Genomic DNA, 57671 nt, shown 5'->3' on the forward strand with positions numbered 1-57671 from the left:
CGTTCGCGGTCTACTCGTTCACCGGCATGGCCGGCGCCGGCGTCTACTCGATCGTCGTCAACATCGTGCTGCTGCTCGTGATGCTCGTCTCGCCGACGCTCAGCGGCAACGCCATCAACGGCGACCGCGACTCCGCGACGCTCGCAGCCGTGCAGGTGACAGCCGCTTCCACCGGTGACATCATGCTCGGCAAGCTCCTCGCCGCCGTCGCCACCGGCGGGGTGTTCCTGCTCGTCGCCGTGCCGTTCCTCGCGATCTCGCTCATCGGCGGGGGAGCGCACCCGGCGACCCTCGCCGTCTCGCTGCTGGTCCTCGCTGCCGAGATCGTGATCATCGCGGCCATCGGAGTCGGATTCAGCGGGCTCGTCGCGCGTCCGCTGTTCTCGGTCGCGGCGACCTACCTCGTCGTCGCGGCGCTCGCCGTCGGCACCCTGATCGCGTTCGGACTCGGCGGCACGGCCCTGCGCACCGAGACGGCGAGCTACAGCCGGCCCTACGACAGCATGGGCAATGTCGACTGCGAGCGCTGGGAGACGTACACGTACGAGGAGCCGCGCTTCGACCGGGTGTGGTGGGTGCTGACGGCGAACCCGTTCGTCGTGCTCGCCGACGCCACGCCCACCGTCTATACCGCCGACGGCTGGCCTGCCGACATGTTCGGGCAGATCAAGTACTGGGTGCGCATCTCGCAGCTGCCGCCGCAGGAATCGCGGTGGGACGAATGCGACCCTGATCAGACGCAGGCGGACGAGCGCACGCCTGAGCAGATCATGAGCAGCACGGTGCCGAGCTGGTTCATCGGCCTCGGCATCCAGATCGTGATCGCCGGCGGGCTCTTCGCGGGCGCATGGGCGCGGACCGGGACGCCGGCACGGATGCTGCCGCCGGGCACCCGCATCGCCTGAACCCGTCACGACACGGTCCGTTCACCTTCCGGACGGATGCCGGACTCCTCGCGGACAGCGGATATCGGTCGACTTGGCGAGACCGCCTCCCACCCGACCACCTGGAGTCCCATGTCACGCCTGTCCCGCGGGCTGGCCGCATCGATGGTGTGCGCGCTCGGCGCCGCCGCCCTGCTCGCCGCACCGACCGCAGCCCTCGCCGACGCGGAGCCGCTCGGCATCCGCATCAACGAAGTCGTCTCCAGCGGCGGAAGCCCCGACGACTGGGTCGAGTTCTACAACTACTCCGAGGCGCCCGTCGACCTCAGCGGATACGTCCTGCAGGATGACAGCAGCAAGAACCCGTACACGATCCCGGAGGGGACCGTCGTGGAGCCGGGCGGCTTCCTCGTCTTCGACACCCTGCAGGACGGCGAGGGCGACTTCGACTTCGGGCTGGGCAAGGGCGACAGCGTGCGCCTCTTCGCCCCGGGCGACGCCAACGGCGAGACGCCGCTGCTGCAGGCGACGTGGCCGGCCGACACCCACGCCGTGCCCAGCTGGGGCGCGAACGGCGACGGAGCCGAGGTCGCGTATGAGCTGACCGCCGAGTCGACCAAGGGCGCGGAGAACGTCTTCCCGGTCGCCGGCGGACCCGGCGAAGGGGAGCCCGGCGAAGGGGAGCCCGGTGAGGGCGAGCCCGGCGAAGGAGAGCCGGAGACCGGCGCGCCCGGCTCCGTCGTGCTGAACGAGGTCGACTCGGGCCCCGCGGACTGGGTCGAGCTGTACAACCCCGGCGACGAGCTGTTCGACCTGTCGGGCTACGAGATCCGCGACAACTCCGACGACCACCGCTGGGCGTTCCTGCCCGGCACGTCGATCGCGGGCGGCGAGTTCCTCGTCGTCGAGGCCACCACGATCGGTCTCGTCGGCGGCGTCGAGGATCGCTTCGACGCTCCGATCGGCATCGGCAGCGCCGACGAGATCCGCCTCTTCGATGCGCACGGCGCACTGGTCGACCGCACCGGCGCGTGGGAGGGCCACGCGAACATCGACGGCGACGAGATCGCCGCCACTCTCGCACGCTGCCCCGACGGCACCGGCGACTTCGTGCTCGCGTTCGAGACCCAGGGCGCGGCCAACGAGTGCGTGCCCCCGACGATCGCGATCAACGAGATCGACTCGAACGGTGCACCCGACTGGGCCGAGATCGTCAACACCGGCACCGAGCCGCTCGACATCTCCGGCTGGACGCTGATGGACAACGACCCGACCGGTCACGCAGCCGACGTGATGCCGCTGGCCGAGGGCACGATCCTCGAGCCCGGCGCCTACTTCGTCTTCAACGGCACCGACCACTTCACGTTCGGTTTGGGAGGCGGCGACACCGTCACGATCCGCGACGCGCACGGGCGCACGGTCGCCGAGCACGCCTACGCCGCGCACGCAGAGGGCGTCTGGGCCCGTTGCGAGGACGGCACCGGCGACTTCGTCGACGTCGCAGTCGGCACCCCCGGCATCCGCAACGCCTGCGGCAACCCGGTGCGCATCAACGAGGTGGAATCGGACGGCGAGCCCGACTGGATCGAGCTCGTGAACCCCACCGCCGAGGTGCTCGACGTCTCGGGCATCGTCGTGAAGGACGATGACGACGCCCACGCGTACACGATCGCCCCCGGCACCAGCATCCCCGCGAACGGCTACCTGGTCATCGACGATCTCGACTTCGGGATCGGCAAGAATGACACGATTCGCGTGTTCGACGGCGAGCAGCTCGTGGACTCCACCTCGTGGGGTGCCGCTCATGCGACACCCACCTGGGGCCGCTGCCCCGACACGACGGGTTCGTTCGCGGCGACCGCCGAGTCCACGCCCGGCACGGCGAACGTCTGCGCCGGTGAGATCGCAATCTCGCCGTGGCCGGGCTCGCAGGATGTCCGCGTGCTCGACACCGCACCGACGTTCCTCGAGGACAGCTCCGGACTCGACGTCCAGGTGACCGACGAGGGCACGTTCCTCTGGGCCGTCGACAACGGCACCGGAACGATCTGGAAGCTGGCCGCATCCGCTGACGGGTCCGTCGAGTTCGCCGAGGGCTGGACCGAGGGCAAGCGCGTCCGATTCCAGAAGGACGCCGACAACCCGTCGGCCGCGGGTCCCGACACCGAGGGCATCACGGTCGACGGCGCAGGGCTGGTCTACGTGGCATCCGAGCGCGACAACAGCGCCAAGGGCGTCAACCAGAACACGATCCTGCAGGTCGACCCGAACGCCGCTGGCCCCGACCTCGTCGCGCTGACCGAGTGGGACCTCACCTCGCAGCTGCCCGCTGTCGGCGCGAACCTCGGCATCGAGGCCGTCGAGTGGATTCCGGATGCCGCGCTCGCCGGCAAGCTGTACGACGACAACACCCGAGCGCCGTACGAGGCGGCGAGCTACGCCGGTGACGGCCTGTTCTTCGTCGCCGTCGAGGACGGCGGCGGCGTGTACGCGTTCGCGCTCGCGGCCGGCGGCTTCGCGACGCTGGTGGCGACCATCGACCCCGGCCTCGCCGGCGTCATGAGCCTCGACTACGACAGCGTGCTCGGCGTGCTGTGGGCGGTGTGCGACGACGGATGCGGCGGGAATTCCGCCCAGCTCACCTTCAACGGCACCGACGCGCCCGGCGTCGCGCACTTCGCGCGTCCGGCCGGCATGCCCGACATCAACAACGAGGGCTTCGCCACGGCACCGGCCTCGCTGTCGCAGGACGGTCAGCGTCCGGTCTGGTGGTTCGCCGACGGGTACACCTCCGAGGCGCTGCGCACGGGCACTCTGCCCGGTGGCGACGCGGGCGGGGAGAACCCGGGTGGGAATCCGGGTGGCGACCCGGGGGAGAACCCCGGTGAGACCCCCGGCACGCCCGGTGGCGCCGGCAGCCAGCCGGGGTCGTACGTCGAGCCTCTGCCCGGCACCGCGCTCGTCGACGGCAACCGCGGTGGGGCGACCGTCTCGCAGCGCGTCGTCGCACCCGGTGACGACGTCACGATCACGGTCGGGGCGCAGCACGCGGGTGTCGAAGCCGAGGTCTTCATGTACTCCGACCCGGTGTTCCTCGCCGCGGGCGCGCTGAACGCCACCGGCGCGATCACCGTGACGATCCCCGCGGATGCCCCGGCCGGGATGCATCGTCTGGCGGTCTACTCGGCGGACGGCGAACTGCTCGGCTGGGCCGACATCGAGGTTCGCTCCGGCGCCGCGCTCGCGACGACCGGGGCCGAGACCCCGATCGGGAGCCTCGTGCTGGGTCTCGGGCTCGTGCTCGCCGGCGCGCTCGCGCTGACGCTGCGCCGCCGCGCCCGGCAGGCGTAACAGGATCGCGCACGAAGACGCGTGGGGCTCAGCGCCCCACGCGTCTTCGGCATTCCGAGTCAGGCTGTATGAGTTCGGTCGGTCAAACTGCGTCAGAACCGACCGGACTGATACAGCGTGAGCGAACGAGAGCCCTCGCCTATGGGAGCGACGGCGCGACGGCGGGGCGGGATCGCGCTGGTGGTCGTCCTCGTGCTCCTGGCGGCATGGGGGATCGTGCTCGCCGGCGTCGGCACGGGGCTGGCCGTGCCCGCCGGGGTCATCCCAGCGCTCGAACTCGAGCGCTCGCTCGCCCTGTGGAACGACGAGATGGGGCTGCTGCCGTGGGGTCTTGCGCGGATCCTCGGGATCACGGTGTACCTGGACATCCCGGCATCCAGCGCCGTCTACGCGGCCGTCGCAGGCGTCGTGGTGTGCGTCGTCGGCATCGTGCTCGCGCTGCCGTGGCGGGCTCGCGCGCGCTGACCTACTTCGGGTCGAACGGACCTCGCCGCGTGGAGACGATGTCCTTGCCGAGGGGCATGAGCGAGATCGGCACCATCTTGAAGTCGGCGATCGCCATCGGGATGCCGATGATCGTCACGCACAGCGCGAGACCGGACAGGATGTGGCCGATCGCGAGCCACCAGCCGGCCAGCACCACCCAGATGATGTTGCCGAGGAACGCCCCGACGCCGGACTTCGGCTTATCGACCACGCGACGCCCGAACGGCCAGAAGGCGTATCCGGCCAGACGGAACGAGGCGATCGCCCACGGGATGGTCACGATCGGGATGCACAGCAGGATGCCGGCGACGACGTAGCCGAGGAACAGGACCCACCCGGCGAAGATGACCCAGATGATGTTGAGGATGGTGCGCATCGATGCCTCCTTCGATCAGTGCCGCTCGCGACGGACTCGGCGACCGGTGATGCTGTCGATCGTGAACCGCAATGGGGTCTCGCGATCGGGGCCGGCCCAGGGGGACGGAGGGGTCTGCGTCTCGGGAGGCTCCTCCTCCGAGACGATCCGGAGCGTTCCGTGCATCAGCACGCTCCATCCGGTTCCGCCGAGGTCGTCGTGGAAGTCCACCTCGAACGAGACCGCGGAGTCGTCACCCGCGAGTCGGCGCAGGACGCCGCTCGAGGAGGTGCGCAGGAGAAGTCCTCGATCCGTCGTCCGATAGTTCATGGGCAGGATGTGGACCTGTCCGTCCCGGACGAAGCCGATTCTTCCCACCGTTGTGCTGCTCAGGAGTTCGTAGCACTCGTGCTCCTGCAGATCGCTGATCATCTCGTCCTCCTCGATGCTGATCGCAACCGGGTGTCTGTCGTCCAGCCTAGACTCGTAGGGCCATGACCGAAGCCCCTCTCATCGTCCCCTCATCCGTCGGCCCCGGGTCCTCGGGACCGCGCGGCGAGGACGAGCTTCTCGCCGGACTCAACCCGCAGCAGCTCGCCGCAGTCACCTACCGTGGCCCCGCGCTGCTCATCGTCGCCGGTGCCGGATCGGGAAAGACGAGCGTGCTGACCCGGCGCATCGCGTCGCTGCTCCGTGGTCGCGAGGCGTGGCCGAGCCAGATCCTCGCCATCACGTTCACGAACAAGGCGGCCGGCGAGATGCGCGAGCGCGTCGCGGCGCTGGTCGGCGAGGCATCCCGGGGCATGTGGATCTCGACGTTCCACTCGGCGTGCGTGCGGATCCTGCGCCGCGAGGCCGAGCAGTTCGGGTTCACGAAGTCGTTCACGATCTACGATTCCGGCGATTCGCGCGCCCTCATCAAGCGGCTCGTCAAGGAGCACGAGGCGGATGCGTACGGTCTGACGCCGGCGTCCGTGCAGGGGCGCATCTCGAAGCTGAAGAACGAACTGCAGGACTCCGAATCGTACGCGCGCGATGCGAACATGAGCGATCCGGCGGAGCAGAAGTTCGTCGAGATCTTCGCGGACTACCAGCGGCAGCTGCGCAAGGCGAACGCCTTCGATTTCGACGACCTCATCGGTCAGACCGTCTACCTCTTCCGGGCGTTCCCGAAGGTCGCAGACACGTATCGCCGCCGGTTCCGGCACATCCTCGTCGATGAGTACCAGGACACGAACCACGCGCAGTACGCCCTCATCCACGAGCTCACCAGGCCCGTGTCTGCCGACGACCCTTCGACAGGCTCAGGGAGCGGATTCGAAGCGTCGAACGGCATGATGATCTTCGAGCCGGAGACCTCGCCGGGGCTCGAAGGGGCATCCCTCACCGTGGTCGGCGACTCGGACCAGTCGATCTACGCCTTCCGCGGGGCGGACATCCGCAACATCAGCGAGTTCGAGCGCGACTTCCCCGGTGCCAGGGTCGTGCTCCTCGAGCAGAACTATCGATCGACCCAGAACATCCTCTCGGCCGCGAACGCCGTGATCGGCAACAACTTCGACCGCAAGGACAAGAAGCTCTGGAGCGACAAGGGCGACGGCGACAAGATCGTCGGTTTCACGGGCTACTCGCAGCACGACGAGGCGCAGTTCGTCGCCGACGAGGTCGAGGCGCTGCGGCGGGCCGGCATGCCGTATTCCGAGATGGCGGTCTTCTACCGCACGAACTCGCAGTCCCGCGCACTGGAGGAGATCTTCATCCGCTCCGCCGTGCCGTACAAGATCATGGGCGGCACGAAGTTCTACGAGCGCGCCGAGATCAAGGACGCGCTGGCCTACCTGATCGCCGTCGCGAACCCCGCGGACGAGATGTCGGTGCGCCGCATCCTCAACAAGCCCCGTCGCGGCATCGGGGGCGTGACCGAGGCGAGCATCGCGCAGTTCGCCGAGACGCACGGCATCACGTTCCGCGAGGCGCTGTCCGTGCCGGCCGAGCTCGGCGTCGGGCCGAAGATCCAGGCGGCGATCGGTCAGCTCGACGCCGTGCTGAAAGAGGCGAGCGAGCTGATGCTGCCGGCATCGGGTGAGATCCCGGCGCCCACCGTCGTCGCGGACGGGTTGAGCCTGCTGCTCGCGAAGAGCGGCTACCTCGACGCGCTGCGCGCCAGCCGCGACCCGCAGGACGAGGCCCGTGTCGAGAACCTCGACGAGTTCGTCGCCGTCGCCCGCGATTTCGCCCGCAACAATCCGGAGGGCACGATCGCCGACTTCCTCACCGAGGTCGCGCTGGTCTCCGACGCCGATGACCTGGACGACGAGTCGGGCACGGTGTCGCTCATGACGATGCACACCGCGAAGGGGCTCGAGTACGACGCGGTGTTCGTCACCGGCGTCGAGGAAGACCTCATCCCGCACCGCATCTCGGCGGGGGAGCCCGGTGGCCCGCAGGAGGAGCGCCGGCTGTTCTACGTCGGGATCACGCGTGCCCGCAAGCGCCTGCATCTGTCGCTCGCCATGACGCGGGCGCAGTTCGGCGAGGTATCCGTGGCGATGCCCAGCAGGTTCCTGCAGGAGATCCCGGCCGGTCTTGTCGACTGGCGGCAGTCGCCGGGCGACGTCAACTCCCGCGGCGGTACGCAGTCGCGCGCCCTCAATGCGCGGCGCGGCGGCTTCGGCGGCGGAAGCGGCGGCGGGTTCGGGTCCGGCGGGCGCGGTGACGACCGCTTCGGCGTCAAGAAACTCCCGCCAAGAGATTCGCTCAAGCCCCTGTCGACCGCGATGGACAGGTTCCCGAACAAGGTCACCGGCAAGGTGCGCGACAACGGCGACCTCGAGCTCGCCGCGGGCGACCGCATCCGGCACGACGACTTCGGCGAGGGCCGGGTGGATGCCGTGACCGGCGAGGGTGCCAAGCGCATCGCGCATGTGCGCTTCGACTCCGCGGGGCTCAAGAAGCTCCTGATCAAGATCGCTCCGATCGAGAAGCTGTAGCGTCAGCCGGCCGGAGGGGCGCCCACCCTCGCCGCGGCGTCCCGCATGGCGTCGTCGAAACCGGCGGACTGCGAGAGCCCGGCGACGCCGAGGCTGCGGCCCTGCGGGTCGCTGGCGATCACCTTCATGCCGTGTCCGCGGCACCAGGTGGCGAGAGCTGCGAGCATCCACACGGCCACCGACTGCAGCTGCGTGACCTCGGTCAGATCGAGCACGATCACCGCCGGAGACTCGCGGTCGGCCGGGCGCGCGTCGATCCAGGCGTCCAGGTCCAGCAGCAGCCGCTCGGCGCCGTCGAAGTCGATGTAGCCGCGCAGCCGCCACACCGCCAGGTCGTCGGCGTTCTGCTGCAGGATCTGTGCGGCCGCGGCATCCTGCTCCGCCCCGAGGCCTGCGGCGAGCTCGTCGCCGGCGGACATCACCTCCGAGGCGGACAGCGTGAGCGGGCGGTGCAGCACGTGCAGACCGAAGCGGTTCGCGAGCTGCTGGGCGGCCACGACGCCGCGCACACTCGCACCGCTCGCATCGAGCCTCGGGCTGAACAGACCGAGTCCGAACTCGCCCGGCGAGCTCGCCACGAGCCCGCCGGCGACGCCCGACTTCGCCGGGAGACCTGCGCGCAGCAGCCACTCCCCGGCGTAGTCGTACATGCCGCAGGTCGCCATGATCGTCATGACGTGCTGACAGGTCTCCGCGCTCGTGACCCGCACCCCGGTCACAGGATTCACGCCGCCGTTGGCGAGCGTCGCGCCCATCACCGCGATGTCGCGGGCCGTGACGAGCACCGAGCACTGCCGGAAGTACGTGTCGAGCGTCTCCAGCACCGGAGCGGTGAGGGAGCCGGCGCCGTGCATGAGGTACGCCAGAGCCCGGTTGCGGTCGCCGGACTCCTGCTCGGAGGCGAGCACGGCCTCGTCGACGGCCAGCTCGCGTCCGGCGAACGCGCTCAGGCGCGCCAGGATGCGTGCGAAGCGATCCTCGGCGGAGCCGCCGGTGACGAGCGAGGTCGTCACGATCGCCCCCGCGTTGACCATGGGGTTCGGCGGGCGCCCGGTCGATGCCTCGAGCTTGACGGAGTTGAACGCCTCACCGCTGGGCTCCGCACCGACCTGGGCATGCACGGTGTCGAGACCGCAGTCGTCGAGGGCGAGCGAGTACACGAACGGCTTCGAGACCGACTGGATCGTGAACTCGGCCCCGGTGTCGCCGCTCTCGTACACGCGGCCGTTGAGACCGCACAGCGCGATCCCGAACAGCTCCGGATCGACGGATGCGAGTTCCGGTATGTAGTCGGCCACCGTTCCGCGCCGGTCGCCGACGAGCCGGTCGTGCACCACATCGAGGAACGAGGTCACGATGTCCGAGAGCTTCTGCGGAGCCGCCATGGCCCCCATGCTACGGCCCGGCGGATGCGCCGGAGCGGGTGCGGGCCGGATGCCGGGCGGGTGCCTGGTCCCGGCGTCGCGGGTTAGGCTGAGCGATATGGCCTTGTTCTCTCGCCGCAAGCAGACCGACGACGCAGCTTCCGAAACCCCGACGCCGATCGAGGCGGACGCCCCGGCGGAGAGTCCCGCGGTCGACGAGACGCCCGGCGAGCCGGTGCCGCAGATCGGCATCTCCGTCCAGGCGTTCCGCGGCGTCGGCGCCGCGGCCGGCCCGGAGGTCGCGATGCCGGACCCGAGCACCCCGGCCCCTGGAACCCACACCCCGAACGCCCAGGGCGCCGCTTCGCAGGTCGCGGATGCGCAGGGCACCTCGGCATCCGCTCCGCACACGCAGGCCGCGCCGCAGAAGCGGGTGCTGCCCCTCGCCCCGGTGCTGCCGCCGGAGCCGGTCGAATCCGTCCCCGGCATGAAGGACAACACGCTTCTGCGTGCGGCCCTCGCAGAGCTCGAGGAGGGGCCGAGCAACGAGCAGCTCATCGGCGTGCTCCGCCAGATGATGCAGAACCACCTGTACCTGCGCGTGCACGGAGACGCCCGCGAGCAGCTCGCCGAGGGCAAGCCGCTGTCGATCGCGGTCGTGCGCGACGGCGACCGCAGTTACATGCTGGCGTTCAGCTCCGCCGAGGCCGTCCGCGAGTCCGTGCAGCGCGAGACCGAGCCCACGGCGACCTCGGCGATCGCCCAGCCGGTGACCGCCGTGCTGCACCAGGTCGTCACGGGCGACTTCGCCGGACTCATCCTCGACAACGCATCCGGAGTGCACCGCGCGGTCTTCCCCGTCGAGGTGCTCACCAAGGCGCTCGACCAGGCCGACGTGAACATGACGGTCAAGACGCTCCTGGCCGCTCCCCGCGACGCGGACTCGGCGCAGAAGGTCGGCGACGCCCTGGCGAAGACGAAGATGTGGGTCGCCGTCAACGACGGCAGCGGCAATGGACAGGTCGGCATCGCCGAGGCGCACACGCCGGACGGCCGCCGCTTCCTGCAGGTGTTCTCGCACCCGCTCGAGATCGTCGCACTCGGCCGCGGCGACCGGCAGATGCCGTTCGAGCCGGACCAGCTCGCCAAGGTGCTCTCCAGCCATGATTCGCTCGCCGGCGTCATCGTCGACTCGGCGGGTCCGTCGATGGTGGTCGAGCGAGCGGCACTCGGTGCCGTCCTGGTGCGCGCGGTCGACCTGGGCGACTGACCCCTACCGTCCGGTGCGCCGCGCCCCTAGGGTCGGAGCATGGCCTCTGAACGTGTGACGCTGACGGTCTCCGACCCCGAGGGGGAGCGCGACGTCGACCTCTCCAGCCCGAACAAGGTCATCTGGCCCGACGCTTCGGCGGGCTCCGACGGCGGGATCACGAAGGCCGAACTCGCCGAGTACGTTCAGATCGTCGCAGACCCCTTCCTGAACGCGAACGGCCACCGCCCGGTGTCGCTCGAGCGCTTCCGCAGCGGTGTCACGCCGACATCCGAGGCGTTCTTCTCGAAGAACCCGCCCAAGGGCACCCCCGACTACGTCGACGCCGTCACCGTCACGTACAACAGCGGGCGGCGGCATCCGCAGATCGTCCTGAACCGGCCGAGTGCGATCGTGTGGGCCGTGCAGATGAACACGATCGTGTTCCACCCCTGGGCATCCCTCGCCTCCGACACGGACAACCCCGTCGAGCTGCGGATCGACCTCGACCCGCAGCCGGGAACAGACTTCGCGGATGCCGTCACCGCCGCCCACGCACTGCGCGAGGTGCTGCGCGAAGCGGCGCTGGAGCCGTTCATCAAGACCAGCGGCAACCGCGGCCTGCACGTGTTCTGCCCGATCGAGCCGACCCACGAGTTCCTCGACGTGCGGCACGCCGTGATCGCCGCGGGCCGCGAACTCGAGCGCCGGATGCCCGATCGCGTGACGATGAACTGGTGGAAGGAGGAGCGCGGCGAGCGCATCTTCATCGACTTCAATCAGGCCAATCGCGACCGCACCATGGCCGGGGCGTACAGCCCGCGCGCACTGCCGACGGCGACGGTCTCGACGCCGGTCGAGTGGGATGAGCTCGACGACGTCGACCCGAAGACGTTCACCGTGCGGAGCATCCCGCAGCGACTGGCCGACGTCGGGGACCCCTGGGCGCGGATGCAGGATGCGCCGGGCCGCATCGACGCGCTGCTCGGCTGGTGGGAGCGCGACGTCGAGAACGGGCTGGGGGAGCTGTCGTTCCCGCCGGAGTTCCCGAAGATGCCCGGCGAGCCGCCCCGAGTGCAGCCGAGCAAGCGGGTCGCCGAGAACTGGGATTCTGAGGGAAACCGGGTGGGGGACTGAGCGAGCATCGCGAGTCGAAGCGTGGGGGACTGATCTCAGGCGACGGGCGCCCGGTAGTCGTCGGCCGCGTCCGGATCGACGGTGCTCTCGGGATCGCGCCAGATGTCGACGTTCGATGCGTCGGCCCCGTCGCCGGCGAACCACAGCAGAACCGTGCCGCCCACGATCGGAGCGGTCTCGGGTGTGGTGATCGTCCGCCCCTCGGCGCGCTTGCGGCCCGAGGGCGTGTCGTATTCCGCGGTCACGGTGAACAGCGGAGCATCCCCGCCGACCCACGTGTTGTGGAACCGGACGTCGACAACGTCGGCCCGCACCCTCGTGCCCCCGGCGTGCAGCGCGTCGACCCTGGCGAGCTCCCGATCGTGAGCGCGGACCTCGCGGACCGCCCCGCGGATGCGCCGCGACGCGAGCCAGGCGAAGACGATCCCGATCGCGGTCGCGATGAGCGCCACGACGACGGCGTCGGGGATGGAGACGGCGAAAGCGATCGCAGTGGCGAACGAGCCGAGGGAGGCTCCGGCGAGGGATGCCGCGCTCCCGGCGTCGGACAGCATCGGCAGCCGATCGGTCCACACCGGCGAGTAGTCGAGCATGAAGCCGAGGACCACCCCGGCGATCATGGTGCCGATGGCGAGCCAGAGCAGCACGATCTGATCGCTCGGCCCGATCTCACCCGTGCTGAGCGCGATCGGGCCGAGGTAGGCGATGAACGCCCACGCGCTGACCGCGCAGCAGGCGACGATGACGGTCAGGATCAGAGCCAGGACCTTCCATCCGCGCATCATGCGAGGACGTCCGCGAGGTCGTAACCGGCGACCGTGTCGAGCTGGTCGTAGGTGCAGGAGCGCGCCTCGCGGTCGGGCCGCCAGCGCTCGAACTGCACGGTGTGCCGGAACCTCGCGCCCTCGAGCTGGTCGTAGCGCACCTCGAGCACGCGCTCGGGGCGCAGACGCACGAACGAGACGTCCTTCGCGCCGGTGAAGCGGCTCCGCTCGCCTTCGCCCGTGACGGCCTCGCCGGCGTCGTCGCGCTCGACGAGAGGCGCGAGCTCGTCGAGGAGTTCCTGCCGGCGCTTGTCGCTCCAGGCTGCGACCCCGCCGACCTGGTGCAGATGGCCGTCGCCGTCGTAGAGCCCGACGAGCAGCGAGCCGACACCGGACCCCGACTTGTGCACGCGGTACCCGAGCGCCACGACATCCGCGGTGCGGGCGTGCTTGATCTTGATCAGGGTGCGCTTGCCCGGCGCGTACGGCTGATCGAGCGGCTTGGCGATCACGCCGTCGAGCCCGGCGCCCTCGAACTCGTCGAGCCAGCGCACGGCCGTCGCGTGGTCCGTCGTCGTGCGGGTGAGGTGCAGCGGATGCTCGGCGCCGGCGAGCAGCTCCTCAAGGCGTGCACGGCGCTGGTGGAACGGCTCGGCCAGCAGCGACTCCTCGCCGAGGGCGAGCAGATCGAACGCGATGAACATCGCCGGGGTCTGCTCGGACAGCAGGGCGATGCGGGATGCCGCGGGGTGGATGCGCTGGCTCAGCGCCTCCCAGGCCAGACGCTGCGAACCCGGTTCGCCGCTCGCGACGACGATCTCGCCGTCGAGCAGGCACGGCTCGGGGAGGATCCGCGGGAGGGCGTCGACGAGCTCGGGGAAGTACCGGGTGAGCGGCTTGGCGCCGCGCGAGCCGATCTCGACGCTCTCGCCGTCCCAGGCGATCAGACCCCGGAAGCCGTCCCACTTCGGCTCGAACAGCATCCCGCCCGCGGTCTTCGCCGGATCGGGGACCGCTGCTGCGGCCTTCGCGAGCATCGGTGCGGGGATCTCGTAGCGCATGCATCCATCCTCGCGCTCCCGCGGCCTGCGCGCGAGGGGCGCATGTGGCGGCCATTCTTCGCGCGTGGCCGCCGTTCGCGACCCGCGGGGCGCTATGCGAACAGGTCGGCGAGCGTGGTGGGCGTCCCGGCGTCCTCCAGCACGGTGCGCGCGGCGTGCCAGCCGGCCATGCCGTTTACCCCCGGCCCTGGCGGCGTCGCCGCGGATGCCAGGTACACGCCGCGCATCGGCGTGCGCCAGGGATGCCGCGACACGACGGGCCGGCGCAGCGCCTGCGCGATCGTGAACGCGCCGCCGAGGACGTCGCCTCCGATCTCGGCGGGATTGATCGCGTCGCGATCGGATGCCGGCACCGAGTGCGACGCCAGCACGAGGTCGCGGAACCCCGGTGCGAACCGCTCGACCTGGCGGGCGATGAGCTCGGTCGCATCCAGGTCCGAACCGTGCGGCACGTGGATGTAGGCCCAGAGTACGGCCTTGCCGACCGGGGCGCGCGAGTCGTCGAGCACGGACGGCTGCACGGCGAGCACGTACGGCCGATCGGCGACGCGCCCTGTCGCCACGGCGTTCTCGCTCGCCCGCACCTCGGCCCGCGTGCCGCCGAGGTGGACCGTGGGGGAGAGCGCGATCTCGGGATTCGCCCACGGCACAGGGCCGTCCAGCGCGAAGTCGACCTTGGCCGCGGCGGGGCCGTAGCGATAGGCGCGCACGGCCCGAGCGTACGGGGGCGGGATGTCGGGATGCGTGAGCGTCAGCCTCGGCGCGGTGTTCAGCAGCAGCACGTCGCCGCGCGCCGGGTCGCCCCAGTCGAGGTCTCTGAGGTCCCTGATGTGCGCACCGGTCTCGACGACGCCGCCGTGCGCGGTCAGATCGGCGATGAGCGCGTCGGCGATGCGCTGCGCGCCGCCGCGCGGGTACATCCACCCGTCAGCGTGCGCCTCGGCGGCGATGAGGAGCCCCGCGGCGGCGCCGGACAGCGACGGCATCGGGGCCGCCGCGTGCGCGATCACGCCGGCGAGCAGCGCGGCGGCCTCCTCAGTGCGCAGCGACGCCTCCGCGAGCGGGGTGCCCTGCTCCAGCATCCGCAGCGCGTACCGGAACGCTGTCACCGGTTCCCGCGGAATGCGCAGCAGCTGGTTCCCCGTGAAGTCGACGACGCCGTCGATGCGGCGGCTCAGCGGGCGCAGCAGCGCGAGCCACGCCCGTCCGTCCCGGCCGAGGCCCGATGCGGTCCGCTCGATGTCGCGCCAGGCGACGGCCCCACGGCCGTCGTCGAGAGGATGCGCGTACGAGGCATCCGGCGTGATCCAGTCGACTCGCCGGTCGATGCCGAACGCGCGGAAGAACGGCGAGGCGATCGTCGCGGGGTGCACGGCCGAGCACACGTCGTGCACGAACCCGGTCAGCGTCGACGCGGTGGTCCGCAGACCGCCGCCGGCGGTGCCGGCGGCCTCCAGCACGCGCACCTCGTACCCGGCACGCGCCAGCGAGACGGCGGCTGCGAGTCCGTTCGGTCCGCTGCCGATGATCGTCGCCCGTGCCATGCGTCCAGTCTTCCAGCACCCGCCTGCACGAGGGGTGCGGACGTGCGATCCTGTTAAGCGATGAACGAGATCCAGGGCCCGACGCCCACCGGCACGTCCCGACCGTATCGAAACCTCCCGGAGGCGCTGCGCGCGCACCGGATCGACCCGGCCAACCATGCGTTCATCACGGCGATCGTGGATGCCGTCGGCATCTCGTCGTTCATCGATCGAGGCCGGTACATCGAGGCGATCCGCCGCGGCGACGGCGCGTCGCTGCACATCGGTCGCACGTACACGAACGGGTTCACCGAGGACGAGGTGGTCGTCGTCGGTTCCGCGCCGTTGCGGCTGCAGCCGAGCGAGGGCAGGGCGCCGTACTGGTACGCGGTCCACCCGAGCGAGTTCCTGCCGGTCGGCGCGCCGAAGAAGAAGACGAGCACGAGAACGCCGCGCCAGGCCTCGTCCGCGCCGGTGAAGCCCAAGCCGAAGCCGGTCGCCGAGCGGGACTACGGCGTGTGCGACGTGTGCTTCATGGTGCGCACGCCCTCCGGCGGCTGCGGCTGCGACTGAGCGGCTGCGGCTGCGACTGACCTACTGCTCCAGCTGCGTCTGCAGGCGCCGCGAGACCTCGGCGATCGGCATGGCGCGGGGGAAGACGGCCACGACGACCTCGTCAGCGGCATCCTGATCGCCGTCCTGGTGGACGCCGTACCGGCGACGGACGTCGTCGAGCGCCGACTGCAGCACCGACGGCGCGACGCGCTTCGTGCTGCGCAGCAGCTGGCGCAGCACGTGGTTGTGCACGGCCGTGACGAGCGCCGCGAAGCCGACGGCATCCAAAGGATCGATGCCCGGCAGCGACCGGCGCAGGTAGTCGTCGAAGAGGCGCTCGTAGCGGAACACCGTCACGATCTCCCGCTCGCGCAGCGCGGGCACCTGACGGACGACCTGATAGCGCAGGCGGGCGAGATCGGGATCGTGCGCGAAATGGTCGAACACGTGCTGGGATGCTCGGCAGACGGCCTCCCAGGGGTCGGGATGCCCCTCGGCGAGGAAGTCGCGCAACTCGGCCAGCAGCACCTCGTGGTCGGCGAAGACGACGTCCTCCTTGCCGCCGAACTGACGGAAGAACGTCGACCGCGAGACCCCCGCCGCCTTGGCGATCTGCTCGACCGAGGTCTGGTCGAACCCCTGCGCCTGGAACAGGTCGAGCGCGGCGGCGACGACGCCGGTGCGCATTTCTGCGGACTCATGCATAGCGAGAAGCCTAACGCCGGGTGAACCGGTCAGCCGTCGGCGGAGGCGTTCAGGCGGGAGTAGTAAGCTTTGTTCCTGGTCGTTATCTCGACATCGAGAGACTTTCCGCCCGCAGCCCAGTGAAGGAAGCACAGTGGATCTGTACGAGTACCAGGCACGAGACGTTTTCGAGAAGTACGGAGTGCCGGTCCTCGCCGGCATCGTCGCGGACACCCCCGAGGAGGTGAAAGCGGCAGCCGAGAAGCTCGGCGGCGTCGTCGTCGTCAAGGCTCAGGTCAAGACCGGCGGTCGTGGGAAGGCTGGCGGCGTCAAGGTCGCCAAGACCCCCGATGAGGCGTACGAGGCGGCCAAGGCGATCTTCGGTCTCGACATCAAGGGCCACATCGTCAAGCGCGTCATGGTCGCCGCCGGTGCCCGCATCGCCGAGGAGTTCTACTTCTCCGTGCTGCTCGACCGCGCCAACCGCTCGTACCTGTCGCTGTGCAGCGTCGAGGGCGGCATGGAGATCGAAGAGCTCGCCGTCGAGCGCCCCGAGGCGCTCGCCCGCATCGAGGTCGACCCGCTGACGGGCATCGACAAGGCGAAGGCCGTCGAGATCGCCCGTGCGGCGAAGTTCCCCGAGGACCTCGTCGAGAAGGTCTCCGACGTCTTCGTCAAGCTCTACGAGGTCTACAAGGGCGAGGACGCCACGCTCGTCGAGGTCAACCCGCTCGTCCGCACCGAGGACGGCGAGATCATCGCGCTCGACGGCAAGGTCACGCTCGACGAGAACGCCAGCGAGATCCGCCACCCCGAGCACGAGGAGCTCGAGGACAAGGACGCCGCCGACCCGCTCGAGGCGAAGGCCAAGAAGTCGGGCCTGAACTACGTCAAGCTCGACGGCCAGGTCGGCATCATCGGCAACGGCGCAGGGCTCGTCATGTCGACGCTCGACGTCGTCGCCTACGCCGGTGAGAACCACGGCGGGGTGAAGCCCGCGAACTTCCTCGACATCGGCGGCGGAGCATCCGCAGAGGTCATGGCGAACGGACTCGACGTCATCCTCGGCGACCCGCAGGTCAAGTCGGTCTTCGTCAACGTCTTCGGCGGCATCACGGCGTGCGACGCCGTCGCCAACGGCATCAAGGGCGCGCTCGAGACCCTCGGCTCCGCGGCCTCCAAGCCGCTCGTCGTCCGCCTCGACGGCAACCGCGTCGACGAGGGCCGCGCGATCCTCGCCGAGTACGCACACCCGCTCGTGACTCTCGCCGCCACCATGGACGAGGGCGCCGACAAGGCCGCCGAGCTGGCGAACGCCTGACCGCCTGAGATCTGAGAAAAGGAACAAGAAGAAATGTCGATCTTCCTGAACAAGGATTCCAAGGTCATCGTCCAGGGCATCACCGGCGGCGAGGGCACCAAGCACACCGCCCTCATGCTCAAGGCCGGCACCCAGGTCGTCGGCGGCGTCAACGCCCGCAAGGCCGGCACCACGGTCTCGCACACCGACAAGGACGGCAACCCCGTCGAGCTGCCCGTCTTCGGCTCGGTCGAAGAGGCGATGAAGGAGACCGGCGCCGACGTGTCGATCGCGTTCGTGCCCGGTGCGTTCACCAAGTCCGCCATGATCGAGGCCATCGACGCCGAGATCCCGCTGCTCGTCGTCATCACCGAGGGCGTGCCGGTCGGCGACTCCGCCGAGGCATGGGCCTACGCGAAGAGCAAGGGCAACAAGACCCGCATCATCGGCCCGAACTGCCCCGGCATCATCACGCCGGACGAGGCGCTCGTCGGCATCACCCCGGCGAACATCACCGGCAAGGGCCCGATCGGACTCGTCTCCAAGTCGGGGACCCTGACCTACCAGATGATGTTCGAGCTGCGCGACCTGGGCTTCTCGACCGCCATCGGCATCGGCGGCGACCCGGTCATCGGCACCACGCACATCGACGCCCTCGCGGCGTTCGAGGCCGACCCCGAGACCAAGGCGATCGTCATGATCGGCGAGATCGGCGGCGACGCCGAGGAGCGTGCGGCCGACTACATCAAGGCGCATGTCACCAAGCCGGTCGTCGGCTACGTCGCGGGCTTCACCGCTCCCGAGGGCAAGACCATGGGCCACGCCGGCGCCATCGTCTCCGGCTCGGCCGGCACCGCCCAGGCGAAGAAGGAGGCCCTCGAGGCCGCCGGCGTCAAGGTCGGGAAGACCCCGTCCGAGACCGCAGACCTCATGCGCGCCATTGTGGAAGGCCTCTGATCGCGAAGCGATCGCGCACTGGCTCCTGAGCAAGGAGCGCAGCGACGCGTCGAAGGACGTCGAGGCGCTCTGATCTGAGCTACGCTTGACCTGAAGGCCCCGGGCTCCACCCCGGGGCCTTCGCTCGTTCCTGCACCCAGTCGTGCAGGGCGTCGGGGCGGTTCGTGATGATGCCGTCCACGCCCATGGCGGTGAGCTCCTCCCACTGCGCACGGTCATCCTGCGTCCACACGAAGACCCCGAGTCCGGCCCGATGGGCGAGCTCGACGCCTCGCGCGGTCGCGGCGCGCGGGTTCACGGCGTGCGCACCGAGCGATGCCGCCGTGGCGATCGTCGACGCGTCCAGGTCGTCGGTCAGCAGCGCGAGGCTCAGCCGGGGAGCGACGGCGGCGATGCGGGCGACGGTCTTCTCGCTGAAGCTCTGCACGAGCGCCGTGTCAGCCAGACCCGCCGCTTCGATCATGTCGACGGTCATCCTGACGGCGTCCTTGCTCCAGGTGCCCTTGTACTCGACCACGACGCGGATGTCCTTGCCCCGCGTGAGCGAGAGCACGTCGTCGAGGGTGGGGATCCGGGTGTTCGCGAACGAGTCCGACAGCCAGGAGCCGGCATCCAGGGCGCGCATGGCGTCCAGCGTCATCTCGGCCACGACGCCGGTGCCGTCGGTCGTCCGATCGACCGTGCGGTCGTGGATGACGACAGGGATGCCGTCCTTCGAGAGCCGGATGTCCAGCTCCAGATAGTCCGCGCCTCCGGCGATCGACGAGATGAACGCCGGCATGGTGTTCTCGGGCGCGGCCAGGGAGTCGCCCCGGTGCGCGATGATCGCGCCCGTCTCGCCGGGGCTGCGGAGGACCGTCAGGGGGCGGAGGATCACCATGTCGAGCTCGGCGAGCGTCGGGGCATCCGCCGTGGAGGCCGCGAGTGCGATGGCCCGCGATGGTGCGTGGCCCAGCGCTCCGGCCGGGGGACCTGCCAGCGCGGTCGCGGCCGCCCATGCGACGACGCCTGCGGATGCTGCGGCCCACAGGCGTCGTCGGCGACGGCTCATGCTCTGCATCCTGGCAGAGCATCACCCTGGCGTCGAGACCTTTTCGTTACCTTTTTCTGCGGGCGTGCGCGCCCGCACCGATGCTGAGGTCAGGCGACGCCGAACGCAGCCTCGATGGGTCCGCGGGCGAAGAACAGGACGAAGCCGGCGGCGACGATCCACAGCAGCGGGTGGACGGTCTTGGCCTTGCCCGCGACCGCCTGCACGAGTACCCAGCTCACGAAGCCCGCGCCGATGCCGTTCGCGATCGAGTAGGTCAACGGCATCACGGTGACGGTGAGGAACACCGGCAGCAGCACGCCGAAGTCGGTCAGATCGATGTGCTTGATCTGCGCCATCATCATCGCGCCCACGATCACGAGGGCCGCCGCGGCGATCTCGGTCGGGACGATCGAGGTCAGCGGCGTCAGGAACATCGCCAGGAGGAACATCACGCCGGTGACGACATTGGCCAGGCCCGTCCTCGCGCCTTCGCCGATGCCCGCGCCCGACTCGATGAACACCGTGTTCGACGACGACGACGTCGAACCACCGGCGATGGCGCCGATGCCCTCGACGATCAGCGCCGACTTGATGCGGGGGAAGTCGCCCTTCTCATCGGCGAGCCCGGCTTCCTTGGCGAGCCCGGTCATGGTGCCCATGGCATCGAAGAAGTTCGAGAAGACGAGGGTGAACACGATCATGATGAGCGCGACGACGCTGACCTTGCCGAAGTCGAACCCGAAGTCCACGGCGCCGACGAGGCTCAGGTCGGGCAGGCTCACCGGTGTGCCGGTCAGTGCGGGGACGGTCAGGCTCCAGCCGCCGGCGTTGAACGTGCCGTCATCGGCGAACTGCGGCCCGAAGTGCCAGATCGCCTCGGCGATCACGGCCAGCACGGTGCCGGTCACGAGACCGATGAGGAGGCCGCCCTTGACCTTGCGGGCGACGAGGATGCCGGTGACGATCAGCGTCACGACGAACAGCAGGGTCGGCACGGTCGCGACGGACCCGTCCAGGCCGAGGCCGACGGGCGGGGACGCGCTGCCGGTGGCCGTGACGAAGCCGGAGTTCACGAAGCCGATGAACGCGATGAACAGGCCGATGCCGACGGTGATCGCGATCTTCAGCTGGAACGGCACGGCGTCGAAGATCATCTTCCGCAGGCCCGTCGCGGCCAGCAGCACGATCACGGCGCCGTTGATCATCACCAGCGCCATCGCCTCGGCCCAGGTGACCTGGCCGACGACGGAGAAGGCGAGGAACGCGTTGATGCCCAGGCCCGCGGCGAAGGCGAACGGCAACCGGGTGATAAGGCCGAACAGGATCGTCATCACACCGGCCGTCAGCGCCGTCGCGGCTCCGACCGCGGGGAAGCTCAGGGTGTTGCCGTCGACGTCGGCAGCGCCGGTGAGGATGATCGGGTTGAGAATCACGATGTAGGCCATCGTGACGAAGGTGACGATGCCGCCACGGACTTCGGAGCCGATCGTCGAGCCGCGCCGGGTGATCTCGAAGAAGCGGTCCAGCGCGTTCTTCGGTTCGGCGGTCTGATCGGGAGCGGACGAGGGGGCAGTTGTCATCGGGAACCTCCTCGGGAACGATATCGTGTCCGCGCCCTCGCGCGCGCCCGCGCGAGACCGTCAGGTTCTCGTCGTAGTCTCGTTGAGACATGCAACGCCTCCTCGTCGCGATCCTCGCCGCGGTCGACGCTGCCATCGCGGCGGCCGTCGGCCTCGCCGTGCTGCTCGCACCCCTTACCCTGCTGTGGACGCTCGCGTTCGGTGCGACGGCCGACTGGGGAGGTCTGTGGCCGGCCGTGGGGACCCTCTGGCAGTTCGGCCACGGGGCTCCGATCGAGATCGCTCTGCCGGACGACGTGGTCTCGGCTGTCGGCATCGCGCCGGATGCCGCGCGCTTCGCCCTCTCGGTCACACCGCTGGCGTTCCTCGTCTTCACGATGCTGTTCGCGGGGCGCTCCGGCATCCGCGCCGCGCGATCCGGCGCCTGGGGCCTGGGCGTCGTCTTCGGCACCCTCGCGTTCGCGGTGATCGCCGTCGCCGTCGCGCTGACGGCGCGCAGCGAGATCGCGAGCGTGCCGCTGTGGCCGGCGATCCTGCTGCCGACGGCGGTGTACGGGATCGGCGCGATCGCCGGGGCGGTCAGCCACGCCTGGCGCGAGGGGGACGGCGGTCTCGTGGACCGCATCCACGACCGTGTGGACGGCTGGGGCTCGTGGAGCGTCGTCCCCGGCGAGGTCGTGCGCGGCACGGCCGTCGTGGTCGTCGCGCTCGCGGGTGTCGCCGGGCTCGCCGTGGCGTTCATGGTCGCGCTGCGCGGCGGCGAGATGGTGGCGCTGTTCGAGGCGGCCCGAGTGGATGCCACCGGTGCGACCGTCCTGACGCTCGGGCACCTCGCCTACCTGCCGACGCTCCTGGTCTGGGCGCTCGCGTGGATCGCCGGGCCCGGCTTCGCCGTCGGCTCCGGAACGGCGGTGTCGCCGGCCGGAACCGAGCTCGGCGTCGTCCCCGGCATCCCGATCCTCGGGCTGCTGCCTGAGAACAGCTCGATCTGGATGCTGATCGTCATCCTCCTCCCCATCGGCGCAGGCGCGTTCGCCGGGTGGGTCGTCCGGTCGCGGCTCGTCTGGCAGGGCTCTGCGATCGAGCTGTCTGCGCGCGCCGGGATCGCGGGCGGCATCGCCCTCGCGAGCGCCGGAGTCATCGCTCTGGCCGCGGTGCTGACGTCCGGGTCGATCGGCCCCGGCCGCATGGCGCACCTCGGACCGCATCCCGGCTGGACCGCGCTCGCCGTCGGCGCCGAGGTCCTCGTGGGCGGGGCGATCATGCTGCTCGCCCCGCGGCACCGCGACGAGCTCGCCGAAGAGCGCACGGACCGCTGGGTCGCCGAGATGGGATCCTCGCCGACGGTGGATCCCGCCCCGCGCCCCACGGTGGTCGAGGAGTTGTCGGAGGGCGACACCCAGCCCCTCGACGACCACGGCTTCTTCGGGGACGGGAGCACTCCGGCGCCCCGCTAGACTGGCCGGGTGCTCACGGTCGCCGTCCTCATCTCCGGCACCGGCTCCAACCTCCGCGCCCTCCTCGAAGCGGCTCGTCACCCCGACTTCCCCGCGCGGATCGTCGCGGTCGGTGCCGATCGCGACGCCGAGGGTCTCGCGCACGCCGCGGACTTCGGCATCCCGAGCTTCACGGTGCCGTACCGGTCGTTCGAGAGCCGCGACGCGTGGGGCGAGGCGCTCGGCGATCGCCTCGACGAGCACCGGCCCGACCTCGTCGTGCTCAGCGGGCTGATGCGCCTGCTGCCCGCCTCGCTCGTCGCCCGCTACGCGCCGCGCATCATCAACACGCACCCCGCGTACCTTCCGGAGTTCCCCGGTGCGCACGGTGTGCGCGACGCGCTCACCGCCGGCGTCGCGCAGACCGGGGCGAGCGTCATCGTGGTCGACGACGGCGTCGATTCCGGTCCGATCCTCGCCCAGGAGCGCATCCCCGTGCAGCCGGGAGACACCGAGGAGACCCTGCATGAGCGCATCAAGCCCGTCGAACGGCGCCTGCTGATCGACGTCGTGCGCCGGATCGCCACCGGCGACCTCGCGCTCACCCACTGACCGAACCCGTACGCCCCTGCACGAAGGAGATCATCCATGGCCGGCCCGAGCCACGACAAGTCCCTGTACCGCGACCGCGACATCGTCCCGATCAAGCGGGCGCTCGTCTCGGTCAGCGACAAGACCGATCTGCTCGTGCTCGCGGCGGCCCTCGCCGAGGCCAGCGTCGAGATCGTCTCCACCGGTTCAACGGCCGCGACCATCCGCGAAGCGGGTTACGACGTCACCGACGTCGCCGCGGTCACGGGTGTCGCCGAGATGCTCGACGGGCGCGTGAAGACCCTGCACCCCAGCATCCACGGCGGCCTGCTCGCCGACCTGCGCCTCGAGGACCACGAGCGCCAGCTCGCCGAACTCGGCATCTCGCCGTTCGAGCTCGTGGTCGTGAACCTCTACCCGTTCGTCGAGACCGTGCAGTCCGGCGCGACCGGCGACGACGTCGTGGAGCAGATCGACATCGGCGGGCCCGCGATGGTGCGCGCCTCGGCGAAGAACCACGCCAACGTCGCGATCGTCGTCTCGCCCGAGTCGTACCCGGCCATCATCGAGTCGATCCAGTCCGGCGGAACGACGCTCACGCAGCGCCGCGAGCTCGCGGCTCGAGCGTTCGCGCACACCTCCTCGTACGACACGGCCGTCGCCGCATGGTTCGCGGAGGGCACCCTCAACGAGGGCGGCGAGGAGCTGCCCGAGCACCTGACGATCAAGGCCGAGCGCCTGGCGACGCTCCGCTACGGCGAGAACTCCCACCAGCGCGGGGCGATCTACACCCGCGTCGGCGGCCACGGCATCGCCCAGGCCGTGCAGCTGCAGGGCAAGGAGATGTCGTACAACAACTACGTCGACGCGGATGCCGCCCTGCGCGCCGCGTTCGACATGATCCTGCCGGCCGTCGCGATCGTGAAGCACGCCAACCCGTGCGGCATCGCGACCACGGCGCCGAACGCCCTCGACCCGATCGCCAGCGCACACCTGCGCGCTCACGAGTGCGACCCGGTGTCCGCCTACGGCGGCGTCATCGCCACCAACGGCACGGTGACTCTGAAGATGGCCGAGAACCTCAAGGACATCTTCACCGAGGTCATCGTGGCGCCGTCCTTCGAGCCGGCGGCCCTCGAGGTCTTCAAGGCGAAGAAGAACCTGCGGCTGCTGCAGCTGCCCGACGACTGGCAGCAGGAGCGCATGGACGTCCGCCTGGTCTCCGGCGGCCTGCTGCTGCAGGATGCCGACCGCTTCCCCGACGACATCCAGTCGGTCGCCAAGGACTGGCAGCTCGTCACGGGCGAGCAGCCGGACGAGGCCGAGATGGAGAACATGATCTTCGCGTGGAAGGCGTGCCGCGCCGTGAAGTCCAACGCGATCGTGCTCGCCAAGGGCAACGCCACGGTCGGCATCGGCATGGGCCAGGTCAACCGCGTCGACTCCTGCCGCCTCGCGGTGGAGCGGGCGGGGGACCGCGCCGCGGGGTCGGTCGCGGCATCCGACGCCTTCTTCCCGTTCGCGGACGGCCCGCAGGTGCTGCTGGACGCCGGCATCTCGACGATCATCCAGCCCGGCGGCTCGGTGCGCGACGACGAGGTCATCGCGGCTGCGAAGGCCGCAGGAGCCACGATGTTCTTCACCGGGGAGCGCCACTTCTTCCACTGACTGTGATGTCCGATTTCCGCGCACCTGCGGGTTTCGGACGTGTCAGAGTGGAGGCATGAGCTTCCCGATCATGTCGTTCGACGAGCGGTACCGCGCGATCGACGCGCGCGACACCCGCTTCGACGGGCAGTTCGTGACGGCCGTGCACTCCACAGGGATCTACTGCCGACCCTCGTGCCCCGCCCGCACGCCCAAGCGCGAGAATGTCAGCTTCTATCCGACGAGCGCTGCGGCGCACGAGGCGGGGTTCCGCGCGTGCAAACGGTGTCTGCCCGAGGCGGCACCCGGGTCGCCGGCCTGGGACGTGCGGGGGGATGCCGCCGCACGCGCCATGCGGCTCATCGCCGACGGCGTGGTCGAGCGGGAGGGCGTATCCGGCCTCGCCGCACGCCTCGGGTACTCCAGCCGTCACCTCACCCGGCTGCTGACCGCCGAGCTCGGCGCCGGCCCTCTGGCGCTCGCCCGGGCGCACCGCGCCCACAATGCGCGGATGCTGCTCGTCGGAACCGACCTGCCGATCGCGGACATCGCGTTCTCGGCGGGGTTCGCGAGCATCCGCCAGGCGGGCGACACGATCCGCGAGGTGTTCGGCCTGACGCCGACCGAGCTGCGGGCCAAGCGGCGCCAGCCTCTCGGCGCAGGCGGCGACACCGCGCTGGTCCCGGGCGAGATCGATCTGCTGCTTCCGCATCGCGAGCCGATGGACGCCGCCGGCATTTTCGCGTGGATGGCGGCCCGCGCGGTTCCGGGCGTCGAGGTCGCCACCGCTGACTCCTTCTCCCGCCACCTGCGGATGCCCGGCGGGCCGGCGTGGTTCGAGGTCCGCCAGGATGCCGCCGGCACGCTCCGCCTCCGCGCCCGGGTGACCCATCTCGGCGATCTCGCCCCTCTCGTGGCCACGGCGCGCCGCATCTTCGACCTGGACGCCGACCCCGTCGCGGTCGACGCCGCCCTGTCGGAGCATCCGCTTGTCGCACCCCTGGTCGGCAGGATCCCCGGCATCCGCGTCCCCGGCGCCGCCGACCCGCACGAGATGCTCATCCGCGCCATGATCGGCCAGCAGATCACGGTCGCGGCCGCCCGCACCGCGCTGACCGCGCTCACCGTCGCGCTGGGTGAGGAGACCGCGGACGGCGGCCTGCTGTTCCCGACGATGACGGCCATCGCCGAACGCGGCGCCGAGGTGCTGCGCGGACCCGCCGCACGGATCAGGGCCGTCACCGGGGCTGCGGCTGCGCTCGCCGACGGCACACTGGCGCTCACGGTCGGCGACGACAGCGGGGCCCAGCGCGCCGCGCTGCTGGCGATGCCGGGAATCGGGCCGTGGACAGCCGACTACGTGCGGATGCGGGTCCTCGGCGACCCCGACATCATCCTCCCCGGCGACGTCGCGATCCGGTCGGGGGCCGCGGCCGCCGGCATCCCGGCGGAACCGGCAGCGCTCACCGCGTGGGCCGAGCGCACGGCGCCGTGGCGCAGCTACCTGAGCGCCCACCTCTGGGCGGCCATGCCGCCCCGCATGACGAAACGAAGCACGAAGAAACGAAGCACGAAGACCGCAGACAAGGAGCTCTCATGACCGCTCTCATCCAGACCATCGACACCGCCGACGGCCCGTTCACGATCCTCGCTGACGTCTCGCCCGACACCGGCGAGCAGCGCGTGCTCTCCTCGGGGTGGACGGCCGACCGCGACGAGATCGTCGCCCGCCTGGCCGAGAAGAACCGCCCGGCCGAGATCCGGGACGGCGAGACGGATGCCGCCGTCGCCGTCCGCGCGTACTACGACGGCGACATCGCCGCGATCGACACCGTCGCCGTGCACCAGTTCGGCACCGACATGCAGCGCACCGGCTGGGCGGCGCTGCGGCGGATCACGCCGGGGGAGCCTCTGACCTACACGGAGTTCGCCGTGGAACTCGGCAATCCGGGCGCGGTGCGGGCCGCGGCATCCGTCTGCGCCCGCAACGCACCCGCCCTGTTCGTCCCCTGCCACCGGGTGCTGCGCGGCGACGGCTCCATGGGCGGATTCGCCTGGGGCGTCGACGTGAAGGAGTCGCTGCTCGCGCGCGAGCGCGCCGTCGCCTCCCGCTGAACGGGGACGCTCGGTTTCGAGCAGGGTGCGAACAAATCCGGGAACAACGCTTGCCTCCAGCCGGTTCACAGGAATAGGCTGGAGGGCTGTCGCGCCGACCGGTGCGGAGCTTCGAGCCTGAGGAGGACATCATGATTTCGATCGCTGTCACGCAGATCGCCGCTCCCGGCTCGACCACTCGTGGTCACACGATGCGGCTTCCGCGCGGCTGATCAGCCGCCCGCTCACCGCATCCCCGGGAGCAGCGCTCGCGCCGCCCGTCACACGCTCCCGTTTCGTTCCGCACCTCGTCTGAGAGTCATGTCTTCCTCGTCGTCATCGTCTGCACGTTCGTCCTCGCTGTCCACCTCCCGGGCCCTCTGGCGCCTCGCACCCTTCGTCAAGCCCGTCGTCTGGCGATTCGTCGGAGGCGCTGCGAGCGCGCTCGCCGCCGCCGTCATCGCCCTGATGGTCCCCATCGTCCTCGAACAGATCGTCCGGGGTCTCGACACCTCCGCGAGCATCGCGATCATCGTCGGCGGTGCCGCGGTCGTGCTCGCGCTCGGAATCGGCGAGGCGGCGATGGTGTGGCTGCGGCGCTGGTTCATCCTCAAGCCCTCGACCGAGGTCGAATACCGGATGCGCACGCAGCTGTACGCACGTCTGCAGACCCTGCCCGTCGCGTTCCACGACCGCTGGCAGTCCGGGCAGCTGCTGAGCCGCATGATGCAGGACATCGGCCTCATCCGCCGATGGCTGGCCTTCGGCCTCATCCTGCTCGTCGTCAACGTCCTGACGATCATCATCGGCTCGGTGCTGCTGTTCCGCTGGCACTGGCTGCTCGGAACGATCTTCATCGTCACCGCCATCCCGCTGTGGATCCAGGGCTACCTGTTCGAGAAGCGCTACGGCATCCTCGCCCGGCAGAGCCAGGATCAGGCCGGCGACCTCGCGACCAGCGTCGAGGAGAGCGTGCACGGCATCCGCGTGCTCAAGGCCTTCGGCCGCGGCAAGCACGCGCTGACCCGCTTCAGCAAGCAGGCCGAGTCGCTGCGCTCGACGGAACTGAGCAAGGCGCGCGCGATCGGGTCGATCTGGTTCTGGCTCGATCTCATGCCGCAGATCGCCTTCGGCCTGAGCCTGCTCTCCGGCATCTGGCTCATCGCGCAGGGCGCGATCGAGCTGCCGGAGCTGTTCGCCTTCTTCGCGATGGCGACCGTGCTGCGCTGGCCGATCGAGTCGATCGGGTTCCTGTTCTCGTTCATGCTGGATGCCCGTACCGCGACCGATCGCGTATTCGACATCTTCTCCGAGACGAACACGATCACCGATCCGGAAAGCCCTGTCACGATCGCGGAGCCGCGCGGCGAGCTCGCCTTCGAGGGCGCGCACTTCCGGTACCAGGATGCCGGTTCCGCCGAGCGCGACCTGCTCGACGGCATCGATCTCGTGCTGCGCCCCGGTGAGACCATGGCACTGGTCGGGCTCACCGGCAGCGGCAAGACGACGCTCACCACCCTGCCCACGCGCCTGTACGACGTCACCGGTGGACGTGTGACGCTCGACGGCGTCGATGTGCGAGACCTCTCGCTCGTCGAACTGCGCCAGCACATCGCGATGGCGTTCGAGGACGCGACGCTCTTCTCGGCATCCGTCCGCGAGAACGTGCTCCTCGGGCGTGCGGAGCTCGACATCCACAGCGAGGAGGGCGAGCGCGTCCTGCGCGAGGCGCTCGACGTCGCCCAGGCCGGGTTCGTCGACCAGCTGCCCGACGGCGTGGAGACCGTGATCGGCGAAGAGGGACTGAGCCTGTCCGGTGGACAGCGTCAGCGCCTCGCTCTCGCCCGCGCCGTCGCCGCGAAGCCCAAGGTGCTCGTGCTCGACGACCCGCTCTCGGCCCTCGACGTCGACACCGAGGCACTGGTCGAAGAGGCCCTGCGGCACGTGCTCGCCGACACCACGGCGATGATCGTGGCGCACCGCCCGTCGACCGTGGCACTCGCCGACCGGGTCGCGCTGCTCGAGAGCGGACGCGTCACCGCGGTCGGCACCCACTCCGAGCTGCTGCGGACGAGCGCTCACTACCGGCACGTCATCTCCAGCCTCGAGGCGGAGGAGGCGGCCCGCACCGGGGCGATCCCGGTCATCACCGACCAGGATCTCGAGGATACGCACACCGAGGAAGAGGAGGTGCAGGCATGAGCGCGGCACTCACCGGAACAGCGGGCGAAGACCGCTCGAACTACACCCGCGAGGAGAGCAGGGCGATCCGCCAGCGCTCTCTGCGGCTGCTCGGCTCGCTCGTCTCGCCGTTGAAGGCGCAGATCGTGCTCGCCGCGATCGTGCTCGTCGTCTCCACGGCGCTGCAGGTCGCGGGCCCCATCCTCATCAGCATCGGGCTCGACAAGGCGCTGCCGCAGGTTCTCGACCACGCGAACTGGATGCCGGCGTTCCTCGTCGGCTTTGTCTACCTGTTCGCCGGCGCTGCGGCCGCCGCCCTCATCGGCTGGTACGTCGTCGTCGCCGCGCGCATCACCCAAGCGGTGCTGATCGATCTGCGCAAGCGCATCTTCCTGCACACGCAGCGGCTGAGCCTCGAGTTCCACGAGACGTACACGTCTGGCCGTATCATCTCCCGTCAGACGAGCGACCTCGACTCCATCCGCGAACTCCTGGACGGGGGCCTGAACAACCTCGTCTCGGGTGTGCTGTTCGGTGCGTTCACGTTCATCGCGCTGATCGTGTGGGACTGGGAGTCGGGCGTGATCCTGCTTCTCGCCGGCATCCCGCTGTTCCTGCTCATGCGCTGGTTCTACTCGCGGTCGCAGGTCGTGTTCCGCGAGTCGCGAGTGATCAGCGCGAAGGTCATCGTGCAGTTCGTCGAGACCATGACCGGCATCCGCGCCGTGAAGGCGTTCCGCAAGGAGCCGCGCAACGACGTCGCCTTCCAGAAGGTCGCCGGCGAGTACCGCGACGTCAACCGTCGATCGATGCTCCTGTTCGGCACGTTCGAGCCGGGTCTCATGGGGGTCGCCGCGCTGACGCTGGGTCTTGTCGTGCTGTGGGGCGGCATCCGCGTCGCCGATGGTGCGCTCACGGTCGGCGTGCTGCTGTCGGCCGTCCTGTACGTGCGCAACTTCTTCGCGCCCATGCAGGAGATCGCGATGTTCCTGAACTCGTACCAGTCGGCCACCGCAGCGCTCGAGAAGGTCTCGGGTGTGCTCGAGGAGCAGCCGACCGTCCCCGACCCGGCCGAGCCGGTCGACCTGTGGGAGTCGCGCGGGCATGTGCGCTTCGACGAGGTCACGTTCGGGTACTCGGGAGAGAAGACGATCCTGCCGAACTTCTCGCTCGATATCCCCGCGGGGCAGACGATCGCGCTGGTGGGCACGACGGGTGCCGGGAAGTCGACGCTCGCGAAGCTCATCTCGCGGTTCTACGACCCCTCGCTGGGACGCGTCACGCTCGACGGCGTCGACCTGCGGTCGCTGCATCCGAAGGACCTGCGCCGCGCGATCGTCATGGTCACGCAGGAGGCGTACCTGTTCAGCGGAACGGTCGCCGACAACATCGCGCTCGGGAAGCCCGATGCCACGCTCGACGAGATCCGCGCGGCGGCCCGCGCCGTCGGGGCGGACGAGTTCATCTCGGCACTGCCGGACGGCTACAACTCCGACGTGAACAAGCGCGGCGGACGCGTGTCGGCGGGGCAGCGTCAGCTGATCTCGTTCGCACGCGCGTTCCTCGCAGACCCTGCCGTGCTCATCCTCGACGAGGCGACCGCGTCGCTCGACATCCCGTCGGAGCGGCTCATCCAGGACGCTCTGCAGACTCTGCTCAAGGACCGCACGGCGATCATCATCGCCCACCGCCTGTCCACGGTCGCGATCGCCGACCGGGTGCTCGTCATGGAGCACGGCGAGATCATCGAGGACGACACCCCCGCCGCGCTCATCGGCGGCACGGGCAAGTTCGCGCAGCTGCACGCGGCCTGGCAGGAGACGCTGGTCTGACGGCGCCGTCCCGCCTCGGATCGCTCCGGGGCGGGAGGCGTCGCAGGTGGTCGCTTCACGCGCGTTCGGGTGACCGTCCGTGACCCCTCCGTGGGCGCGTCTGGTGGGCTCCGGGGTGCGAGGTGTCGCAGGTGGTCGCTTCGCGCGCGTCCAGGTGACCGGTTGCGACCCCTCCGCGCCCCCGAGCGACCGATACGATCGAAGCGTGGATCCGTTGTGGATGCTGGCCGCCGAGTGGTGGTGGATCGCCCCGACCGCGGTCGGCGCAGGCGCCGTCACCGCCGTCGGAGTGCGCCGCGGCCGGAAGCGCAGCGGACGCCGGCTGGCTCTGGATGCCGCACGCAGCGATCTCCGCGACGCGCAGCGCGAGATCGGGGAGCGACGTCGTGCCGTGAAGGTCGCGCGGGCGGAGCACGCGCGTCTGGTCGCCGAGCGCACGGCATCCCGGGCATCGACCGCCGATGTCGCGAGCGCGCGGCGCGCCCTGAAGCAGGCGGAGCACGACGTGAAGGCGGCGCACGCCGACGTGCGTGCCCGCCGGATCCGCGTCGGCGTGGAGCAGGCGCAGGTGCCGTCGGCATCCCAGACCGACCGGTATCCGCTCGCCCGCCTGAACGGCGCGCATGACGCGGTCATCGCGCGCTGGATGGACTACGAGACGGATGCCGCGAAGCTGATCGCGTACCCTGCGATGAGCGACGGCAAGGAGCCGGCGATGGCGGCCTTCCTCGCTGCCGCCTCTCGTGCGCGAGACCTGCGACCGTCATCGCCGTCGGGCGTGACGCCCGCCGAGTTCTCCGCGTACCGGGATGCCGTCGCGGATCTCGAGCGGACCTTCGACGTCGCCGAGCACACCGCGAAGGCGCGCGCGGCCGGCCGGGACCCGGATGCGGGGGCCGCATGGCCCGGCAGCGCCCACGACATGCTCAGCCGATCGGCCGAGGCGCTCGACAAAGCGGCAGGCGCAGCAGCCTCTGCGCTCGCGGCGTGGACCGCGCGCCGCAAGCCCAAGCGCGACGAGTGACCAGGACGGGCGCTCTCCGCCGGGCGCACCGAGGGCGACGAGGCCTCGGTGGGGGAGGGGGATCCGAGACCCCGCCGCCGCTGTCAGGACGAGATCTGCACGGAGGCGATGACCTCGCCGTACTCCGTCTCGCCCACCTGGGTGAAGCCGACGCGCTCGAAGAACGCGGCAGGACCGGCATCGCCTGCCTCATAGATCACGTCGACGTGGTTCATGCCGCGCGCCCGCGCCTCGTCGATCAGAGCCTCGACGGCGAAGCGGCCGATGCCGCGACCCTGGTCGTCGGCGTCGACGTTGATGCGCCACAGCACGGAGCGGAAGTGCTCCTCCGGCGCCTCTGGATCGAAGTTGGCGCTGACGAATCCGACGACCTCGTTGCGGTCGAGGACGACGCGCTGCCATGAGGTCTGCGGGTTGATGACGGTGGCCGCGATCCCGTAGGAGACCGGGGCGAGGTACTGCTCCTGCCCGGGCTTGAGAGACAGGTTGTTCACGGCGACGATCGTCGCAGCGGAGAGTTCGACCACGCGCAGTTCAGTCATAGCCCCAGGGTAACCTCTCCGGGCCGGTGCGCGCAGAGAGAAGTCCGCGAACGGGGGCAGAGGCACTCAGGTATCTTGGTATCGAGACAAATTCGACCCGCGAACGGAGAATCTTCCGGTGACCGACGACGCCATCATCTACACCTACACGGACGAGGCACCGGCTCTCGCCACCGCATCGCTCCTCCCCATCGTCCAGGCCTACGCCGGCAAGGCGGGCATCGAGCTCGAGACGCGTGACATCTCGCTCGCCGGCCGCATCCTCGCCGCCTTCCCGCAGCGTCTGAGCGCCGAGCAGGAGGTGTCCGACGCCCTCGCCGAGCTCGGCGGCCTCGCCACGCTCCCCGAGGCCAACATCATCAAGCTGCCGAACATCTCGGCATCCATCCCGCAGCTGAAGGCCGCCATCGCGGAACTGCAGGCGCAGGGCTATGACATCCCCGACTTCCCGGACGAGCCCGGATCCCTTGACGAGAAGGACATCCGCGCTCGCTACGACCGCATCAAGGGCTCCGCCGTGAACCCCGTGCTGCGCGAGGGCAACAGCGACCGCCGCGCGCCGCTCGCCGTGAAGAACTACGCCAAGAAGCACCCGCACACGAACAAGCCGTTCGCCGAGGGGTCGAAGACCCGCGTGGCCACCATGGGCCATGACGACTTCAAGCACAACGAGAAGAGCTGGATCGCAGCCCACGACGACGTCCTCACGATCCGTCACACGGCCGCGGACGGCACGGTCACGGTGCTCAAGGACAACCTCAAGGTGCTGCCGCGCGAGATCGTCGACGCGACGTTCCTGTCGGCATCCGCCCTCGACGCCTTCCTCGCCGAGACGCTCGAGACCGCGAAGAACGACGACGTGCTGTACTCGGTGCACCTCAAGGCCACGATGATGAAGGTCTCCGACCCGATCATCTTCGGGCACGTCGTCAAGGCGTTCTTCGCCGACGTGTTCTCGCGCTTCGGCGACCAGCTCGCCGCCGCAGGCCTCAGCGCCAACGACGGCCTCGGGTCGATCCTCACCGGCCTTGCGAAGATCGACGGCGGTGCCGAGATCATCGCCGACTTCGAGAAGACCATCGCGGCCGGCCCCCGCCTGTCGTACGTCAACTCCGACAAGGGCATCACGAACCTGCACGTGCCCTCAGACGTCATCGTGGATGCCTCGATGCCGGCGCTCGTCCGCAACGGCGGCAAGCTGTGGGGCGTCGACGGGGGAGAGGACGACACGCTCGCCGTCATCCCCGACTCCTCGTACGCCGGGGTCTACCAGGCCGTGATCGATGACGTCATCGCGAACGGCCCGCTCAACCCCGCCACGATCGGCACCGTCCCCAACGTGGGCCTCATGGCGCAGGCCGCCGAGGAGTACGGCAGCCACGACAAGACCTTCGAGATCGCCTCGGCGGGTGTCGTCGAGATCGTCGACGGCGACGGAACGGTCGTCATCGAGCACCAGGTCGGGTCCGGCGACATCTGGCGCGCGACCCAGACCAAGCACATCCCCGTCATGGACTGGGTGAAGCTCGCGGTCACCCGCGCCCAGGCCACCGGCGCTCCCGCCGTGTTCTGGCTCGACCTGAACCGCGCGCACGACGCCCAGCTGATCGCCAAGGTGCACCAGGCTCTCGCGACCCTCGACACCACGGGCGCTCAGATCTCGATCCTCGCCCCCGAGGAGGCCACGCGCTACACGCTGGCTCGCATGCGCCACGGCCTCGACACCATCTCGGTCACCGGCAACGTGCTGCGCGACTACCTCACCGACCTGTTCCCGATCCTCGAGGTCGGCACGTCGGCGAAGATGCTCTCGATCGTGCCGCTGCTCGCCGGCGGCGGACTGTTCGAGACGGGCGCCGGTGGCTCTGCTCCGAAGCACGTGCAGCAGCTCGTCGAGGAGAACTACCTGCGCTGGGACTCGCTCGGGGAGTTCTTCGCCCTCGCCGCGTCGCTCGAGCACTTCGCCGACTGCACCGGCAACGAGAAGGCCCGCGTGCTCGCCGAGACGCTGGATGCCGCCACCGGCACCTTCCTCGAGGAGGACCGCTCGCCGGGACGCAAGCTCGGCACGATCGACAACCGCGGCAGCCACTTCTACCTGGGCCTGTACTGGGCGCAGGAACTGGCGAAGCAGACCAAGGACGCCGAGCTCGCTGCAGCGTTCGCCCCGATCGCCGAGAGCCTGACCGCCAAGGAGCAGGAGATCGTCGCGGAGCTCAACGGTGCACAGGGCCACCCCGTGGACATCGGCGGCTACTACCGCCCCGATGCGGCCAAGGTCGCAGAGGTCATGCGTCCGTCGCAGACCCTGAACGGGATCATCGACGGTCTCTGATCCGCAGACACGAAGAAGGCCGGATGCTTCGAGCATCCGGCCTTCTTCGTGTCTGGGCGTGGTGTCTGTGCGGGCGTCGCGCCCGTCGTGACCCGGTGTCAGTAGTGGACGTTGACGCTGACGCCTTCCGGCGTCCAGTTGTAGAGCCACTGCGCACGCCACTCCGGCATGCCGACGCAGCCGTGGCTCATCGGGGTGCCCCAGTTGGCGTGCCAGTACACGCCGTGCAGCGCCTGGTCGCCATTGAAGTACATGACCCACTTCACGTCGGGCTGGAAGTAGTACGGCGCCTCGGTGAGATCGCGGTTGCCCATGTTCTGGCTCGAGGTCTTCCACCCCACGGCGTATGTCCCGGTGTGGGTGTTGTACCCGTCCGTGCCCGACGAGACGCTCCACGAGTCGACGACGACGCCGTTCTCGATGGCGCTGACGACCTGAGACGAGAGATTCACGTCGATCTGACGCAGCAGCGTCTGCTCCTTGAAGGCGACCTCGTCGACCTCGATCGGCTGGATGGCTTCGCCCGCCTCGAGCCTGGTGGCGAAGTCGGCCGCGAGGGTGCTGGTGTCGCCGAGCGTGCGCCCCGTGACGCCTGCCGTCAGTTCCTGCAGCACGGTGCCGTTCCCGTTGACGATCGCCTTGGCGTCGACCGGCTCACGATCGACGCGACCGGCGAGCTTGTCGACCGTCTTCTGGATGTTCGTGGCGTCGGCAATGATCTCGAGCTGTCCGTCGGTGTCGACGACGTCGATCCACGTGGCGGCGACAGCCGGCTTCACCGGCACGGTCCGCTCGTCGCCGACGTAGAAGCCGATGGTCTTCAACATGCCGTTGAGCTGATCGGCTACCGCTGTCGCATCCGCGTCGCTGATCGCGGCCGGAGCCTCGGCGGGGGCGGAGGAGTAGCTCACGGCCTGGGCGCCGTCGGCGAGCGCACCGCTGATCGCGCCCGTCAGCGCGTCGAGGTCGACACCGGTGCCCGCGACGGCCGGGGTCGTCGTATAGGTGCTGCTGTCGGCGTCGAACGCGACGCCTGCGTCGATGGCGTCCTCATAGGCGCTCGGCACGAGGCCGCGCAGCGTGTCATGGGCGACCTCGGGGTCGAGGACGATGTCGCCTGCGATGGGCTCGGGCAGCCATGCCCCCAGGTTCCACATCGGATGCTCCGCGAACGCGGTGTCGGCGAGCGCCTTCGCGTCGATGGATGCACCGAGCTCCGAGGCGCTGACGACGACGTCGGCGCCCGCATCGGTGAGGGAGATCTGCGTGCCTGCGAGGTGGTTCTCGACGGCCTCCGCGGCGGCGGCCGGTGTGAGTCCGCCGACGGCCACGCCGGCGATCGTCGTGCCCGGTGCGATGAGGATCATCGACGCGGCAGCGGCGGACACCAGCAGTGCTCCGACGCCGAGGCCGACCCAGAGGCCTGTGCGGTGCTTCTTGGGCGCAGGCTCACGCGGCGCCCACTCCATGGGGCGCTCGCCGTCGATCGGCGGCAGGACCTCGGTGCTCGCCGTGGAATCGGCGGCACCGGGTGCGGCAGCGAGGTCGGTCACGATTCACCCCCCGAGAGTCAGCGCGACAGTTTCTCTATCATACGCGGCTGCAGGTAACGGGCAGGCAACGGTTCGGACGACGATGCCCCCGGGGATCGCGGGGATCCCGGGGGCATCGATGCGCGGCTGAATGTCAGCTGCAGAGCTCCTGCAGCGCGGTGGCCGACTCGGTCACATCGCTCGTGATCGTGCTGAGGTCGCCCGCGGCGTCGAGGTCCTGCTCGACGACGACCTTGGTGAGGATGTCTCCCATGGCGACGAAGTCCTCGTGGACGGCGGCGGTGGCCTCCTTGACCTCGGTGTTCGAGACGCTGTCGACCGTCTCGCCGAGCTTGGTGATGTACTCGTTGAACTGGTCGACGGTGGCCTGCGGGTCGGCCGAGGCCGGGTCGATCTCGCTCATCGCCTGGCTGGCCTCGGTCAGCTGGGGGATGACGATGCCGCAGGCATCCTCGACGGACTGGTCGGTGCTGGTCTCCTCGGCGGGTGCCGAGTCGCCGGCGTCCGCGCTGTCGTTCGACGGCTCGTCGGCGGCACCGGCGCAGCCGGTCAGGCCCAGGACGGCGACGGCGGCGATGGTGAATGCTGCAATACGACGGTTCATGTGAATATCCCCTCAGTGGTGGCACCGCTCACGCGGCGCGTCTCTCCGGTCGGTCGCCCAGTCAAGCACACTCGGCCGGACCGTCACGATGGGGAGTTCGACCCGCGGTGAGGTCGATCAGGCGTCGACGACGGCGATCCCGTCGATCTCGACGAGCATCTCCTCGCGGGGGAGACCGGTGAACACGGTGGTGCGCGAGGGGAGCACGCCACTGGAGGTGTGCGCGGTGACGAAGGCGCCGTAGGCGTCGTTCATCGCCGCGAAATCGGAGCGCTGGGTGAGGTAGACGCGGAGCATCACCACGTCGTCGAACGTCGCACCGGACGCCTCGACGATGGCCTTGACGTTCTCGAGCGTCTGCGTGGTCTGGGCGGCGACGTCGCCCTCGAAGACGTACTCGTTCGTGGCCGGGTCGACGGGGCCCTGGCCGGACACCTGGACGAACGGGCCCTTGCGCACGCCCTGCGAGAACGTGTGCGCGGGGGCGGGGGCTGCATCGGTCGTGATCCGGGTCTTCTGGCTCATGCCCTCAGCCTAGTAGCCTTGTTAGATGCCTCTACTAATTCCGGATCCTGTGCTCGGAACCTGGGCGAAGGCGTTCCCTGCGCACTCCCACGGCCTCCGCCTCAGCGAGTTGCCTGCGGCCGGTCTGAGACTGTCGGATTTCCGTACGCCGGTGATGACCCTGCACGAGGACGCGCTGGCGCACAACGAGCGCACGGTGTTCGACTGGGCATCCGGCCTCGGCATCGCACTGGCGCCCCACGGCAAGACGACGATGGCGCCGGTGCTGTGGCAGCGGCTGCTGGATGCCGGAGCCTGGGGCATCACGGTCGCGACGCCGTGGCAGGCGTCTGTGGCGATCGACGCCGGCGTCCGACGGGTCCTCATCGCCAACGCCGTGACGGATGCCGCCGCGGCAGCCGAGCTCGGCAGGGCGCTCGCAGCCGATCCCGATCTGCGCATCATCTGCTGGGCCGATTCGCCCGCGACGATCGACCTGCTCGCCGGTGCCGGCATCGATCCGATGCATCCGCTCGACGTCCTCGTCGAGATGGGCGGCGCAGGCGGCCGAACCGGCGCACGCACCGTCGAGGAAGGCGAGCGGATCGCGGCGGCGATCTCGGATGCGCCCGGGCTGCGCCTGGCCGGCGTCGGAGGCTACGAGGGGCCCTTCGGGCCCGACCGCAGCCCGGAATCCGTTCGGGCGGTCGACGACTACCTCGGCACGATCGCCGAGCTGCACAGCCGCCTGCACTACGAGGACGGCACGCGTCCGATGCTCACCGCCGGCGGCAGCGCCTTCCCGGATCGTGCGGCCGCCGCACTCGCACCGCTGCGCGACGAGGCGGAGATCGTGCTGCGCTCCGGCGCGTTCCAGATCCACGACGACGGGTTCTACGCGCGGATGTCGCCGTTCGGCGAGCTCACCGGCACGGATCCGCTGCGCTCGGCCATGCACGTCTGGGCCCGGGTCGTCTCGCACCCCGAGGCGGGGCTCGCGCTGCTGGATGCCGGTCGCCGCGACGTCCCCTTCGACATCGACCTCCCCGTGCCGCAGTCCGTCGCGGGCCGGATCACGGCGCTCAACGACCAGCACGCCTTCCTCGCACTCGACGAGGACGCGAGCGCGGCGGTCGGCGACGTCATCCGGCTCGGTCTCTCGCATCCGTGCACCGCGTTCGACAAGTGGCGGGTCATCCCCGTGATCGACGATCCGGACGCGGACGACCCGCGCGTGACGGGAGCCGTGGCGACGTGCTTCTGAGCGCGGAGAAGGCGGCCGCGGGCCGCGTGCACGTCTACCGGGGCGCGACGGTCGTCGACGGGACGGGCTCAGGTCGCTTCCTCGCGGACGTCGCTGTCGAGGGCGAGGTGATCGTCGCGGTGATCGGAGCCTGCGACGATCGGACGCTCGATCTCCCGCCCGGCGCCCGGGAGATCGACGCCGACGGACTCGTGCTCGCGCCCGGGTTCATCGACATGCACGCCCACAGCGACCTCGCCGTCCTCACCGGCGCCGAGCACACGGCGAAGATCCTGCAGGGCGTGACGACCGAGGTGATCGGGCAGGACGGCCTCGGCTACGCGCCGCTCGACGATGCTGCGGCATCCGTCATCCCGGCGCAGATCGCCGGCTGGAACGGGCGGCCGGCAGACGTGCCCTGGCGCACGATGGACGACCTTCTGGCGGCCGTCGACGCGGCGACCGCCGCGAACGTCGCCGTCCTCGTCCCGCAGGGGAACCTGCGGATGATGACGGTCGGGCACGAGAACCGCGCGGCGACCGACGCCGAGATCGCGGCCATGTGCGACCTGCTCGGCGCGGCACTCGACGCCGGCGCGTTCGGCATGTCGAGCGGACTCACCTACACGCCCAGCATGCATGCCGGGGCGCAGGAGCTCGAGGCGCTGTGCCGGGTGGTCGCCGAGCGCGGCGGCTACTGGGCCCCGCACACCCGCAGCTACGGCGCGGGCGCGCTGGAGGCGTATCGCGAGGCGCTCGAGATCGGCCGGCGCTCCGGATGCCCCGTGCACCTCACGCACGCGACGATGAACTTCGCCCCGAACAGAGGGCGCGCGGCGGACCTGCTGGCCATCGTCGACGAGGCCGTCGCCGACGGCGTCGACGTCACCCTCGACACGTATCCCTACCTCCCGGGCGCGACGACGCTGGCCGCGCTGCTGCCCAGCCGGCTCGCGGCGAGTGGCGACCTGATCACCGCGATCCGCGACCTGGACGCCGACGCCCGCGAGCAGGTGCGCGTAGAGATGGAGGAGACCGGCTGCGACGGATTCCACGGCGAACGCGCTGACTGGTCGCTGATCGAGGTGTCCGGCACGGCGAACTCCGCCCTCGCCGGTCTCGTCGGCCGGACGATCGCCGAGGTCGCCACAGGCGAGGGGCGGCGCGCGATCGACGTCGTGCTGGATACGATCGTGGCCGATGACGGCGCCACCGGCATCCTCATGCACATCGGCGACGAGCAGAACGTCCGCACGATCATGCGCCACCCGCGGCACTGCGGCGGCAGCGACGGCATCCTCATCGGCGCGAAGCCGCACCCGCGCGGCTTCGGGACGTTCCCGCACTATCTCGGCCGCTACGTCCGCGAGCTCGGAGTCCTCACCCTGGAAGAGGCTGTGCGCCATCTGTCGGCGACACCCGCCCGCCGGCTGGGCCTAGACCGCGGCGACGCGCCGCGCGGGGTGATCCGCGAGGGCGCCACCGCCGACCTCGTGCTGTTCCACCCCACCACGATCGCTGCCGGGGCGACGTTCAACGAACCGCGCGCGCGGCCCGTCGGCATCGTCGAGGTGCTCATCGCCGGCACCCTCGTCGTCCGGGGAGGGGAGGTCACCGGCGCGACTCCGGGTGCTGCGCTGCGGATGCCTCCACCGCCGCACCGCGCCACTGTGCCGCTGATCGACGCGGAGGTCGACGTGCAGGCGGAGCCGTTCGTGCTGGGCGTCGACACACCGGTCGACGCGCCCGCCGCGCTCGCCGATGTGGCCGCGCGCGTGACCGAGGCGCTCGGCCTCTCTCCGCGTCGCGATCCCGAGGCGCCGTCGATCGTACTGCTCGTCGACGAGTCCCTCGGGGGCGACGAGGCGTTCCGGATCGACGTCGCCGCGGATCGCATCGAACTGACCGGCGCCGCACCCATCGGCGTCTTCCGTGCTGCGATGGCCCTGCGACAGATGTGTGCGCCCGAGCACGCGGTCACCACGCGGATCCCGGTCGGCACCTGGCAGGGGGAGCCCGCGTTCGGGTGGCGCGGTGCGATGATCGATGTCGCCCGCCACTTCCGCCCGGCCCACGACATCCGGCGCCTCATCGATCTGCTCGCAGCTCATCAGCTGAACGTCCTGCATCTGCATCTGACCGACGATCAGGGCTGGCGCTTCGAAGTGCCCGGCTACTCGCGGCTGACCGGCATCGGTGCGCGCCGCGAGGCCACGCAACACGGACACGGTCCGCTCGCGACGGTCGAGGCGGGCGTGCACGAGGGGTACTACACCACGGCCGAACTCCGCGAACTCGTCGCGTACGCCGCGGAGCGCTTCATCACGCTCGTGCCCGAGGTCGAGCTGCCCGGTCACGTTCAGGCGGCGCTCGCCGCATACCCCGGCCTCGGCAACGCCGATGCGGGCGACCCGGTCACCGCCCCGTGGGAGCGGTTCGGCGTGAACCCGCGGGTGCTCGCGCCGACCGAGGAAGCGCTCGCGTTCGGCCGAGCGGCGATCGACGCGCTCTGCGACATCTTCGATGCGCCGTTGATCGGCATCGGCGGCGATGAGGTGCCCACGGACGAATGGGCGCAGAGCCCGGCGGCCCTGTCGCGGATCGAACAGCTCGGTCTCGACGGTCACCGCGCCGTGCAGCCGTGGTTCACCCGGCACTTCGTCGAGCACGTCCGATCCCGGGGCCGCACAGCCCTCGCCTGGGATGAGGTGCTCGAAGGCGACGTGCCGGACGGCGTGCAGATCCTCGCCTGGCGCGGGCCCGTCGCGATGGCGGAGGCGCTGCGTCGGGGCATCCCTGTCGTCGGATGCCCCGACCTTCAGGTCTATCTCGATTACCGGCAGTCGGAGTCCGCCGACGAGCCGGTTCCGGTCGGCCCGCCGCTGAGCATCGAGCGCGCGTACGCCCTGACCCTGCCCGCCGAGGCGGTCGGCGGGCAGGCGAACACCTGGACCGAGCACCTGGCGAGCAGGGACCGCGTCGACTACGCGATGTTCCCCCGGCTCAGCGCGATCGCCGAGCGGCTGTGGGCCGGGGGAGAACCCGGCGATCTCACCGGATTCCTCCGGCGACTGCCCGTGCATCTGCGGCGTCTGGCGGCCTCCGGCGTGCAGTATCGTCGGCTTCAGGGCCCGACACCCGATCAGCGACGCGACGGCATCCCCGGGAAGCCGATGGGCTTCGCCGATCGAGAGCGGATCGTCGCCGAGCTGGTCGACGGCCTCCTGCATGCGCAGACCACTGTTCCCGAAGCGAGCGACGACGAATGACCGACACAGGCGAATCGCGACAGACGGCACCGGCCGTGCGGACCGGCACGGCGACGCATTCCTTCGGGCCCGCGCAGAACCTGCGCTCGCGCACCAAGGTGCTCCCCGAGCACGCGAGGGGCCACAACCGCGCCCTCGTCCTGCAGACCCTCTACCACTCCGGGTCGATGAGCAGGGCCGACCTGTCGAGGGAGACCGGGCTCACCCGCGTCACCATCTCCGACCTGGTCGCGGAGTTCATCTCGGACGGCATCGTCGTCGAGCTCGGCATCCGCGAGACGGTCGGACCGGGCAAGCCCCCGATCCTCATCGACATCGACCGGCTCGGCCACCAGATCATCGGCCTCGACCTCTCCGACGCGGAGGCGTACCGCGGCGCCGTCCTCACACTCGACGGGGACGTGATCGAGCGCCGCGAGATCCCCCGTCCGGCGCAAGCCGACGGCGAGGCGGCCTACGCCGCCGTCCGACGACTGGCGCAGGAGCTCGTCGCGGCATCCAGCGCGACCCTCCTCGGGGTCGGCATCGGCACCCCGGGCATCGTGCGCCCGGACGGTGTGGTGCTCAGCTCGCCGAACCTCGGATGGACGGACTTCGCGCTGGAGGCGGAACTCGGCCGCGACCTCGGCCTGCCCGTGATCGCCCGCAACGACGCCAACGCCGCCGTGCTCGCGGAGTACACCTTCGGCGGGGCGCGTTCGGACTTCATCCTCATCAAGATCGGGTTCGGCGTCGGCGCCGGGCTCATCTCGGGCAGCCAGCCGCTGCTGGGCAGCCGTTACGCCGCCGGCGAGATCGGCCACGTCGTCGTCGGCACGGACGGCGGCCCGCACTGCGTCTGCGGGCGCGACGGATGCCTGGAGGCCTGGCTCAGCGTCAGCAGGCTCCGCGACGAGATCGCGGCCGATCCCTCCTCGCGTGATGCCGTGCTACGGGATGCCGGCACGCGCATGGCGATCGCCATCGCCCCGATCGTGACCGCACTGGACCTGTCGGAGATCGTGCTGGCCGGCCCCATCGACCTGCTCGACGGGGCGTTCATCGACGCGGCGACGAGGACCCTGCGTTCGCGCACGCTCGAGGGCGTCTTCGACGACGTCGTGATCCGCCCGACGCAGCAGCCGGACATCGTGCTGCGCGGGGCGGCCGTGATGGTGCTCTCGAGCCAGCTCGGCGTCTCGTAGAGCACTCCCGCTCTGAGACAAACGAATCACCCGCTTTCGAACAGGAGATCGCCGCACATGGCTGAAGTCGTCATCGTCGAGAACGCCCCCGTCGCCGGAGCGCTGGTCGCGGACAAGATCGTCCGCCTGATCACCGCCAAGCCGGATGCCGTGCTGGGGCTGGCGACCGGATCGACGCCGCTGCCCGTGTACGAGGCGCTCGCGCCGCGCGTCGCGGGGCTGGATGTCTCACGCGTGCGCGGATTCGCACTCGACGAGTACGTCGGCATCGACCCGGCGCACCCCGAGAGCTACCGCTCCGTGATCACCCGCGAGGTCGTCGAGCCGCTGGGGCTCGACCCCGCGCTGATCCGTACGCCGAACGGGCAGATCGACGGCGTCGAGCACGCCGGCGACGACTACGAGGCCGCGATCGAGGCCGCCGGCGGGGTCGATCTGCAGATCCTCGGCATCGGCACGGACGGACACATCGGGTTCAACGAGCCCGGCTCGTCGTTCGCATCGCGCACCCGGGTCAAGACGCTCACCGAGCAGACGCGGAAGGACAACGCGCGGTTCTTCGACAGGGTCGACGACGTTCCGATGCACTGCATCACCCAGGGGCTGGGCACGATCCTGCGGGCGCGCCATCTCGTTCTGCTGGCGTTCGGCGCCGGCAAGGCGAAGGCCGTCGCCGCAGCCGTCGAGGGCCCGGTCAGCGCGATGCTGCCCGGCTCTGCGATCCAGCTCCACGAGCACGTCACCGTCGTGGTCGACGAGGCGGCGGCATCCGAGCTGACGCTCGCCGATTACTACCGGTACACGTTCGCCAACAAGCCGGCCTGGCAGGGGATCTAGGAGCCCCTACGTCGATCCCTGAGCCTGTCTTACGTCGATCCCTGAGCCTGTCGAAGGGCCGGCCACGCGATCGGCAGCAGGTGCTCGAGGCTGAGCGGCGCCAGCTCGATCGTCCCGATCGCGTCGGGTGTGATCCAGCGGAGCTCGGCGAGCTCGGCCTGGACCGTCACGGCATCCGCATCGATCGTGAACGAGAACGCGTCGGCGATCACCCGGTGGCCGGGCTCGTTCGCCGCGGCGGAGACGAACCGGCCCAGCGGCCGCATCGCGGTCTCCGCGACGCGCAGGCCGAGCTCCTCGTGGAGCTCACGGGAGAGCGTCTGCGCGGGATTCTCGCCCGGTTCGGGCTTGCCGCCGGGCTGCATGAACGCGGTGGTGCCCTGCTTGCGGACCACGAGGATCCGGCCGTCCCCGTCGTCGATGACGGCGGCGCTGACGTGGATGTCAGGCATCGGCGAACACCTTTCCGGGGTTCAGGATGCCGAGCGGATCGAACACGCGCTTGATCTGCCGCTGCAGCTCCCACTGGTGCTCGCCCAGTTCCTCGGCGAGCCACCGGCTCTTGAGCATCCCGATGCCGTGCTCGCCGGTGAGTGTGCCGCCCAGGCGCACGGCGGCGCGGAACAGCTCGTCGGCGGCGTCCCAGACGACCGCGGGAACCTCGTCGCCGTCGAAGATGAAGTTCGGGTGCAGGTTGCCGTCACCCGCGTGCGCGACCGTCGGGATGGCGAGGCCGTAGGTCTGCTCGATCCGCGCGATCTCGTCGAACATGTCGGGCAGGGCGCTGCGGGGCACGGCGACGTCCTCGATGAGCGTCGTGCCGAGCGCCGCCATCGCCGGATGCATCGCGCGGCGGATCGCGAGCAGGCGCTCGCCCTCGGCACGGTCGGTCGTGACGGTCACGTCGCCGCCGGCCGCGCGCAGCGTGCCAGCGATGCTCTCGGCCTCGGCGGCAGCCGCCGGGCCGTCGGTCTGGATCGTCAGCTGCGAGGCCCCTGTCGGCGGCGCCGGGAGGTCGAGGAGGTCGTGGACGGCCGTGAGCGCCGCGGCATCCATCAGCTCCATGATCGCGGGCTGAACACCGGATGCCGTGACCGCGGCGGATCCGGCGGCCGCCGCGCGCACGGTCGGGAACAGCGCCGTGAGGGTGCAGGTGCCGCCCGGCGTGATCCTCCGCAGCTTCAGCGTCGCGCCGACGACGACGCCGAGCGTACCCTCGGAGCCGATCACGAGCGAGGTCAGATCGAGCCCGGTGACGCCCTTGACGCTGCGGTGGCCGAGATGCAGGAGCCGTCCGTCGGCGAGCACGAGGTCGACGCCGAGGACGGCATCCCGGACGACCCCGTACTTGGCACACAGCAGTCCGCCCGCGCCGGTGGCGATGTTGCCGCCGACCGTCGAGATGTCGCGGCTGGCGGGGTCGGGTGCCCACCACAGGCCGTGCTCGGCGAGGCGCACGTTGAGGTCGGCGTTGAGGATGCCGGGCTCGACGACGGCGAGGAGGTCGTCGGCGCGGACCTCGAGCACGCGGTTCAGCCGGACCGTGGAGAGCACGATCTCGCCCGGTCCGGCGTTCGCGGCGCCGGCGAGGCCGGTGCCTGCGCCGCGCACGACGACCGGCGTCCGCGTCTCGGTGGCGATCCGCATCGTCTGCTGGACGTCGTCGACGGTGCGCGCGTGGACGACGGCGATGGGCCTGGCGGGGGAGCGGTGCCCGGAGCGGTCCGCGCGGGCCGACTCGAGTGTCTCGTCCGAGACGTCGACGATGTCGCCGAGGGCCTCGCGCAGCGCCGCGAGGGCGCTCACCTCAGGCTTCTCCGACCGGCGAACAGCCCGGCGGCGACGGCGACCACCGCGAACGCGACGCCCGCCCACGCCTGACCCATCGACCACCAGGCGAGCGTGACGCCGGCGTAGATGATGAGTTCGACCGCGGCCCGGATGAAGGGATGCAGTCGCAGCACCGGGCGCGGCGAGAGGAACAGCGCCCACACGACGAGGACGACGAGCGGGGTGCCGATGCCGAGGACGAGGTTCCACGGGAACTCCCACATCGCGAAGCCCCACAGCGCCAGTGAGGCGAGACCTGCGACGAGGACGACGGCCCGGATGATGTCGAGCGGAGTGATGTTCGGACGGTTGACACCGGGCACGGCGTCTGTGGCTTCGGACATGCCTCCAGTCTATTCGGCGGGCGCTGTCTCCTCGGCGAGCACGGGCTCGCTCTGCCAGGCGTCGAGGTTGATCTCGATCCAGATGCCGGTCTCGTCGATGAGCGTCGGCGACTCGTCCGTGGTCGTCTCCGTCGGTGCGGTCCCGTCGGGCGCGATCGCTTGGGGAGTGCTCTCCTCGGGTGCGGTCTCCTCGGGAGCGGTCCCCTCAGGGGTCTCGCCTTCGGGGATTTCCTCACCCGGGACTTCCTCTCCGGGGACTTCTTCCTCGGGAGTCTCCTCTCCAGGGACTTCTTCCTCGGGGATCTCCTCCTCGGGGACCTCCTCCTCCGGCGGGGCCGGCGGGATCACCGTCTCGTCGCCGGGTTCGGCCGGAGGTTCGACGGTCTCGCTCTCATCGCCGCCCTCGCCACTCGCCGGCCTGTCGGCGGTGGTCTCGTCCGGCGCGACCTGCGGGGCGGTCTGCTCCTGCGGAGCCGTGCTCGGGGGCGGGACATCGCGCGGGGCGGGCGTCTCGTGCTCCTCCTCGGGAGCCGGGAGTTCGAGGACGAGCATCTCCTCGGACTCGATGTCGCGGGAGGGGACGACCTCGGACGAGATCGATGAGCCGTCGGCATCCCCTGCACTCGGCAGCGACGTGACGGGGCTGGCGCTGACCAGGCCGGGGACGATCGTGGCGGCCGCGACGACTCCGGCCACGACCAGGGCTGCGGAGCCCGCGCCGACGAGAGCGCCGAGACCGGTGATCGCGCCGCCCGAGACGGTGCCGCCGGTCGTGGTGCCCGTACCGCCGAGCACCGCGCCCTCGACCCCGATCGAGCCGGCGCCGCCATCGGCGGACGCCGTGCCCGCCACGACGCTGACGGGCATCGTCGCCGCTGCGACGGCGGGAACACCGCCGTGCTGGAGGAGCTGCGCGTAGCCGGCGGCCCCGGCGACGCCGAGGACGAGCGGGAGCATGACGAGCGCGAGGCGGCTGGAGACGTCCTTCGCCTCGGCGGCGACGATGAGGCACCGGGCGCACTCGCCGAGATGCGCGTCCATGCGCTTCTGATCACGGGTGCTGAGGTTGCCGCGGGAGTGGGCGCCGAGATGCGCGATCGTCCAATGGCACTCCGAATCCGAGGACGTGCTCTGCACGTGCACCTGGATCCACGCCTCGCGCAGGCCCTCGCGGGCGCGGAAGGCGAGCTGCGAGACGGCACCGGCCTTCATCCCGAGCAGCGGGGCGACCTCGGCGGGCTTCATCTGCTCGATCTCGGTGTACCACAGCACCTCCTGCCAGCGGACGGGAAGGCTCCGGAACGCCTGCGCGGTGAGGCTGCGGTCGAGCGCGTCGCCGACGGCCTCATCGGTGCTGTCGGGATCGACGACGGACTCGAGTTCGTCGATCGGCATCTCGCGGCGGGCGCGACCCCAGGCGGCGGCGGTGTTGCGGATGCTCGTGAACAGGTACGCCCGGAACGATCCGTTCGGACCGCCTCCCTTGAGGACGGCCTGATAGATGCGCGTGTACGACTCCTGGACGAGGTCGTCGGGGTCGATGCTCGAGGTGATCGATCGTGCGACAGCCATACCGGAGGGGTAGTGGCGTCGCCACAGTTCGCTGAACGCGGTGGCGTCTCCGGATCGCGTCCGCAGAATCAGATCGGCGTCGGCGGTCTGGTCGGTCTCGAGGTCGTGGTGCACAATCTTCCATCGGTCGTGGGGCGGTCGTGGGCCTCCACAGGCATGGGCGCATGGAACGGTTCTCCGCGCGCGCCCGAGCCATTGTCTCTCGAAAAGCTGAGTGAGACCACCCCCTGTGGATAAGTCGCGGGAACGCTCCCGGGAAGAATTTTCGTCGTTCCGCGTAATGAACCGCGTGCATCGTCGTCTCATCAATCAGAGACGGCCATGAACTCCTCAGGGGAACGGTGTTCTGGCACCAGCGCGGGGGCAGGGCGCTGGTCGGCCGGGCTCGGGAGCCTCGGGGGAGGAGTGCCCGGGCACGGCACTCTCGACCGGAGAAGCGCTGGGGCCGCTGCCGCGGCGGCGGCCCCCGGCCGGTCCGGCCGAGGGGTCAGCGAATGCGCGCGCCGGTCTGCACGTGCCGCACCTGCAGCTGCGCATCCAGCACCACGGCATCCCCGAGGGAGCCGGGCGCGAGACTCCCGAGCTGCGCGCCGAAGCCGATCGCGCGCGCCGGCGTCGCCGTCAGCGCGCGCACGGCATCGGCGAGCGGCACACCGGCCTGGACCGAGCGCTGAAGTGCGACGTCCTGGGTGAGGGTCGAACCGGCGATCGAACCGGTGTCGTCGGCCCGGGCGATGCCGTCCGTCACGGTCACCTTCACGGCGCCGAGGTCGTAGCTGCCGTCCGCGCTGCCGGCTGCGGCCATGGCATCCGTCACCAGGGCGACGCGACCCGGCGCGGAGTCGAAGAGCAGCTTGATGACCGTCGGATGCAGGTGCACGTTGTCGGCGATCCCCTCCAGGACCACGCGATGATCCGCGGCCGCCGTCAGGACGGGACCAGGCGCGCGGTGGTGGATGCCGGGCATCGCGTTGAACGCATGGGTGAGGATCGTCGCTCCCGCATCGAAGGCCGCGGCGGTCTGCGCGGCGTCCGCGCTCGTGTGCCCGACGGCGGCGGCGGACCCTGCGGCGACCACGATCCGGATGGCTTCCAGGCCGCCGGGCAGCTCGGGCGCGATCGTGACCTGCCGCACGGTGCCGCCACCGGCATCGAGAAGACGCTGCACGTCGGCCGCGGCCGGCTCGCGCAGCAGCGAGGGCTCGTGGGCGCCGTGGTGCGCCGGGTCGAGGAACGGCCCTTCGAGATGGGAGCCGAGGATGTCAGCATCGGTCCGCATGAGGTCGGCGATCCCGGCGACGTTCCGCGCGAGGTCATCCAGCGGAGCGGTCACGAGCGAGATCACGGCGCGGGTCGTGCCGTGCGCGCGGTGCAGATCGCGGGCGGTGCGGATGGCGACGGCGCCGTCGTCGAAGGATGCCCCGGCGCCCCCGTGCCCGTGGATATCGATGAAACCGGGGGCGAGCACGGCATCCGGCCCCGCGATCTCGATCGCGTCCACCACACTGTCGGCATCCGTCCACGTGCGCCCCGTGCCGACGGCCGTCACGTACCCGTCCTCGAACCGCACCCAGGAATCGGGCGTCTCGGTGCCGTCGGTGATCAGCCGGGCGGAGTGGATGACGCTGGAGACCATGAACAGAAACCTATCGCGCACGGGCGAGTCCGCTATGCTCGAACCGTCGCGACTGGCGTCTGGGTGGGTCACCACCGGGGAGCGACCGTTACGGAATTCGACCGCGCGCCTGGGCCGATGAGGAACACCCCCTTTCCCGTGTGTGACAGGAGAACGCCATGACCGATCCGTACTTCAACGCCCCGCTCGCCGAGGTCGACCCCGAGATCGCCGAGGTCCTCGACCGCGAGCTGAACCGTCAGCGCACGTTCCTCGAGATGATCGCATCCGAGAACTTCGTGCCCGTCTCCGTGCTGCAGTCGCAGGGCTCGGTGCTCACGAACAAGTACGCCGAGGGCTACCCCGGACGCCGTTACTACGGCGGCTGCGAAGAGGTCGACGTCGCCGAGTCCCTCGCCATCGAGCGCGTCAAGTCTCTGTTCGGCGCCGAGTTCGCGAACGTGCAGCCGCACTCCGGTGCGACGGCCAACGCGGCCGTCATGCACGCCATCGCCCGCCCCGGAGACACGCTGCTCGGCCTCTCGCTCGACCACGGCGGGCACCTCACGCATGGCATGAAGATCAACTTCTCGGGCCGTCTGTACGACATCGTCGCCTACGGCGTCGATCCCGAGACCTCGCTGGTCGACATGGACGAGGTGCGCCGCCTGGCGATCGAGCACAAGCCGAAGGTCATCGTCGCCGGCTGGTCGGCGTACCCGCGTCAGCTCGACTTCGCGAAGTTCCGCGAGATCGCCGACGAGGTCGGCGCCTACCTCTGGGTCGACATGGCGCACTTCGCCGGCCTCGTCGCCGCAGGCCTGCACCCCAACCCGGTGCCGCATGCGCATGTCGTCTCCTCGACCGTGCACAAGACGATCGGCGGACCGCGCTCGGGCTTCATCCTCTCGAACGACCCCGAGGTCGCGAAGAAGATCAACTCCGCCGTCTTCCCCGGCCAGCAGGGCGGACCGCTCATGCACGTGATCGCCGCGAAGGCCACGGCGTTCAAGCTGGCCGCGACCCCGGAGTTCAAGGACCGTCAGCAGCGCACGCTGTCGGGTGCGTCGATCCTCGCCGACCGGCTCACCCAGCAGGACGTGGCGGATGCCGGCATCTCGGTGCGCTCCGGCGGCACCGACGTGCACCTCGTGCTCGTGGATCTGCGCAATGCTGCGATCGACGGCAAGCAGGCCGAGGACCTGCTGCATGACATCCACATCACGGTGAACCGCAACGCCGTCCCGAACGACCCGCGCCCGCCGATGGTCACCTCAGGGCTCCGCATCGGCACGGCCGCTCTCGCCACGCGCGGGTTCGGGGATGCCGAGTTCACCGAGGTCGCCGACATCATCGCTCTCGCGCTGCTGCCCGGCGCCGACGCATCCGCGCTGCGCGCGCGTGTCGATGCCCTCGCCTCGCAGTTCCCCCTGTACCCGGAACTGCAGCAGTAAGCACCCGCCTCACCTCCGCGAAACAGGTCCTGCCGTCCGAGACAGGGCGTGGCACGACCTGTTTCGCGGAGCAAGACCTGTTTCGCGGAGAGGAATGACATGACCGCACGGATTCTCGACGGCAAGGCCGCAGCAGCGGAGATCAAGCAGGAGCTCGCCGAGCGGGTCGCGGCACTGCGCGAGCAGGGGATCGTGCCCGGAATCGCCACGGTTCTCGTCGGCGCCGACCCGGCATCCCAGCTGTACGTGGGCATGAAGCACCGGCAGTCCGAGGCGATCGGGATGAACTCGATCCAGCGCGAACTGCCCGCCGATGCGACGCAGGAAGAGGTCGAGACGCTGATCGACGAGCTCAACGCCGACCCGACCTGCCACGGCTACATCGTGCAGCTCCCGCTGCCGAAGCATCTCGACACGGATGCGATCCTCGAGCGCATCGATCCCGCCAAGGACGCCGACGGCCTGCACCCCACCAACCTCGGCCGCCTCGTGCTCAACGTCAATGCCCCGATCCACACGCCGCTGCCGTGCACGCCGCGCGGTGTGATCGAACTGCTGCTGCGCAACGACTACGACCTCAAGGGCAAGCACGTCGTGGTCGTCGGGCGCGGCGTGACGATCGGACGCCCGATGGGCCTGCTCCTGACCCGTCGCGACATCAACGCGACCGTCACTCAGGTGCACACGGGCACGCCCGACATGAGTCCGTACCTGCGCCAGGCCGACGTCATCGTCGCGGGCGCCGGCGTGAAGCACCTCATCCAGGCCTCCGACGTCAAGCCGGGAGCCGCTGTTCTCGACGTCGGCGTCACGCGTGAGAGCGACCCCGAGACCGGCAAGTCGAAGGTCTTCGGCGACGTGCACCCCGATGTCGCGGATGTCGCAGGATTCCTGTCGCCGAACCCGGGCGGGGTCGGTCCCATGACCGTGGCCCTGCTCATGACCAACGTCGTCGAGGCCGCAGAGCGCGTCGCCGCAGGCTGAACGAGCCCGATCAGAGGTTGTCGAGCATCCGGCGCTGCTCGGGGGTCAGCCCGTCGCGCAGCTCGTCGCGTCCGATGCTCGCCTCCGGCGAGGCGGCGGGTGCGGAACCCGGGGAGGACGCCGCGGCATCCGTCCGCTTCATGCGCGACGAGACCGAGCCGATCACCTCGCCCGTCTTCGCCTCGATGCGGTCGTCGATCTGGTCGTAGATGACCCACGCGATCAGCAGGAACAGCGGTGGGAGGACGTAGCCCCAGAACCATCCGCGGACGTCGACGCCGCTGAGCAGCACAGTCAGCACCCAGACGATGAGTTCGACGACGCAGACCAGCACGTACTGGACGACCTTCTCGCCGACCTTCGTGCGGCTGGATGCCGATTTCGAGGCCGCACCGCGGAACGCCTTCAGGAGCACAGGCTTGAGCGCCAGGGTGGCGAGGGTGAGGATGACTGCTGCCCACAGCGCGTGCCAGCCGACGCTCACGCTGCTCATGAGCAGGCCGATCAGCAGCAGGACGACGACGTTGAAGACGTACAGCGAGACGGCGCGGATCAACCAGCTCTTCATGCGCTCAGCTTGGCACAGCGGCGCTGGCGCCGGTACCACCGCCGAGGCTGCCCTCGATGCCCGTGATGCGGGCCTGCTCATCGAAGCGGAACGTCGCAGAACCCGAGGCGTCGCTGACCTTCGCGCCGGAGAAGGCGTCGTCGGTCCACTCCATGGTCCAGCCCGCCAGGCGCGCCGCATCCCACACCGAGGAGCGTGCATCGCCGAGCGAGAGCGTCGAGAGCATCCGCGGCAGCTTCGTGACCGCTTCGGCGACCGTGGTCTGCGGGATCGGAGCGTCGAGGAGGAACACGGCTCGGGTGCCGCCGCCGATCGGCGCGGAGTAGTAGGGGGAGCGGCCTGTGATCTCGACGGCGATCGCCCCGATCTGGTGTGCCGTGTTCGCGATCCACGTGTCCAGATCGTCACCGGTGTCTGCCGGGAAGGGGAGCTCGGCCTGCGTGAGGTCGTCGAGACCGTACTGGGCGCCGTAGTCGCGCAGCTGACCGGCGATGCCCTGCGGGTCGCCCTGTGGGTGAGCCCACGCCCAGAGCACCGACCGCGGCCCCGGAGCGATCGTGGCGATCAGATGGGGGCGGGTGACGAGCGTGCGGGATGGGTCGGTCGTCGAGCTGAAGGTCAGCGTGCCCGCGGCCATGTCGGCGTCCCAGCGGTGCTCGCCCAGTGCGTCCACGGCATCGGTCAGCGCATCCTGACGGAGGGCGGCGAAGAGCGCGGCGCGGTCGGCGAGGGGCTGGAGGGCTTCGAAGGTCATGTGCCCAGTCTTGCCGCTGATCCTATGATTCCGCCACCTGGCGCGCGTGGGCAGTCCTGCCCATCCGCCATACGCTCGGAACCGCGAGAGCGGCGACGGCGCAGACCGCGTAGACGGCGCCCGATGTCACCAGCACGACGCCGACATCGGCGTGCGTGATGAGCCAGCCGTAGACGAGCGTGCCGATGGGCATCACCACGAAACTGCCGAGCATGTCGTAGCTCGACACCCGCGAGAGCTTGTCAGTGGGGACGTTCTCCATGAGCGCGACGTTCCAGCCCGTGCTGAACACCTCGGCCCCGGCGCCGGCGATGAACGCCGCGATCGCCAGCAGCACCACGGCGGGATGCACGCCGAGCATGGTCAGCGGCACGGCGAAGAACGCGATGCCGATCATCCCGAGCCGCAGCGGGCGGCGCAGCGGGAAACGCATGAGCACGATCGTCATGAGCAGCACGCCGACGCCCTCGGCGCTGACGACCCATCCCCACCCCGTGATGCCCAGGCGGTCGTCGTTGTTCGCGATGTAGGGGCCTGCGACTCCCCAGGCGCCGACGTGGATCGCGTTCATGATCATGAAGGCGAGCACGATCGCCCACAGCCAGGTGCGGCTGCGGAACTCGTCCCATCCGGTGCGGAGGTCGCGCAGGAACGTCGCCCCGTCGCCGGTCGCGGGCGGCGGAAGCTTCACGAGAGCGAGCACGGGGATCGCCGCCGCCCAGCCGGCCACCTGCACGACCATCGCCCACGCCGGCCCTGCGGTCGCGACGAGCACACCGGCGATCACGGGCCCGCCGATGGTCACCGCCGATCGCACGAACGACAGCATCGCGTTGGCCTGCTGCAGGTGCTCGGGCCTGGTCAGCTGCGGGATGATGCCCTGCATGGCGGGGAGGACGAACGCGGTGGATGCTCCGTTCACGGCCGCGAGTGCCACCATCAGCCCGATCGAGGCCGTTCCGGTGAACAGCAGCGTCGCGAGTGCTCCCATGGACAGGATGTCGATGACGTAGCAGCTCTGGATGATCAGCGCGCGGGGCAGCCGGTCGGCGACCACGCCGCCGAACAGGACGAACACGATATTGGCGACCGTGAAGGCGGTGAGCACGTACGAGAGCGACCTGGCGTCGTTGTCGACCTGCAGGACGGCGAACGCGAGCGCGATCGACGACATGGATCCGGTGATGAGCGTGATGGCGCGGGCGATGAAGAACCAGCGGAATCCGGGGTCGTGCAGCGCGCCGAGCATCCGGCCATCTTCGCACGCGCCGGGCCGTTTCGATGGTGCTGATCACTAGACTTCAGAGACGATGATGACCCCGCGATCCGGCCGCCAGCACACGCTCTCCCAGGACGGCTACGAGGCCGTGATCGCCACGGTCGGCGCGACTCTCAGAACGCTGCGCCACCGCGGCCGCGATCTCGTCGTGCCGTTCGAGGCCGACGAGGTCCGCCCGGCGTACCGCGGCGCGACCCTGGCGCCGTGGCCGAACCGCATCGTCGATGGCCGCTACCGCGCAGGCGGTGCCGAGTTGCACCTGCCTCTCACGGAGCCGTCGCGCGGACATGCGCTGCACGGACTGCTCGTGTGGACCGATTTCGCCGAGCGGACGGTCGAGCCCCATCGCGTCGTGCTCGCCGCGACGATCGAGCCGCAGACAGGGTATCCGTTCCGCGTCGAGGTGGAGGTCGAGTACCGACTCGACGACGACGGACTCGCGCAGACCGTGACCGCTCGCAACCTCGGGGCGGACGCTGCGCCCTGGGGCACGGGACCGCATCCGTATCTCGTGGGCGGCCCTGGGCGTGTGGACGACTGGACGCTCCTGCTGCCGGCATCCGAGGTCCTGACCGTCACCGAGGACCGCTTGATCCCCACCGGTGTCGAGCCCGTCGATGCGCACCCCGAGTGGGACTTCCGGATGCCGCGGAATCTCGGAGACGTCTTCATCGACCACGCCTTCACCGGGCTTGCCCGCACGGGCGAGCTCGCCGAGGTGCGGGTGACCGCACCCGACGGCACCGGCGTAGCGATGAGCTGGGACCGGCGCAGCTCCTGGGTGCAGGTCCATACGGCCGACAACCCGGACCTGCCCGCGATGCACCGCGCCGGGCTCGCGGTCGAGCCGATGACCTGCCCACCGGACGCCTTCAACTCCGGTGTCGACCTGGTGACGCTCGCGCCGGGCGACGAGCACGCCGCCTCGTGGCGGATCAGAGCGATCTGATGCGCAAGAACTGGGCTGGCAATCTCACCTATCGGGCGGCGGACCTCGCCGAGCCCACCACCATCGATGAGGCGCGCGAGCTGGTCGCCCGAAGCCGCTCGATCCGCGTCCTCGGCACGCGGCACTGCTTCAACGACATCGCCGACACGGCGGGGATTCAGGTCAGCCTCGCCGGTCTGCCCCAGGTGATCGAGGTGAACGACACGCGGGATGCCGTGCGCGTCTCGGGTGCCCTGCGCTACGGTGACGTCGCGCCCGTGCTCGACGCGCAAGGGCTCGCGCTCGCCAACCTCGCATCGCTGCCGCACATCTCGATCGCCGGCGCCGTCGCCACAGGCACCCACGGCTCCGGCGACCGCACCGGGTCGCTCGCGAGCGCCGTTCGCGCCCTCACCCTCCTGACCGCCGACGGCGACGTCCGCACCGTCGCCCGCGGGGATGCGGACTTCGACGGGGCGGTGGTCTCGCTGGGCGCGCTCGGCGCCGTGCTCGATGTCACCCTCGACGTGCAGCCGTCCGTGCCGTACGCGCAGCACGTGTTCGAGCATCCGCGGTGGGATGCCATCCTCGAAGACCTCGGCGCGGTCACCGGTGCCGGAACGAGCGTCAGCATCTTCTCGACCTGGCAGCGCACCGACGCCGCTGATCAGGTCTGGGTCAAGCAGGCCGAGCCCGACGCGACGCGCGACGGACGCGAGGCCCTCATGGCACGCCTTTCCGCCGTCGCCGCCACGCACCGACGGCATCCGATCCTGTCCGAATCCGCCGAGGCGGCCACAGAGCAGGGCGGCGTCCCGGGCCCTTGGTTCCTGCGGCTCCCGCATTTCCGGATGGACTTCACCCCATCTGCCGGCGCGGAGATCCAGTCCGAGTACCTCGTGCCGCGGGCGGACGCGATCGCGGCGATCGAGGCCGTGCGCGCGATGGCCGACCGGATCGCGCCGCTGCTGCTCGTCAACGAGATCCGCACCGTGCAGTCGGACGACCTCTGGCTGAGCTCTTCCTACGGCACGGATGTCGTGGCCCTGCACTTCACCTGGCGACCCGACGGGCCTGCCGTGCGGGCGCTGCTGCCGAGGCTCGAGGCGGCGCTGCCGGCATCGGCGCGCCCGCACTGGGGCAAGGTCTTCACGCTTGCCGGCGACGAGGTCCGTGCCCGCTATCCGCGGTGGTCGGAGTTCGCGGCGCTCCGCGATCGCCTGGACCCGGAGCGGACGTTCGTGAACGAGTACCTCGAACGGCTGGGCCTGTAGCGGGCGGGTCTAGCGGATGAAGCTCGCCGCCTGCCGGGCGGCACCCAGCGCCACGTACTCGGCGGGATCGGGCACCTCGACCGGGACGCCGAGCACCTCGGGCGCGATGACCCGCACGGCTTCGGACTGCGCGCCGCCGCCGATCAGCAGGGCGCGCTCCAGCGGGACGCCGAGGTCGCGCAGCGCGTCCATGCCGGCGCCGAGACCGCGCAGCATCCCCTCGACGGCTGCGCGTGCGAGGTTCGGTCGCGTCGTGGATGCCAGCGTCATACCGCGCAGCTCGGCCGTCGCATCCGGCAGGTTCGGGGTGCGCTCGCCCTCGAAGTACGGCACGAGCGTGAGCCCACCCGCACCCGGTTCGGCCTGCAGCGCGAGCGCACTCAGTTCGTCGAGTTCGACGCCGAGCAGGGATGCTGTCGTGCTGAGCACGCGGGCCGCGTTGAGCGTCGCGACCAGGGGCAGGAAGTTCCCCGTCGCGTCCGCGAACCCGGCCACCGTGCCCGAGGGGTCGGTCGCCGGCCGGTCGCTCACGGCGAACACGGTGCCGGAGGTGCCGATCGACACGACGACGTCGCCGGGGCCTGCGCCGAGCCCCAGGGCCGCTGCGGCATTGTCGCCGGCTCCCGCACCGACCGGACGGCCGTCGGCGTCGTGCACGCTCTCGTCGTGTCCGAGCACGCGGGGCAGGATCGCGTCGTGACCCAGCGCCGCGATCAGCAGCTCGCGGTCGTACTCGCCGGTCGACGGGCTCCAGTAGCCCGTCCCCGAGGCGTCCGAACGGTCGGTCACGAGCTCGTCGAGGACCGGGTTGTCGGGCCCGAAGCCGCGCAGGCGCCAGGTCAGCCAGTCGTGGGGGAGCGCGACGGCCGCGACCCTGGCGGCGCTCTCCGGTTCGTAGTCGCGCAGCCAGCGGAGCTTCG

The 57671-nt window shown here is 70.3% G+C and carries 48 protein-coding genes and 1 riboswitch (2 of these 49 only partly in view); of the genes, 26 read left to right on the plus strand and 22 right to left on the minus strand.

Features of this window, described 5'->3' with window-relative positions:
• From AB0269_RS01500 to AB0269_RS01510, 3 genes are all read left to right on the plus strand, one after another.
• Positions 1–905 carry the 3' portion of an ABC transporter permease gene (locus AB0269_RS01500; protein ID WP_366209408.1) on the plus strand. The gene continues 121 nt to the left of window position 1, outside the view, so the window shows 905 of its 1026 coding nt (coding positions 122–1026); its start codon lies beyond the left edge, outside the window; the stop codon is at positions 903–905.
• Between the two features lie 111 nt (positions 906–1016).
• Positions 1017–4235 carry a lamin tail domain-containing protein gene (locus AB0269_RS01505; RefSeq protein WP_366209409.1) on the plus strand — a complete coding sequence of 1073 codons (3219 nt, stop codon included), beginning with the start codon at positions 1017–1019 and terminating at the stop codon, positions 4233–4235.
• 117 nt (positions 4236–4352) lie between these two features.
• Entirely contained in the window at positions 4353–4700 is a 348-nt protein-coding gene (locus tag AB0269_RS01510; protein ID WP_366209410.1) for a hypothetical protein, read from the plus strand.
• A 1-nt stretch (position 4701) separates the two neighbouring features.
• Here the strand turns inward: AB0269_RS01510 and AB0269_RS01515 are convergent, their stop codons facing one another.
• Both AB0269_RS01515 and AB0269_RS01520 read right to left on the minus strand, forming a co-directional pair.
• Positions 4702–5097, minus strand: a complete 396-nt coding sequence (locus AB0269_RS01515) for a YccF domain-containing protein (protein WP_366209411.1) — start codon at positions 5095–5097, stop codon at positions 4702–4704.
• A 15-nt stretch (positions 5098–5112) separates the two neighbouring features.
• On the minus strand, positions 5113–5508 hold the full coding sequence (locus AB0269_RS01520; protein ID WP_366209412.1) for a pyridoxamine 5'-phosphate oxidase family protein: 396 nt from the start codon (positions 5506–5508) through the stop codon (positions 5113–5115).
• 62 nt (positions 5509–5570) lie between these two features.
• Here AB0269_RS01520 and AB0269_RS01525 point away from each other — a divergent pair, with 62 nt between their 5' ends.
• A complete protein-coding gene (locus AB0269_RS01525; protein WP_366209413.1) occupies positions 5571–8066 on the plus strand; it encodes a UvrD-helicase domain-containing protein in 2496 nt (831 codons plus the stop codon).
• Between the two features lie 2 nt (positions 8067–8068).
• On the opposite strand, the gene glsA is transcribed toward AB0269_RS01525, so the two are convergent.
• Entirely contained in the window at positions 8069–9451 is a 1383-nt protein-coding gene (glsA, locus tag AB0269_RS01530; protein ID WP_366209414.1) for a glutaminase A, read from the minus strand.
• Between the two features lie 97 nt (positions 9452–9548).
• Here glsA and AB0269_RS01535 point away from each other — a divergent pair, with 97 nt between their 5' ends.
• The gene (locus tag AB0269_RS01535) at positions 9549–10700 is read left to right on the plus strand and encodes an SseB family protein (RefSeq protein ID WP_366209415.1); all 1152 of its coding nucleotides are present in this window, start codon (positions 9549–9551) and stop codon (positions 10698–10700) included.
• Between the two features lie 39 nt (positions 10701–10739).
• Positions 10740–11816 (plus strand): non-homologous end-joining DNA ligase, encoded by a 1077-nt coding sequence (ligD, locus tag AB0269_RS01540; protein ID WP_366209416.1) that lies wholly within the window; start codon positions 10740–10742, stop codon positions 11814–11816.
• Positions 11817–11851: 35 nt separating this feature from the next.
• Here ligD and AB0269_RS01545 read toward each other — a convergent pair whose 3' ends face one another.
• The 3 genes from AB0269_RS01545 to AB0269_RS01555 form a co-directional block, all read right to left on the minus strand.
• Positions 11852–12601 (minus strand): hypothetical protein, encoded by a 750-nt coding sequence (locus tag AB0269_RS01545; protein WP_366209417.1) that lies wholly within the window; start codon positions 12599–12601, stop codon positions 11852–11854.
• Positions 12598–13641, minus strand: a complete 1044-nt coding sequence (locus tag AB0269_RS01550; RefSeq protein WP_366209418.1) for an ATP-dependent DNA ligase — start codon at positions 13639–13641, stop codon at positions 12598–12600. The genes AB0269_RS01545 and AB0269_RS01550 overlap by 4 nt, the downstream gene beginning before the upstream one ends.
• 92 nt (positions 13642–13733) lie before the next feature.
• Complete coding sequence (locus tag AB0269_RS01555; protein WP_366209419.1) at positions 13734–15185, minus strand: NAD(P)/FAD-dependent oxidoreductase; 1452 nt, start codon at positions 15183–15185, stop codon at positions 13734–13736.
• Positions 15186–15245: 60 nt separating this feature from the next.
• On the opposite strand from AB0269_RS01555, the gene AB0269_RS01560 reads away from it, so the two are divergent.
• Positions 15246–15737 carry a magnesium transporter gene (locus AB0269_RS01560; RefSeq protein ID WP_366209420.1) on the plus strand — a complete coding sequence of 164 codons (492 nt, stop codon included), beginning with the start codon at positions 15246–15248 and terminating at the stop codon, positions 15735–15737.
• Positions 15738–15758: 21 nt separating this feature from the next.
• On the opposite strand, the gene AB0269_RS01565 is transcribed toward AB0269_RS01560, so the two are convergent.
• On the minus strand, positions 15759–16424 hold the full coding sequence (locus AB0269_RS01565) for a TetR family transcriptional regulator (protein ID WP_366209421.1): 666 nt from the start codon (positions 16422–16424) through the stop codon (positions 15759–15761).
• 133 nt (positions 16425–16557) lie between these two features.
• Here AB0269_RS01565 and sucC point away from each other — a divergent pair, with 133 nt between their 5' ends.
• Positions 16558–17724, plus strand: a complete 1167-nt coding sequence (sucC, locus tag AB0269_RS01570; protein WP_366209422.1) for an ADP-forming succinate--CoA ligase subunit beta — start codon at positions 16558–16560, stop codon at positions 17722–17724.
• A 33-nt stretch (positions 17725–17757) separates the two neighbouring features.
• Positions 17758–18660: a succinate--CoA ligase subunit alpha gene (gene sucD, locus AB0269_RS01575; RefSeq protein WP_366209423.1), complete on the plus strand. Its 903-nt coding sequence runs from the start codon at positions 17758–17760 to the stop codon at positions 18658–18660.
• A gap of 79 nt (positions 18661–18739) precedes the next feature.
• Here the strand turns inward: sucD and AB0269_RS01580 are convergent, their stop codons facing one another.
• Positions 18740–19711 carry a glycerophosphodiester phosphodiesterase family protein gene (locus AB0269_RS01580; RefSeq protein ID WP_366209424.1) on the minus strand — a complete coding sequence of 324 codons (972 nt, stop codon included), beginning with the start codon at positions 19709–19711 and terminating at the stop codon, positions 18740–18742.
• A gap of 89 nt (positions 19712–19800) precedes the next feature.
• Positions 19801–21273 carry an NCS2 family permease gene (locus AB0269_RS01585; RefSeq protein ID WP_366209425.1) on the minus strand — a complete coding sequence of 491 codons (1473 nt, stop codon included), beginning with the start codon at positions 21271–21273 and terminating at the stop codon, positions 19801–19803.
• An 89-nt stretch (positions 21274–21362) separates the two neighbouring features.
• Between AB0269_RS01585 and AB0269_RS01590 the strand changes: the two genes are divergently transcribed.
• The 8 genes from AB0269_RS01590 to AB0269_RS01625 all read left to right on the plus strand — a co-directional run bounded on the left by AB0269_RS01590 (position 21363) and on the right by AB0269_RS01625 (position 32078).
• A complete protein-coding gene (locus tag AB0269_RS01590; protein ID WP_366209426.1) occupies positions 21363–22730 on the plus strand; it encodes a DUF6350 family protein in 1368 nt (455 codons plus the stop codon).
• 9 nt (positions 22731–22739) lie between these two features.
• Positions 22740–23321: a phosphoribosylglycinamide formyltransferase gene (purN, locus tag AB0269_RS01595; protein WP_366209427.1), complete on the plus strand. Its 582-nt coding sequence runs from the start codon at positions 22740–22742 to the stop codon at positions 23319–23321.
• A 36-nt stretch (positions 23322–23357) separates the two neighbouring features.
• Entirely contained in the window at positions 23358–24968 is a 1611-nt protein-coding gene (gene purH / locus AB0269_RS01600; protein ID WP_366209428.1) for a bifunctional phosphoribosylaminoimidazolecarboxamide formyltransferase/IMP cyclohydrolase, read from the plus strand.
• Positions 24969–25023: 55 nt separating this feature from the next.
• On the plus strand, positions 25024–26547 hold the full coding sequence (locus AB0269_RS01605) for an Ada metal-binding domain-containing protein (RefSeq protein ID WP_366209429.1): 1524 nt from the start codon (positions 25024–25026) through the stop codon (positions 26545–26547).
• Entirely contained in the window at positions 26544–27062 is a 519-nt protein-coding gene (locus AB0269_RS01610; RefSeq protein ID WP_366209430.1) for a methylated-DNA--[protein]-cysteine S-methyltransferase, read from the plus strand. Before AB0269_RS01605 ends, AB0269_RS01610 begins: the two co-directional genes overlap by 4 nt.
• A gap of 300 nt (positions 27063–27362) precedes the next feature.
• A complete protein-coding gene (locus AB0269_RS01615; RefSeq protein ID WP_366209431.1) occupies positions 27363–29243 on the plus strand; it encodes an ABC transporter ATP-binding protein in 1881 nt (626 codons plus the stop codon).
• Complete coding sequence (locus AB0269_RS01620; protein WP_366209432.1) at positions 29240–31054, plus strand: ABC transporter ATP-binding protein; 1815 nt, start codon at positions 29240–29242, stop codon at positions 31052–31054. The genes AB0269_RS01615 and AB0269_RS01620 overlap by 4 nt, the downstream gene beginning before the upstream one ends.
• A gap of 205 nt (positions 31055–31259) precedes the next feature.
• Entirely contained in the window at positions 31260–32078 is an 819-nt protein-coding gene (locus AB0269_RS01625; RefSeq protein ID WP_366209433.1) for a hypothetical protein, read from the plus strand.
• A gap of 83 nt (positions 32079–32161) precedes the next feature.
• Here AB0269_RS01625 and AB0269_RS01630 read toward each other — a convergent pair whose 3' ends face one another.
• Positions 32162–32620: a GNAT family N-acetyltransferase gene (locus tag AB0269_RS01630; RefSeq protein ID WP_227530608.1), complete on the minus strand. Its 459-nt coding sequence runs from the start codon at positions 32618–32620 to the stop codon at positions 32162–32164.
• A 118-nt stretch (positions 32621–32738) separates the two neighbouring features.
• Here AB0269_RS01630 and AB0269_RS01635 point away from each other — a divergent pair, with 118 nt between their 5' ends.
• Positions 32739–34955 (plus strand): NADP-dependent isocitrate dehydrogenase, encoded by a 2217-nt coding sequence (locus tag AB0269_RS01635; RefSeq protein ID WP_366209434.1) that lies wholly within the window; start codon positions 32739–32741, stop codon positions 34953–34955.
• Positions 34956–35053: 98 nt separating this feature from the next.
• Here the strand turns inward: AB0269_RS01635 and AB0269_RS01640 are convergent, their stop codons facing one another.
• The 3 genes from AB0269_RS01640 to AB0269_RS01650 form a co-directional block, all read right to left on the minus strand.
• Positions 35054–36508 (minus strand): L,D-transpeptidase family protein, encoded by a 1455-nt coding sequence (locus AB0269_RS01640; protein ID WP_366209435.1) that lies wholly within the window; start codon positions 36506–36508, stop codon positions 35054–35056.
• Between the two features lie 133 nt (positions 36509–36641).
• Positions 36642–37112, minus strand: coding sequence for a hypothetical protein (locus tag AB0269_RS01645; RefSeq protein WP_366209436.1), 471 nt, complete (start codon positions 37110–37112; stop codon positions 36642–36644).
• A 117-nt stretch (positions 37113–37229) separates the two neighbouring features.
• Entirely contained in the window at positions 37230–37637 is a 408-nt protein-coding gene (locus AB0269_RS01650) for a RidA family protein (RefSeq protein WP_366209437.1), read from the minus strand.
• 25 nt (positions 37638–37662) lie between these two features.
• Here AB0269_RS01650 and AB0269_RS01655 point away from each other — a divergent pair, with 25 nt between their 5' ends.
• Genes AB0269_RS01655 through AB0269_RS01670 form a run of 4 tightly spaced genes read left to right on the plus strand, consistent with a single transcriptional unit; the run spans position 37663 to position 44149 of the window.
• Positions 37663–38880: an alanine racemase gene (locus tag AB0269_RS01655; RefSeq protein ID WP_366209438.1), complete on the plus strand. Its 1218-nt coding sequence runs from the start codon at positions 37663–37665 to the stop codon at positions 38878–38880.
• A complete protein-coding gene (locus AB0269_RS01660) occupies positions 38871–42128 on the plus strand; it encodes a family 20 glycosylhydrolase (protein WP_366209439.1) in 3258 nt (1085 codons plus the stop codon). Before AB0269_RS01655 ends, AB0269_RS01660 begins: the two co-directional genes overlap by 10 nt.
• A complete protein-coding gene (locus AB0269_RS01665; protein WP_366209441.1) occupies positions 42125–43312 on the plus strand; it encodes an ROK family transcriptional regulator in 1188 nt (395 codons plus the stop codon). Before AB0269_RS01660 ends, AB0269_RS01665 begins: the two co-directional genes overlap by 4 nt.
• 57 nt (positions 43313–43369) lie before the next feature.
• Complete coding sequence (locus AB0269_RS01670) at positions 43370–44149, plus strand: glucosamine-6-phosphate deaminase (RefSeq protein ID WP_366209442.1); 780 nt, start codon at positions 43370–43372, stop codon at positions 44147–44149.
• A gap of 29 nt (positions 44150–44178) precedes the next feature.
• Here the strand turns inward: AB0269_RS01670 and AB0269_RS01675 are convergent, their stop codons facing one another.
• The 5 genes from AB0269_RS01675 to nagA all read right to left on the minus strand — a co-directional run bounded on the left by AB0269_RS01675 (position 44179) and on the right by nagA (position 49531).
• Positions 44179–44601 (minus strand): NUDIX domain-containing protein, encoded by a 423-nt coding sequence (locus AB0269_RS01675; RefSeq protein WP_366209443.1) that lies wholly within the window; start codon positions 44599–44601, stop codon positions 44179–44181.
• Positions 44594–45955 (minus strand): FAD-linked oxidase C-terminal domain-containing protein, encoded by a 1362-nt coding sequence (locus tag AB0269_RS01680; protein WP_366209444.1) that lies wholly within the window; start codon positions 45953–45955, stop codon positions 44594–44596. The genes AB0269_RS01675 and AB0269_RS01680 overlap by 8 nt, the downstream gene beginning before the upstream one ends.
• Positions 45952–46323 carry a YrdB family protein gene (locus tag AB0269_RS01685; RefSeq protein ID WP_366209445.1) on the minus strand — a complete coding sequence of 124 codons (372 nt, stop codon included), beginning with the start codon at positions 46321–46323 and terminating at the stop codon, positions 45952–45954. The genes AB0269_RS01680 and AB0269_RS01685 overlap by 4 nt, the downstream gene beginning before the upstream one ends.
• A 9-nt stretch (positions 46324–46332) precedes the next feature.
• Positions 46333–48009 (minus strand): sigma-70 family RNA polymerase sigma factor, encoded by a 1677-nt coding sequence (locus AB0269_RS01690; protein ID WP_366209446.1) that lies wholly within the window; start codon positions 48007–48009, stop codon positions 46333–46335.
• A gap of 373 nt (positions 48010–48382) precedes the next feature.
• The gene (gene nagA, locus AB0269_RS01695) at positions 48383–49531 is read right to left on the minus strand and encodes an N-acetylglucosamine-6-phosphate deacetylase (RefSeq protein WP_366209447.1); all 1149 of its coding nucleotides are present in this window, start codon (positions 49529–49531) and stop codon (positions 48383–48385) included.
• Positions 49532–49569: 38 nt separating this feature from the next.
• A riboswitch (ZMP/ZTP riboswitch) is annotated at positions 49570–49653 on the plus strand.
• A 36-nt stretch (positions 49654–49689) separates the two neighbouring features.
• Here nagA and glyA point away from each other — a divergent pair.
• Both glyA and AB0269_RS01705 read left to right on the plus strand, forming a co-directional pair.
• On the plus strand, positions 49690–50964 hold the full coding sequence (glyA, locus tag AB0269_RS01700; RefSeq protein WP_366209448.1) for a serine hydroxymethyltransferase: 1275 nt from the start codon (positions 49690–49692) through the stop codon (positions 50962–50964).
• A 99-nt stretch (positions 50965–51063) separates the two neighbouring features.
• Complete coding sequence (locus tag AB0269_RS01705) at positions 51064–51948, plus strand: bifunctional methylenetetrahydrofolate dehydrogenase/methenyltetrahydrofolate cyclohydrolase (protein WP_366209449.1); 885 nt, start codon at positions 51064–51066, stop codon at positions 51946–51948.
• A 10-nt stretch (positions 51949–51958) separates the two neighbouring features.
• On the opposite strand, the gene AB0269_RS01710 is transcribed toward AB0269_RS01705, so the two are convergent.
• The 3 genes from AB0269_RS01710 to AB0269_RS01720 are packed head-to-tail and all read right to left on the minus strand — an operon-like array spanning position 51959 to position 54519.
• On the minus strand, positions 51959–52516 hold the full coding sequence (locus tag AB0269_RS01710) for a hypothetical protein (protein ID WP_366209450.1): 558 nt from the start codon (positions 52514–52516) through the stop codon (positions 51959–51961).
• A 4-nt stretch (positions 52517–52520) separates the two neighbouring features.
• Complete coding sequence (locus AB0269_RS01715) at positions 52521–53270, minus strand: DUF6882 domain-containing protein (protein WP_366209451.1); 750 nt, start codon at positions 53268–53270, stop codon at positions 52521–52523.
• Positions 53271–53292: 22 nt separating this feature from the next.
• A complete protein-coding gene (locus AB0269_RS01720; protein ID WP_366209452.1) occupies positions 53293–54519 on the minus strand; it encodes an MFS transporter in 1227 nt (408 codons plus the stop codon).
• A gap of 61 nt (positions 54520–54580) precedes the next feature.
• On the opposite strand from AB0269_RS01720, the gene AB0269_RS01725 reads away from it, so the two are divergent.
• Together AB0269_RS01725 and AB0269_RS01730 are read left to right on the plus strand one after the other, a co-directional pair.
• Positions 54581–55498: an aldose 1-epimerase family protein gene (locus tag AB0269_RS01725; protein WP_366209453.1), complete on the plus strand. Its 918-nt coding sequence runs from the start codon at positions 54581–54583 to the stop codon at positions 55496–55498.
• Entirely contained in the window at positions 55477–56751 is a 1275-nt protein-coding gene (locus AB0269_RS01730; RefSeq protein WP_366209454.1) for a D-arabinono-1,4-lactone oxidase, read from the plus strand. The genes AB0269_RS01725 and AB0269_RS01730 overlap by 22 nt, the downstream gene beginning before the upstream one ends.
• A gap of 9 nt (positions 56752–56760) precedes the next feature.
• Here the strand turns inward: AB0269_RS01730 and xylB are convergent, their stop codons facing one another.
• Positions 56761–57671: the 3' portion of a xylulokinase gene (xylB, locus tag AB0269_RS01735; protein ID WP_366209455.1), read on the minus strand. Its footprint extends 376 nt past the window's final position; only the last 911 of its 1287 coding nucleotides appear in the window; its start codon lies off the right edge, out of view; its stop codon occupies positions 56761–56763.

The organism is Microbacterium sp. NPDC077644, from assembly GCF_040702785.1.
Lineage (GTDB): Bacteria > Actinomycetota > Actinomycetes > Actinomycetales > Microbacteriaceae > Microbacterium.

Bases quoted from the DNA above. Each gene is read 5' to 3' on its own strand.
- AB0269_RS01560 (WP_366209420.1), top strand. From the start codon at position 15,246: ATGAACGAGATCCAGGGCCCGACGCCCACCGGCACGTCCCGACCGTAT.
- AB0269_RS01535 (WP_366209415.1), top strand. From the start codon at position 9,549: ATGGCCTTGTTCTCTCGCCGCAAGCAGACCGACGACGCAGCTTCCGAA.
- glyA (WP_366209448.1), top strand. From the start codon at position 49,690: ATGACCGATCCGTACTTCAACGCCCCGCTCGCCGAGGTCGACCCCGAG.
- AB0269_RS01605 (WP_366209429.1), top strand. From the start codon at position 25,024: ATGAGCTTCCCGATCATGTCGTTCGACGAGCGGTACCGCGCGATCGAC.
- AB0269_RS01630 (WP_227530608.1), bottom strand. From the start codon at position 32,620: ATGACTGAACTGCGCGTGGTCGAACTCTCCGCTGCGACGATCGTCGCC.
- AB0269_RS01515 (WP_366209411.1), bottom strand. From the start codon at position 5,097: ATGCGCACCATCCTCAACATCATCTGGGTCATCTTCGCCGGGTGGGTC.
- AB0269_RS01650 (WP_366209437.1), bottom strand. From the start codon at position 37,637: ATGAGCCAGAAGACCCGGATCACGACCGATGCAGCCCCCGCCCCCGCG.
- AB0269_RS01550 (WP_366209418.1), bottom strand. From the start codon at position 13,641: ATGCGCTACGAGATCCCCGCACCGATGCTCGCGAAGGCCGCAGCAGCG.
- AB0269_RS01610 (WP_366209430.1), top strand. From the start codon at position 26,544: ATGACCGCTCTCATCCAGACCATCGACACCGCCGACGGCCCGTTCACG.
- AB0269_RS01675 (WP_366209443.1), bottom strand. From the start codon at position 44,601: ATGCCTGACATCCACGTCAGCGCCGCCGTCATCGACGACGGGGACGGC.
- AB0269_RS01520 (WP_366209412.1), bottom strand. From the start codon at position 5,508: ATGATCAGCGATCTGCAGGAGCACGAGTGCTACGAACTCCTGAGCAGC.
- AB0269_RS01645 (WP_366209436.1), bottom strand. From the start codon at position 37,112: ATGAACCGTCGTATTGCAGCATTCACCATCGCCGCCGTCGCCGTCCTG.
- AB0269_RS01655 (WP_366209438.1), top strand. From the start codon at position 37,663: ATGCCTCTACTAATTCCGGATCCTGTGCTCGGAACCTGGGCGAAGGCG.
- AB0269_RS01685 (WP_366209445.1), bottom strand. From the start codon at position 46,323: ATGTCCGAAGCCACAGACGCCGTGCCCGGTGTCAACCGTCCGAACATC.
- nagA (WP_366209447.1), bottom strand. From the start codon at position 49,531: ATGGTCTCCAGCGTCATCCACTCCGCCCGGCTGATCACCGACGGCACC.
- AB0269_RS01670 (WP_366209442.1), top strand. From the start codon at position 43,370: ATGGCTGAAGTCGTCATCGTCGAGAACGCCCCCGTCGCCGGAGCGCTG.
- AB0269_RS01725 (WP_366209453.1), top strand. From the start codon at position 54,581: ATGATGACCCCGCGATCCGGCCGCCAGCACACGCTCTCCCAGGACGGC.
- AB0269_RS01565 (WP_366209421.1), bottom strand. From the start codon at position 16,424: ATGCATGAGTCCGCAGAAATGCGCACCGGCGTCGTCGCCGCCGCGCTC.
- AB0269_RS01710 (WP_366209450.1), bottom strand. From the start codon at position 52,516: ATGAAGAGCTGGTTGATCCGCGCCGTCTCGCTGTACGTCTTCAACGTC.
- AB0269_RS01665 (WP_366209441.1), top strand. From the start codon at position 42,125: ATGACCGACACAGGCGAATCGCGACAGACGGCACCGGCCGTGCGGACC.
- purH (WP_366209428.1), top strand. From the start codon at position 23,358: ATGGCCGGCCCGAGCCACGACAAGTCCCTGTACCGCGACCGCGACATC.
- AB0269_RS01720 (WP_366209452.1), bottom strand. From the start codon at position 54,519: ATGCTCGGCGCGCTGCACGACCCCGGATTCCGCTGGTTCTTCATCGCC.
- sucD (WP_366209423.1), top strand. From the start codon at position 17,758: ATGTCGATCTTCCTGAACAAGGATTCCAAGGTCATCGTCCAGGGCATC.
- AB0269_RS01585 (WP_366209425.1), bottom strand. From the start codon at position 21,273: ATGACAACTGCCCCCTCGTCCGCTCCCGATCAGACCGCCGAACCGAAG.
- ligD (WP_366209416.1), top strand. From the start codon at position 10,740: ATGGCCTCTGAACGTGTGACGCTGACGGTCTCCGACCCCGAGGGGGAG.
- AB0269_RS01705 (WP_366209449.1), top strand. From the start codon at position 51,064: ATGACCGCACGGATTCTCGACGGCAAGGCCGCAGCAGCGGAGATCAAG.
- AB0269_RS01620 (WP_366209432.1), top strand. From the start codon at position 29,240: ATGAGCGCGGCACTCACCGGAACAGCGGGCGAAGACCGCTCGAACTAC.
- glsA (WP_366209414.1), bottom strand. From the start codon at position 9,451: ATGGCGGCTCCGCAGAAGCTCTCGGACATCGTGACCTCGTTCCTCGAT.
- AB0269_RS01525 (WP_366209413.1), top strand. From the start codon at position 5,571: ATGACCGAAGCCCCTCTCATCGTCCCCTCATCCGTCGGCCCCGGGTCC.
- AB0269_RS01555 (WP_366209419.1), bottom strand. From the start codon at position 15,185: ATGGCACGGGCGACGATCATCGGCAGCGGACCGAACGGACTCGCAGCC.
- AB0269_RS01580 (WP_366209424.1), bottom strand. From the start codon at position 19,711: ATGAGCCGTCGCCGACGACGCCTGTGGGCCGCAGCATCCGCAGGCGTC.
- AB0269_RS01590 (WP_366209426.1), top strand. From the start codon at position 21,363: ATGCAACGCCTCCTCGTCGCGATCCTCGCCGCGGTCGACGCTGCCATC.
- AB0269_RS01545 (WP_366209417.1), bottom strand. From the start codon at position 12,601: ATGATGCGCGGATGGAAGGTCCTGGCTCTGATCCTGACCGTCATCGTC.
- AB0269_RS01505 (WP_366209409.1), top strand. From the start codon at position 1,017: ATGTCACGCCTGTCCCGCGGGCTGGCCGCATCGATGGTGTGCGCGCTC.
- AB0269_RS01615 (WP_366209431.1), top strand. From the start codon at position 27,363: ATGTCTTCCTCGTCGTCATCGTCTGCACGTTCGTCCTCGCTGTCCACC.
- AB0269_RS01715 (WP_366209451.1), bottom strand. From the start codon at position 53,270: ATGACCTTCGAAGCCCTCCAGCCCCTCGCCGACCGCGCCGCGCTCTTC.